Raw genomic sequence first — 57,671 nt, forward strand, 5'->3', positions numbered from 1 at the left:
GGTGGCCGCGCCGGGCGTGCCCCCGGCGCCCGCCGCCCCGTCCATGGCGCCCGGCGCGGTCGCCAAGCGGCTGCTCGTGCCCGCGGCGGTGCTCGGCTCGGTCGCCGCCGCGTTCGCCTACGTGGGCTCCGTCGACCCCAACGAACCCGGCCACTACCCGGTCTGCCCGCTGCTCCGCTTCACCGGCATCCTCTGCCCCGGCTGCGGCGGTCTGCGCAGCGCCCACGCCTTCATCCACGGCGAGTTCACGACCGCGCTCGGCGCCAACGCGCTCGCCGTCATCGGCTTCGTGCTCTTCGCCGCCGGCTGGATCGTGTGGGCGGTCGCGGCGGCCCGCGGCCGGGTGCGCCGGGTCGATCTCGGCTCGGTCCACATGTGGGTGATCGGCGCTCTGCTGCTTGTCTTCACCGTCGTACGCAATCTGCCCTTCGGGGCCTGGCTGCGGCCGTGAGGGCTCGCCGGGCGGAACCGAGGGCGCCGGGGAAAGTCCAGGTAGTGGGACCGGCGTCAACCGGATGCAGGGGCTTCGCCCTCGGCCGGATACCATCGCAGTGCCCACCGGAACGCGCTCATGGCGTCCGTCGTCCGGTGCGGCAGCACCAGGCCGGATCCACCGGATCCGGACCAGTAAGCCCGTTTCGCCGTCACGGAAGGGGGCCGCTCGCGTGAGTGTGCTCGACGAGATCATCGAAGGCGTGCGCGAGGACCTCGCCGAACGGCAGGCGCGCGTCAGCCTCGACGAGCTCAAGGAGCGTGCGGCGAAGGCGCCCCAGGCCAAGGACGGTGTGGCCGCCCTGCGCGGTGACGGCGTCAAGGTGATCTGCGAGGTCAAGCGCTCCAGCCCTTCCAAGGGCGCGCTCGCCGCGATCGCCGACCCCGCCGGGCTCGCCGCCGACTACGAGGCGGGTGGCGCGTCCGTCATCTCCGTCCTCACCGAGCAGCGCCGCTTCGGCGGCTCGCTCGCCGACCTGGAGGCCGTCCGCGCCAAGGTCGACATCCCCATCCTGCGCAAGGACTTCATCGTCACCGCGTACCAGCTGTGGGAGGCCAGGGCCTACGGCGCCGACCTCGTCCTGCTGATCGTCTCCGCCCTCGAACAGGAGGCCCTCGTCTCCCTCGTGGAGCGCGCCGAGTCCATCGGGCTCACGCCGCTCGTCGAGGTGCACGACGAGGAGGAGGCCGAGCGGGCGGTGGCCGCCGGCGCGAAGATCATCGGGGTCAACGCACGCGACCTGAAGACCCTGAAGGTCGACCGCTCGACCTTCACCCGGGTCGCCCCGGAGATCCCGCCGCACATCGTGAAGATCGCCGAGTCCGGGGTGCGCGGCCCGCACGACCTGATCGCGTACGCCAACGACGGCGCCGACGCGGTGCTCGTCGGCGAGTCCCTGGTGACCGGCAAGGACCCCAAGGCCGCCGTGGTGGACCTCGTGGCCGCCGGCGCCCACCCCGCTCTCCGGCACGGACGGGGCTGACCCCTCGTGCCTCTCTCCGCCCGCCTCGCACCCGGCTGCCGCCCACGCGGCTGCCGGGCGCCGGCGCGGCGTGTGCACGGGCGCCGAGTCCGCTATGTGATCGGCTCCGAGCCGGGCCAGGTGAACGGGATGCGATGGCGACGCGCGGCGGGTGTCATCGCGCGCGGCTGAGCTGGGATTCTTCCTTTCCCCAGCCCCGCCCCTTCCCGTAACCGGGGCTCCGCCCCGGACCCGTGTGTCCTCAAACTCCCCCAGCTACCGCTGGGAGGTGCCCCCAGGACGGGCTGATTTATCGGCCCCGCCGTCCGCGGAGGACTTCGGGAAGGGGCGGGGTGGGGAAGACGGCTGCCGCGCGACCCGCACCATGCCACGTACCGTGACCACCATCAGACTGGCATCCGGGGCGCGCGCCCCAACTAGGAGCATGTCGGACATGTCCAGCGAATTCTTTATCCCTGACCCGGAGGGTCAAGTCCCCAGCCCTCAGGGCTACTTCGGTGCGTTCGGCGGCAAGTTCATCCCGGAGGCCCTCGTCGCCGCCGTGGACGAGGTCGCCGTCGAGTACGAGAAGGCCAAGAACGACCCCGAGTTCGCGCGGGAGCTCGAAGACCTTCTCGTGAACTACACCGGCCGGCCGAGCGCCCTCACCGAGGTGCCCCGGTTCGCCGAACAGGCCGGTGGCGCCCGGGTGTTCCTCAAGCGCGAGGACCTCAACCACACCGGCTCGCACAAGATCAACAACGTGCTCGGGCAGGCCCTGCTCACCAAGCGCATGGGCAAGACCCGGGTCATCGCGGAGACCGGCGCCGGCCAGCACGGCGTCGCCACCGCCACCGCGTGCGCGCTCTTCGGGCTCGACTGCACCATCTACATGGGCGAGATCGACACCCAGCGCCAGGCCCTCAACGTCGCCCGGATGCGGATGCTCGGCGCCGAGGTCATCGCCGTGAAGTCCGGCAGCCGCACGCTGAAGGACGCCATCAACGAGGCCTTCCGCGACTGGGTCGCCAATGTCGACCGCACGCACTACCTGTTCGGGACCGTGGCGGGACCGCACCCGTTCCCCGCCATGGTGCGCGACTTCCACCGCGTCATCGGCGTCGAGGCCAGGAGGCAGATCCTGGAGCGCGCCGGACGCCTCCCGGACGCCGCGGTCGCCTGTGTCGGCGGCGGCTCCAACGCCATCGGCCTCTTCCACGCCTTCATCCCGGACGCGGACGTACGCCTCATCGGCTGCGAGCCCGCCGGGCACGGCATCGAGACCGGGGAGCACGCGGCCACGCTGACCGCGGGCGAGCCCGGCATCCTGCACGGTTCGCGGTCGTACGTCCTGCAGGACGAGGAAGGCCAGATCACCGAGCCGTACTCGATCTCGGCCGGGCTCGACTACCCGGGCATCGGACCCGAGCACGCGTACCTCAAGGACAGCGGCCGCGGCGAGTACCGCGCCGTCACCGACGACGCCGCGATGCAGGCCCTGCGGCTGCTCTCGCAGACGGAGGGCATCATCCCGGCGATTGAGAGCGCCCACGCTCTTGCGGGTGCCCTCGAAGTCGGCCGTGAGCTCGGCAAGGACGGCCTCATCGTGGTCAACCTGTCCGGGCGCGGCGACAAGGACATGGACACGGCCGCGCGCTACTTCGGCCTGTACGACAACGGTGACGGCGCCGAGGGGGAGTCCAAGTGAGCGGGAACGTCGAGTTGTTGAGCGCCACGCTCGCCGCGGCCAAGGCCGAGGACCGGGCTGCCCTCATCGCGTATCTGCCGGCCGGCTTCCCGAGCGTCGACGGCGGCATCGAGGCCGTCAAGGCGGTACTCGACTCGGGCGCGGACGTCGTGGAGGTCGGGCTTCCGCACAGTGACCCGGTGCTCGACGGACCGGTCATCCAGACCGCAGACGACATCGCCCTGCGCGGCGGCGTGAAGATCGCCGACGTGCTGCGCACGGTGCGCGAGGCGCACGCCGCCACCGGCAAGCCGATCCTCGTGATGACGTACTGGAACCCCATCGACCGCTACGGCGTCGAGCGCTTCACCGCCGAGCTGGCCGAGGCGGGCGGCGCGGGCTGCATCCTGCCCGACCTGCCGGTCGAGGAGTCGGGGCTGTGGCGCGAGCACGCCGACAAGCACGGCCTCGGCACGGTCTTCGTGGTCGCCCCGAGCAGCAAGGACGCCCGTCTCGCCACCATCACGGCGGCCGGCTCGGGCTTCGTCTACGCCGCCTCGCTCATGGGCGTGACCGGTACCCGCGAGTCGGTCGGCGCCCAGGCCGAGAACCTGGTGGCCCGCACCCGCGCCACCACCGACCTGCCGGTCTGTGTCGGCCTCGGCGTCTCCAACGCCGCGCAGGCGGCGGAGGTCGCACGCTTCGCGGACGGCGTGATCGTCGGCTCGGCCTTTGTGAAGGCCATGCTCGACGCCCCCGACGAGAGCGCGGGCCTCGCGGCAGTGCGGACCCTCACCGGCGACCTCGCCCGGGGCGTCCGCAGGGGCGGATGATCCGCGGGTAGTCCGTACGGGTGGACCTGGGACCGGGGAGGCACGCTGGTGCCTCCCCGGTTCGTTTGCGGGATGTGAGCGAGAAGAACCGTGAGGGAAAGCGCGCCGCACGCGAGCGGCTGGCCATCGAGCGTGAGAAGCAGAAGGCCCGGGAGCGGCGGCGTCGCGCCCTGATCGTGGCCTCCGCCGTGGTAGGGGTCCTGGGCCTGGCCGCCATCGCCGGCGTGATCGCCGCCAACTCCGGCGGCAAGAAGGAGAGCTCGGGCCCCGTCGTCGTACCCAAGGGGGCGAGTGGCCAGGACAGCCTCTCCATCCCCGAAGGCAAGGACAGCGCCAAGTCCACCCTCGCCATCTGGGAGGACTTCCGCTGCCCGGCCTGCGCCCAGTTCGAGGAGATGTACCGCAAGACGATCCACGAGCTCGCGGACAAGGGCCAGCTCAAGGTCGAGTACCACCTCGCCACGATCATCGACAAGAACATGGGCGGCAAGGGCTCCCTGCGCGCCGCCAACGCCGCGGCCTGCGCCCAGGACGCCGGAATGTTCACGCCGTACCACGACGTGCTCTACAAGAACCAGCCCGAGGAAACCGACGACGCCTTCGGCAAGAACAGCAAGCTGATCGAGCTCGCCGGCCAGGTCGACGGACTCGACACCGACGGCTTCAAGAAATGCGTCGACGACGGCAAGCACAACAGCTGGGTGGAGAAGTCCAACGCGGCCTTCGAGAAGGGCGGCTTCAAGGGCACCCCGACCGTGCGGCTCAACGGCAAGGACATCTTCGGCGACCAGAACAACCCGCTGACGCCGGAGAAGCTGAAGAAGATGGTCGAGGACGCCGACAAGTAGCCGGTGCCCGGTGCCCGGTGCCCGCAGCCCCGGGCCGGTCCTCGTTATCCAGCCGTTAGGCCGGGCGGATTGCCGTGCATACCGCCCGGCACGGTAGCGTCGACCCCGCCATGGAACTCCTTGCCTTCATTCCCAGCCCGGCCAAGGGTGAGATCGACCCCTTCGGCGTGCCCCTGCGCGGCTACGCGTTCTGCATCATCATCGGCGTCTTCGTGGCCGTCTGGCTCGGCGGGCGGCGTTGGATCGCCCGCGGCGGCCGCGCCGGCACCGTGGCCGATATCGCCGTATGGGCCGTGCCCTTCGGCCTCGTCGGCGGACGGCTCTACCACGTCATCACGGACTACGAGCTGTACTTCAGCGAGGGCCGTAACTGGGTCGACGCCTTCAAGATCTGGGAAGGCGGCCTCGGTATCTGGGGCGCCATCGCGCTCGGTGCGCTCGGCGCCTGGATCGGCTGCCGCCGCCGCGGCATCCCGCTTCCTGCGTACGCCGACGCCGTCGCGCCCGGTATCGCCCTCGCCCAGGCCATCGGCCGCTGGGGCAACTGGTTCAACCAGGAGCTGTACGGACGGGCGACGGATCTGCCGTGGGCCCTGGAGATCACACGCTCCGACGGCGGCCGGGTCCCCGGCACGTACCACCCGACCTTCCTCTACGAGTCCCTGTGGTGCATCGGCGTCGCGGTCCTGGTGATCTGGGCCGACCGGCGCTTCAAGATGGGGCACGGGCGGGCGTTCGCCCTGTACGTCGCGGCGTACTGCGCCGGGCGCGGCTGGATCGAGTACATGCGGGTGGACGACGTCCAGCTGAACGACGTGCTCGGGCTGCGCTTCAACGTGTGGACGTCGATCGTCGTCTTCCTGCTCGCGGTGGCGTACATCGTGGTTTCGGCCCGGAAGCGGCCGGGGCGGGAGGAGATCGTCGAGCCGGTGGACTCTTCGGAGGGTGACTCGGGCTCTGAGGAGTCCGGTGAGGCCGGTGAGTCCTCTGACTCCAAGGCCGAGTCGAAGGCGGAGGCGAAGGCGGAGGCGGACAGCGAGTCGGAATCGGCTTCGGAGTCGGAGTCGGCGAAGAAGAGTTGAGGTGGGGGCGGGGTGGATTTCCCCAGTCCCGCCCCTTCCCGTAACTGGGGCTCCGCCCCAGACCTCGTGTCCTCAAGCGCCGGACGGGCTGGAAATCCAGCCCGTCCGGCGCTTGAGTGCTTCACGTCCTTGTGCCGCGCCGGGACAACGCCAGCGTGCGGCGGGCTCCCGCCACCACCGCCGCGTCCACGAAGCGGCCGTCCGGGAGGGCCTGGGCGCCCTGGTTCGACTCCGCGGCCTTGACGATCTCCTCCGCCGCCGCGATCTCCTCGACCGTCGGCAGATACGCGCGCTCGATGACCGGAAGCTGCCGTGGATGGATCGCGGCGCGGCCCAGGAAGCCGAGGGTGCGGCCGTGGGCGCAGGTCGTGGCCAGGCCGTCGAGGTCGAGGACATCGGCGTGCACCGACTGCGTGGGCGGTGCGAGGCCGGCCGCGCGGGCCGCGCAGACGACACGGGCGCGGGCCCAGTCCAGGCCCGTGTCGGCCGCGCCCAGGTCGGCCCGTAGATCCGCCTCGCCCAGGGCGATACCCCGCAGGGCCGGATGGGCGGTGGCGATGGCGTACGCGTGCTCGATGCCGAGCGCGGATTCGAGGAGGGCGAACAGGGGCGTGGAGTCGGTCAGTTCCGCGAGGCGGACGATGGCCGCCGGGTCGGTGACCTTGGGGAGGCGCAGGCCCGCGAGGCCGGGCAGCCCGGTGACGGCGCGGAGGTCGGGCTCGGCGTGCGGGCCGTCCAGGGCGTTGACGCGGACGTGCACGGGCACCGGGTGGCGCCGGCCGAGGAGTTCCGCAGTGGCGGCGCGGGCGTAGTCCTTGCGGTCGTCGGCCACCGCGTCCTCCAGGTCCACGATCACCGCGTCCGCGCCGGACGTGAGCGCCTTCGCGACCGTGCCGGGGCGGTCCCCCGGGGCGTACAACCAGGTCAGGGCGGGTGCCGCTGTCATGCCGCGCCCGCCTTGCGCAGGGCCGCGATGTCCTGTTCCGCCAGGCCGAGTTCGGTGAGGACGGCATCCGTGTCCGCGCCGTGCGGGCGGCCCGCCCAGCGGATCGCGCCGGGGGTGGCGGAGAGCCGGAAGAGGATGTTCTGCATCCGGAGCGGGCCGAGTTCGGGGTCGGGGACCTCGGTGATCGTGTCGAGGGCCGCGTACTGCGGATCGGCCATCACTTCCCGTACGTCGTGGATGGGCGCCACGGCCGCCTCGGCCTTCTCGAAGGCGGCGGTCACCTCGTCGCGGGTGTGCCGGCCGATCCAGTCGCCGACCGCCTCGTCGAGTTCATCGGCGTGCGCGGCGCGCTCCGCGCCGGTCGCGAACCAGGGCTCGGCGATCAGTTCGGGGCGGCCGACCAGGTGCATGACGCGTTCCGCGATGGACTGCGCGGAGGTGGAGACGGCGACCCACTTGCCGTCGGCCGTGCGGTAGGTGTTGCGGGGCGCGTTGTTGGTGGAGCGGTTTCCGGTGCGCGGCTGTACGTAGCCGAGCTGGTCGTACCAGAGGGGCTGCGGGCCGAGGACCGTGAGGATCGGTTCGATGATGGCCATGTCGACGACCTGGCCCTGGCCGGTGGTGGCGCGGGCGGTGACGGCCGTCATGATCGCGTACGCCGTCGCCAGGCCCGCGATCGAGTCGGCGAGGCCGAACGGGGGGAGCGTCGGCGGGCCTTCCGGTTCGCCCGTGATGGCCGCGAATCCGCTCATCGCCTCGGCCAGGGTGCCGAAGCCGGGGCGGTGGGCGTAGGGGCCGAACTGGCCGAAGCCGGTGACACGGGCCAGGATCAACCGCTGGTTGGCGGCGTGGAGTTCGTCCCAGCCGAGGTTCCACTTCTCCAGGGTGCCGGGCCGGAAGTTCTCGATCACCACGTCCGCGGTGGCCGCGAGGCGCAGGAGGGTGGCGCGGCCGCCCTCTGTGGAGAGATCGAGGGTGAGGGTGCGTTTGTTGCGGCCGAGCAGTTTCCACCACAGGCCGACCCCGTCCTTGGACGGGCCGTGGCCGCGGGACGGGTCCGGTCTGCGGGGGTGCTCGACCTTGATCACTTCGGCGCCGAAGTCACCGAGCATGGTCGCGGCGAGCGGCCCCGCGAAGAGGGTGGCGAGGTCCAGTACGCGGAGGCCTCCGAGGGCGGCGGGGGTCGCGGGTGAACTGTGCAGGGGGTCCATCGGGTCCTGGGGTCCTTTGATCGGGCGGGCAATCGGCGGACGGGGTCAGTCGGCGGCGGTGGGGGCGGCGGCGCAGGCCGCGTCGATCGCGGAGCGGTAGGGCATGGAGGCCGAGGCGCCGGGGCGCTGCACCGACAGAGAGGCGGCCGTCGAGGCCCAGGCCATGGCCTCTTCGACGGGGCGGCCCTCGGCGAGCGCCACCGTCAGCGCGCCCACGAAGGTGTCGCCCGCGGCTGTCGAGTCCACCGCGGTGACCCGGGGCGCGGGCACCGTGAGGCGCCGCCCGGTGCGGTCGGCGTAGCGGCTGCCCGCCGAGCCGAGGGTGATGACGACCTCCGGGACCCGGTCGAGCAGCGCATCGGCGGCCGCGCCCGGGTCGGTGTGGCCGGTGAGGGCGGCCGCCTCGTGCTCATTGGGCACCAACAGATCGATGGCGGCTAGGAGTTCGGCCGGCAGGGGCTGGGCGGGTGCGGGGGTGAGGACCGTGCGGACGCCGTGGAGGCGGGCGTGCCGTGCGCCCGCGAGCACACCGTCGAGGGGGATCTCCAGCTGCAGCAGCAGGGCGTCCGCGGTCTCGATGGCCGCCGCGTCGCCGGGCGCGAGCGAGGTGACGGTGCCGTTCGCGCCGGGGACGACGACGATCGCGTTGCCGCCCTCGTCGTCCACGACGATGTGCGCGGTCCCGCTCGGCACCTCCGCGGTCCGCAACTGCCCGGTGTCCACGCCGGACTCGGCGAGCGCGGCGCGCAGCTGTACGCCGAAGTCGTCGGCGCCCACCGAGCCGATCATCGCCACCGCGGCGCCCGCGCGGGCCGCCGCCACGGCCTGGTTGGCGCCCTTGCCGCCGGGGACCGTGCGGAACTCACGTCCCGTGACTGTCTCTCCGCGGTCGGGGGCCTTCTCGACGTACGCGACGAGGTCCATGTTCGTGCTGCCGAGCACGGCGATCCGGGTCATGGGCGGGAGGTCTCCTCGGAGGTCGTGGTCGTGGTCGTAGTCGTAGTCGTAGTCGTAGGAGGGTGGGTCAGGTCGGCGGTCATCCGGGCCAGGGTGTCGAAGCCGATGCCGTCGAAGTCGCCGACGGAGGTGGCGAGGCGGTTCTTGAGCGGCGCCGTCCAGCGTTCGCCGAGCGCGTCCGGGTGCCCGGCGAGCAGGCCCGCGATCGAACCGGCGGTCGCGCCGTTGGAGTCGGTGTCCCAGCCGCCGGACACCGCGCGGGTGACGGAGCCGGTGAAGTCGCCGTCGGCGTGGGTGAGGGCGGCGGCGAGCAGCGCGGCGTTCGGCACGGTGTGGACCCAGTGGTAGGCGCCGTACTCCTCGTGCAGGGTGTCCACGACGGTGTCGAAGTCCCGCTCCTCGTGGGCGAGTTCGATGCCGTGCCGGACGGCCTGCGCGAGCCGGGACTTCGGCGGTACGACGGCGAGTCCGGCGCGCAGGGCCGTGTGCACGTCGGCCGAGGCGTCGCCGGCCCGCGCGATGGCGGCGGCCGCGAACATCGCGCCGTACACGCCGTTCGCGGTGTGCGTCAGGGTCGCCTCCCGGTGTGCCTGCGCGGCGGCGGCCGCCGGGTCGCCGGGGTGGGTCAGACCGTGGACGTCGGCGCGGATGAGGGCGCCGATCCACTCACGGAACGGGTTGTGGCGGCGGGCGGTGTCCGGGGGCTCGGTCCCGTCGAGCAGGTTGCGGTAGGCGACGCGCTCGGCGGTGAAGGTGCGGCCCGCGGGCAGTTCGTCGAGCCACAGGGCGGCCACGTCGCGGGTGCCGAAGTCCGCTCCGTACCGCTGGAGCAGCAGCAGGTTCAGGAGCGGGTAGTTGAGGTCGTCGTCCTCCGGCATGCCGTCGATGTTCTCGGCGAGCGAGGTGGGGGCGCTGCGCCGGTTCCAGGGGTAGGCCGCGGCCAGCTCCGCGGGCAGGCCACGGGCGGTGAAGTAGCCGGTGAGGGGCCAGTTGCCGGTGGCGCGGGCGAGTGCGCGGATACCGTCGAGGGGCAGCTTCTCGACGGGCTTGCCGAGCAGACAGCCGACGGCCCGGCCGAGCCAGGCGGCCTGCAGCCGCGCCAGGTCCGCGCGGGCCCCGGACGGGTCGGGCGCGGACGGACGAGGGGTGGACGGGCCGGGGCCGGAGGGATCAGGGGTGGACGGGCCGGGCGCGGAGGGATCAGGGGTGGACGGGCCGGGTCCGGAGGGATCAGGCGTGGACGGGTCGGGCGCGGAGGGATCAGGCGTGGACGGGTCGGGCGCGGAGGGATCAGGCGTGGACGGGTCGGGCGCGGAGGGGGTCGGCCAGTGCGGGCAGAGCGCGCGCACGGCGCCGAGGTCCGTGGGTTCGTACGGGGCGCGGGGCGACGCCAACTCGTCCAGTTCGTCGAGGAGTTCGACGGCCAGGGCGCGCAGGGCCGGGTCCACGGGGTCCGGTGACGCACCGGCCCGGTGCGGGGCGGGCCGGCCGCCCGCCGTGTACCAGCGCTGTGCGACGGCCGAGGCGTCCCGGCCGTCCTCGGCCGCCTGGCGCAGTTCGTGGCCGATGAGGTCCTCGGGCTGTACCCAGGTCAGCCGGAGGCGCCCGGTCATGCGGTGCCGCCGGTGAGCTGTGTGAACGCCGCCGGGTGCGGGGCCGGGTGGTCGCCTTGTGCGTGTCGGCCGGTCATGCCGTGCCGCCGGTGAGCTGTGTGAACGCCGTCGCGTGTGTGGCGTGGCGCTCCTGGTCGCGGGCGAACACCTCGCGGGTCACCTCGGCGAGTGTCGTCGCGGGGGCGTGCAGGTCGAGGCGGCTGGCCTCGGCGACCCGCTTGGCCCAGTCGGCCGGTGCGGCGGAGCCCAGTGCGCCCGCGATGGCGCCGCTCATGGTGGCGATGGAGTCGCAGTCACGGCCGTAGTTGACCGCGCCGAGCACCGTACGGCGGTAGTCGCCCGCGCCCACCAGGAGCATGCCGAGGGCGATCGGGAGCTCCTCGATGGCGTGCAGGCGCGAGGGGCGGCGGGCACCGAGTGAGGGGGCGCGGTAGTCGGGTCCGACGGTGTCGTACGGCGCCACCGCCTCGCGCAGCGGACGCAGCGCGGTCTCGAAGTCCCGGTGGCGCGCGGCCACTTCGCAGACCGCGTCGATGGCGGCGCGGGTGCCGTCCTTGGCCAGGGACAGACAGGTCTCCACGACGGACTCGGGGCTCGCCCCCGGTGCGCAGGCCGCCGCGACCGCCGCCGCGAACACCCCGGCCGCCTCCCTGCCGTACGACGACTGGTGCGTGCCCGCGACGTCCAGGGCCTCGGCGTAAGCCCCCCGTGGATCGGCCGCGTTGACCAGGCCAACTGGCGCCATGTACATCGCCGCACCGCAGTTGACGATGTTCCCCGAGCCCGCCTCGCGGGGGTCGACATGGCCGTAGTGCAGCCGGGCCACGATCCACTTCTCGGCGAGGAAGATCCGCTGCAGGGGCAGTGCCTCGGCCTCGAGTTCGGGGATCCAGCGGGGGGTGCCCATCAGATCGGGTACGAGGTGGTCGGCGACGGCATACGCGTCGAGATGGTCGCGGACCTTCGCGTAGACGCGGATCAGCGCATGCGTCATCAAGGTGTCGTCGGTGACGTGCCCGTCGCCCTTGTGGTACGGCGCGATGGGCCGGGCGGTGCGCCAGTCCGTGCCGTGCCACGGGCCGACGACGCCGTTGATCCGGCCGCCGTGGCGCTCGGTGATCTGCTCCGGGGTCCAGCCCTCGACCGGCCCGCCGAGCGCGTCGCCGACGGCGGCGCCGACGAGGCTCGCGGTGATGCGCTCGTCGAGGCCGGGCCCTTCCGTCTGGGGAGTTGTACCTGTCATGGGTGAATTGTCCACCCGGGGCGGTCAGTTCCGGGGGCTGGCGAGCAGGTCGGCGAGTTCCACCAGATCGGTGCCCGCGAGCCGGGGCAGGGCGCAGCCCGACAAGGTGCGGCACGCCTCGCGCCAGCTCTCCGGCACCGCGTCCGCACCGCCGAGCGCACCGGTCAGGGCGCCCGCGAGGGCGGGGGCCGAGTCGGCGACCCGGGACAGACAGGCGGCCGCGGGCACGGCGCGGGCGAGGACGCCGCGGGCTGCGGTGGCGACGGCGAGGGCCACGGGGACGGTCTCGGCGGCGGCGATGCCGTAGCTGTAGACGTGGTCGACGATCTGGTGCTCGAGGAGCGGAACGAGGGCGAACGCACCGTCGGTGTCCTGAGCGGTGTGGCGGCCGAGCTTCACGGCGATCCGCGCGTTGCGGCCGATCTCCGTGGACTCCGGGAGCTGGTCGAGCGCGGCGTCGACGGCCGCGTCCACATCGGCGTGGACGAGGGCCGTCGCGATCGCCGCCGCCATCGCGCGGGCGCCGTGCACCCCGTCGCCGTCCTGGGTGTAGCGGGCGTCGAACTCGGCGAGATCGGCGGCTGCCTGCGGGTCGCCGGGGTGAACGACCGCGAGCACGGCGGCGCGTACGCAGGCGGCGTCGTCGAAGTAGTGCGGGTTGTCGTGGCCCGTGGCGGGCGGGCGCAGTCCGGTGGCGAGATTGCCGAGGCCCGCGCGTACGGAGATCCGGGCGCGCAACGGGATCCTGGCGGACTCCACCTCGGGAGCGCGGGCCGCCGCCGCGGCGATCTGGGCGGCGAGGATCTGCCAGTGGTGGTCGAGGGCGGCGCGGACGTCACGCCCGGCTCCGGCGAGCAGGGCGGTGGCGGTGTACGCGGCCCACTCGGCGTCGTCGGAAGGCCCGAGGCGCAGTGGCTCGGGGGGCTGGTTCAGGGCGATCGGTACCGGCAGGGTGGTGGTGGCGTTCTGCTCGGCGAAGGTGTCCAGTTCGCGGGTGAGTCTTCTGGTCCACTCCGGCATGCGGGCGGCTCTGTGCCTGGCCGCGGGCCACCCCGCGGCGTCGCCCGCGGCGAGGCCGAGCAGCAGGCCGTGGATCGCGTCGCCCCGCAACGGGGGCGCCCCGGGCTCCTGTTGACGGAGACGCCCGGCGGAACACCCGCGCCCGGCGGAACACCCGCGCACAGCGGTGCCTGCGGTGCCTGCGGTGCCTGCGGTGCCTGCGGTGCCTGCGGTGCCTGCGATATCAGGGGGACCAGTGGTCGTGCCGCTGGATACGGATTCCTCGGTCACTCGCGTGCCTCTTCCTCTTCCGGCTCTTCCGGTGTCAGCAAGTCCGCGATGTCCAGGACGTGGTAGCCCCGCATGGACGGCAGGCAGCTGCCGCGTACCGGGCCGATCGCGGTGGCCCAGGCGTCGGGGATCGCGGTGACCGTGCGTACCGCCCCGGAAAGGGCGCCCGCGAGCGCCGCCGTCGTATCCGCGTCGCGGCCCATGTTGACCGCGGTCAGGACCGAGCCGCGGAAGTCGCCGAGGGCCGCGGCGAAGGCGCCGAAGGCGAGGCCCACCGCCTCGGGGGCCAGATCCGTCCACGGGTAGCCGCCGATCACGACCGCGGAGCGGACCGCGCGTTCCCCCTCGGGCGCCGCCACCACGGCGCGGCGCAGGGAGCGGGCCGTCCAGGAGTCCATCGGGATCACCGAGAGCGCGGCGCCGATCACGGCCGCGGGGCCCTCGCCGGCCATCGCCGCCGCGACGCCCGCCGCCACCGCCTGGGCACCGTAGATGCCCTCGCCCTCGTGGCTGACGGAGCCGTCGATGGCGACCAGACGGGCCGCCTCCGCGGGCCGGCCCGCGGCGAACACCCCGAAGGGCGCCGCGCGCATCGCCAGGCCGTCGCTCCAGGCGTGCCGGTGCTGGGCCGTCACGGGTGCGGCCAGTCCGCGGCGGAGGTTCTCCAGGGTGCCGCGTTCGCTGAAGCCCGCGCCTCGGAAGGGGCCCTCGTCCAGGTCGGCGATCCACTGGTGCCAGGCCTTCTCCGCGTGCGCGACGGTCAGCGCCGAGCCGTGCCGGGCGAGCAGCAGGCCCGAGAAGATCGCGTACTCGGTGTCGTCCGTGCCCGCCGGGTCATCGACGACGAAGCCCTCGATACGGCCCCAGCGGCGGCGGATCTCGGAGGGCTTCATATTCTCCGCCGGGGCACCGAGCGCGTCACCGACCGCGAGGCCGAGCAGCGCTCCGCGGGCACGGGCGCGCAACTCCGCCGTACCGCCGGGTGCGGGGACCGGTGAATCGCATGCAATCGACACCATGCTCCGATGCGTTCCACGCGAGCCGGTTCCGGGCGCGCGCCGCCGTCGACGTCACCCCTTCGACGTCTCCGCGAGAGGGCCGAAAGCCCTGGTAAGTACGGCCTTCCTTGCTGGCGAGAGCGATTTTTCGGGCGTACTTTCGACTCCGTGAAGGGGTCCGCGGAGGGCCCCGGAGGGGGAGCGGGGACATCCGAAACCCGGCTCACGGAGAAGGGAGTGAACGCGCCGATGGCGATCATGGACAACGAGGCCGCACTGCACGAGGCCCATCGCGACAACCACACGCACCGCGACGTCAACGGCGGCTGGCTTCGCCCCGCGGTCTTCGGAGCGATGGACGGGCTCGTCTCCAACCTGGCCCTGATCACCGGTGTCGCCGGCGGGGCCGTCTCCCAGCAGACCATCGTCATCACCGGGCTCGCCGGACTCGCGGCCGGCGCCTTCTCGATGGCGGCCGGTGAGTACACCTCGGTGGCCTCGCAGCGTGAACTCGTGCAGGCCGAGCTGGATGTCGAGCGCCGAGAGCTGCGCAAGCACCCCAAGGACGAGGAGAACGAGCTCGCCGCGCTGTACGCGTCGCGCGGAGTCGAACCCGAGCTCGCGCGGGAGGTCGCGCGGCAGCTGTCGAAGGACCCCGAGCAGGCCCTGGAGATACACGCCCGCGAGGAGCTGGGGATCGACCCCGGCGACCTGCCCTCGCCGACGGTCGCCGCGGTCTCGTCGTTCGCGTCCTTCGCCCTGGGCGCCGTGCTTCCCGTACTGCCGTATCTGCTCGGTGCGAGCACCCTGTGGCCCGCCCTGCTGCTCGCGCTGCTCGGGCTCTTCGCGTGCGGGGCCGTGGTGGCGCGGGTGACCGCGCGGTCCTGGTGGTTCAGCGGGCTCAGGCAGCTGGCCCTCGGTGGCGCGGCGGCCGGTGTGACGTACGCCCTGGGCACCGTGTTCGGAACGGCTCTAGGATGAGGGTACGTGGGTCTATGCATCGGACTGCATAAACAGTCGTTACTCAGCGGTTTCGATTCCTTGACCGCAGGGCATGAGCCGTAAGCGCTGTGGGCAATGAGGCCCCTTCGCTCCGGACCGACGGTCATTGATCTGTCCGCATTGGTCCCTCTTCATCGCGACCGACATCGCCACCTGCGATGTCCGCATGGTGGAACGCGCTATCCGGTTTCCGAGAAGCCCTCCATCATGTAACCTGCACGAAATTTTGACGCCATGAGGGCCAACGTCGTCCCTCGGCACCTTGCACCTTTGCCACGACGACGACGGGAGAGCCGATGCGTTCCGACGCCTGGTCGCCCATGGACGGTCGCCCTGCTCAGCAGGGAATGTACGACCCCCGTAACGAGCACGACGCCTGTGGCGTCGGGTTCGTGGCCACCCTCACCGGTGTTGCCAGCCATGAGCTGGTCGAGCAGGCGTTGACCGTACTGCGCAATCTCGAACACCGCGGCGCCACCGGCTCCGAGCCCGACTCGGGCGACGGCGCCGGCATCCTGCTCCAGGTTCCCGACGCCTTCCTGCGCGAGGTCACCGACTTCGAGCTGCCCGAGGCGGGCGCGTACGCGGTCGGTATCGCCTTCCTGCCGGAGGACACCGCGGACGAGACGTGTACGCGGATCGAGGCCATCGCCGCCGAAGAGGGCCTGAACGTCCTCGGCTGGCGCGATATGCCGGTCGCGCCCGAGCTGCTCGGCGCCACCGCGCGCTCGACGATGCCGGTCTTCCGTCAGCTCTTCGTCGGTGGGGGCACCTCCCAGACGGAGTCTGGGGGAGGCAGCTCCACGGACATCGCCCTCGACCGCAAGGCCTTCGTCCTGCGCAAGCGGGCCGAGCGCGAGGCCGCGACGTACTTCCCGTCGCTGTCCGCCCGCACCGTCGTCTACAAGGGCATGCTGACCACCGGCCAGCTGGAGCCCTTCTTCCCCGATCTGTCGGACCGCCGCTTCGCGTCCGCGATCGCCCTGGTGCACTCGCGCTTCTCCACGAACACCTTCCCGTCGTGGCCGCTCGCGCACCCGTACCGCTTCGTCGCGCACAACGGTGAGATCAACACCGTCAAGGGCAACCGGAACTGGATGCGGGCCCGTGAGTCGCAGCTGGTCTCCGACCTCTTCGGCGAGAAGCAGCTCGACCGGATCTTCCCGGTCTGCACGCCGGACGCCTCCGACTCCGCCTCCTTCGACGAGGTCCTCGAGCTCCTTCACCTCGGCGGGCGTTCGCTGCCGCACTCCGTCCTGATGATGATCCCCGAGGCCTGGGAGAACCACGCCTCGATGGACCCGGCCCGGCGCGCGTTCTACCAGTACCACTCCACGATGATGGAGCCCTGGGACGGCCCGGCCTGTGTGACCTTCACCGACGGCACCCAGGTCGGCGCGGTTCTCGACCGCAACGGCCTGCGTCCCGGCCGCTACTGGGTCACCGACGACGGGCTCGTCGTGCTCGGCTCCGAGGTCGGCGTGCTCGACATCGACCCCGCGAAGGTGGTCCGCAAGGGCCGGCTGCAGCCCGGGCGGATGTTCCTCGTCGACACCAAGGAGCACCGCATCGTCGAGGACGACGAGATCAAGGCGGGCCTGGCCGCCGAGCAGCCCTACGCCGAGTGGCTCGAGGCCGGCGAGATCGAGCTCGAGGACCTCCCCGAGCGCGAGCACATCGTGCACACCCACGCCTCGGTCACCCGCCGTCAGCAGACCTTCGGCTACACCGAGGAAGAGCTGCGCATCCTGCTCACGCCGATGGCCAAGGCCGGTGCGGAGCCGATCGGTTCGATGGGCACGGACACCCCGATCGCGGCTCTGTCCGCCCGCCCGCGGCTGATCTTCGACTACTTCACGCAGCTGTTCGCGCAGGTCACCAACCCGCCGCTGGACGCCATCCGCGAGGAGCTCGTCACCTCGCTGCACAGCTCGCTCGGCCCGCAGGGCAATCTGCTCGAGCCGACGGCCGCCTCGTGCCGTTCGGTCACCCTGCCCTTCCCGGTGATCGACAACGACGAGCTGGCCAAGCTCATCCACATCAACGCCGACGGCGACATGCCCGGCATGAAGGCCGTGACCCTGTCCGGCCTGTACCGGGTCTCCGGCGGCGGCGACGCGCTCGCCGCCCGGATCGAGGAGATGTGCGCCGAGGCCGACGCCGCCATCGAGGCCGGCGCCCGTCTGATCGTGCTCTCCGACCGGCACTCCGACGCCGAGCACGCGCCGATCCCGTCGCTGCTGCTCACCGCCGCCGTGCACCACCACCTCATCCGCACCAAGCAGCGCACCCAGGTGGGTCTGCTGGTCGAGGCCGGCGATGTGCGCGAGGTCCACCACGTGGCCCTCCTCATCGGCTACGGCGCCGCGGCCGTCAACCCGTACCTCGCGATGGAGTCCGTCGAGGACCTCGTCCGGGCCGGAACGTTCCTGCCGGGCATCGAGCCCGAGCAGGCCATCCGGAACCTGATCTACGCCCTCGGCAAGGGCGTCCTCAAGGTCATGTCGAAGATGGGCATCTCGACCGTCGCCTCCTACCGCGGCGCGCAGGTCTTCGAGGCCGTCGGCCTGGACGAGGCCTTCGTCGAGAAGTACTTCAACGGCACCACCACCAAGATCGGCGGCGTCGGTATCGACGTCATCGCCGAAGAGGTCGCCGCCCGCCACGCCAAGGCCTACCCGGCCTCCGGTGTGCCCTCCGCGCACCGTGCCCTGGACATCGGCGGCGAGTACCAGTGGCGCCGCGAGGGCGAGCCGCACCTCTTCGACCCGGACACCGTCTTCCGTCTGCAGCACTCCACGCGGCAGCGCCGCTACGACGTGTTCAAGCAGTACACGGACCGCGTCAACGAGCAGTCCGAGCGCCTGATGACGCTGCGCGGCCTCTTCGGCTTCAAGTCGGGCCGCGACCCGATCTCCGTCGACGAGGTCGAGCCGGTCTCCGAGATCGTCAAGCGCTTCTCCACCGGCGCCATGTCGTACGGATCCATCTCCCGCGAGGCGCACGAGACCCTCGCCATCGCCATGAACCAGCTGGGCGGCAAGTCCAACACCGGTGAGGGCGGCGAGGACCCGGAGCGCCTGTACGACCCGGCGCGCCGCTCCAGCATCAAGCAGGTCGCCTCCGGCCGCTTCGGTGTGACCTCCGAGTACCTGGTCAACGCCGACGACATCCAGATCAAGATGGCCCAGGGCGCCAAGCCCGGCGAGGGCGGCCAGCTGCCGGGGCACAAGGTCTACCCGTGGGTGGCGAAGACCCGGCACTCGACGCCGGGCGTGGGGCTCATCTCCCCGCCGCCGCACCACGACATCTACTCCATCGAGGATCTGGCCCAGCTGATCCACGACCTGAAGAACGCCAACCCGCAGGCCCGCATCCACGTGAAGCTGGTCTCCGAGGTCGGCGTCGGCACGGTCGCCGCGGGTGTCTCCAAGGCGCACGCGGACGTGGTCCTGATCTCCGGCCACGACGGCGGCACGGGCGCGTCCCCGCTCACCTCGCTCAAGCACGCCGGCGGTCCCTGGGAGCTCGGCCTCGCCGAGACCCAGCAGACGCTGCTGCTCAACGGTCTGCGCGACCGCATCGTCGTGCAGACCGACGGCCAGCTGAAGACCGGCCGCGATGTCGTCATCGCCGCGCTCCTCGGCGCCGAGGAGTTCGGCTTCGCGACCGCGCCGCTCGTCGTCTCCGGCTGCGTCATGATGCGCGTCTGCCACCTGGACACCTGCCCGGTCGGCATCGCCACCCAGAACCCGACGCTGCGCGAGCGGTTCTCCGGCAAGGCCGAATACGTCGTGAACTTCTTCGAGTTCATCGCCGAAGAGGTCCGTGAGCTCCTCGCCGAGCTCGGCTTCCGCTCCATCGAGGAGGCCGTCGGCCACGCCGAACTCCTCGACACCGAGCGGGCCGTGGACCACTGGAAGGCCCAGGGTCTCGACCTGCAGCCGCTCTTCCACGTGCCGGACCTGCCCGCGGGTGCCGTGCGCCACCAGCTCATCGAGCAGGACCACGGCCTGGAGAAGGCGCTCGACAACGAGCTGATCAAGCTCGCCGCCGACGCCCTCGCCGCGAACTCCGCCCAGGAGGCGCAGGCGGTCCGCGCACAGGTCGCGATCCGCAACATCAACCGCACGGTCGGCACCATGCTCGGCCACGAGGTGACCAAGAAGTTCGGCGGCGCCGGCCTGCCCGACGACACCATCGACATCACGTTCACCGGCTCCGCGGGCCAGTCCTTCGGCGCCTTCGTGCCGCGCGGTGTGACGCTGCGCCTGGAGGGCGACGCCAACGACTACGTCGGCAAGGGCCTCTCCGGCGGCCGTCTGGTCGTCCGCCCGGACCGGGGCGCCGACCACCTCGCCGAGTACTCGACGATCGCGGGCAACACCATCGCGTACGGCGCGACCGGCGGGCAGATCTTCCTGCGCGGCCGGGTCGGCGAGCGGTTCTGTGTCCGCAACTCCGGTGCCACCGTGGTCTCCGAGGGCGTGGGCGACCACGGCTGCGAGTACATGACCGGCGGCCAGGCGGTGGTCCTCGGCGAGACGGGGCGTAACTTCGCGGCCGGTATGTCGGGCGGTGTCGCGTACGTCATCGACCTCGACCAGGACAACGTCAACGCCGGTAACGCGGGCGCCGTGGAGGCCCTCGACGACAGCGACAAGCAGTGGCTGCACGAGGTCGTGCGCCGCCACCAGGAGGAGACGGGCTCGACCGTCGCCGACAAGCTGCTCGCCGAGTGGGATGTCGCCGTGACCCGCTTCAGCAAGATCATCCCCAGTACGTACAAGGCAGTGCTCGCCGCCAAGGACGCCGCCGAGCTGGCCGGACTCCCCGAGTCCGAGACCCACGAGAAGATGATGGAGGCGGCGATCAATGGCTGACCCGAAGGGCTTCCTCAACCACGGCCGCGAGGTCGCCGAGACCCGCCCCGTCGGCGAGCGCGTGCAGGACTGGAACGAGGTCTACGTTCCCGGCTCGCTGCTTCCGATCATCTCCAAGCAGGCCTCGCGCTGCATGGACTGCGGCATCCCGTTCTGCCACAACGGCTGCCCGCTGGGGAACCTGATCCCCGAGTGGAACGACTACGCCTACCGCGAGGACTGGTCGGCGGCGTCCGAGCGGCTGCACGCCACCAACAACTTCCCGGAGTTCACGGGCCGGCTGTGCCCCGCTCCCTGTGAGTCGGCGTGTGTCCTCGGCATCAACCAGCCCGCCGTGACCATCAAGAACGTCGAAGTCTCGATCATCGACAAGGCGTGGGACAACAACGACGTCGCGCCGCAGGCCCCCGAGCGCCTGTCCGGCAAGACCGTCGCCGTCATCGGCTCGGGCCCGGCGGGTCTCGCCGCCGCCCAGCAGCTGACCCGGGCCGGGCACACCGTCGCCGTCTATGAGCGCGCGGACCGGATCGGCGGGCTCCTGCGCTACGGCATCCCCGAGTTCAAGATGGAGAAGGTGCACATCAACCGGCGTATCGAGCAGATGCGCGCGGAGGGCACCAAGTTCCGTACCGAGGTCGAGATCGGCCGCGACATCGACGCCGCGAAGCTGCGCAAGCGGTACGACGCCGTGGTGATCGCCGCCGGCGCGACGGTCTCGCGTGATCTGCCGGTGCCGGGCCGTGAGCTGAACGGCATCCACTTCGCGATGGAGTACCTGCCGCTCGCCAACAAGGTGCAGGAGGGCGACTACGTACAGCCGCCCATCACGGCCAAGGACAAGCACGTCGTCGTCATCGGCGGCGGCGACACCGGCGCCGACTGCGTGGGCACCGCCCACCGCCAGGGCGCGGCCTCCGTCACGCAGCTGGAGATCATGCCGAAGCCCGGCGAGGACCGTGCTCCGCACCAGCCCTGGCCGACCTTCCCGATGCTCTACAAGGTCACCTCGGCGCACGAGGAGGGCGGTGAGCGGGTCTACTCCGTCAACACCACCCACTTCGAGGGCGACGAGGACGGGAACGTGCAGTTCCTGCACCTGGTCGAGGTCGAGTTCATCGACGGCAAGCTGACCCAGAAGCCCGGCACCGAGCGCAGGATCCCCGCGCAGCTGGTCACCCTGGCCATGGGCTTCACCGGCACCGACCAGGAGAACGGCCTCGTCTCGCAGTTCGGTCTCGAGCTCGACGCCCGCGGCAACATCGCGCGTGACGAGGACTACCAGACCAACGTGCCGGGCGTGTACGTCGCCGGTGACGCGGGCCGCGGCCAGTCGCTCATCGTGTGGGCCATCGCCGAGGGCCGCTCGGCGGCCCGCGGTGTGGACCGGTTCCTGACGGGCGCGTCGGACCTGCCGGCTCCGATCCGGCCCACGGACCGTGCTCTGACGGTCTAGTCCGTACCACCCCAACTGACGCTCCGTACAACGGCGTACGGACCTGACGCGGCGCCTGCCAACTGTCCCCGACCGGACGTGGCGGGCGCTGCGGCGTTTCCCGCCCCTTCAAGGCCGTGACAGGTTGCGTCCTGCGCAATGGCCGATCCGTATGTTGCGCACCCCGCAATGGTGGTCACGGTTCGGCCGCGTATCCGGATGGGTCTAGACCGCTGTGATCCGCAGTGGTCAGAATCGCCAGCAGCGGAGGTCGCCTGCCAAGGCCTTCGCAGTGGACCGCCATCCAGGAGGCGCCGGTATGAAGCGACGTGTCATCGCCGCGGGAATCGCCATGACGCTCGGACTCACCGCGACGGCATGCGGCGGGGACTCGGGCGACGATTCCGCGACCGACGGCAAGGGCAAGACCCTCACCGTCTGGATCATGGAGGGGACCAACCCCGACGCCCGGCCGTTCTTCAAGGAGGCCGCCAAGGCCTTCAAGAAGAAGACCGGCGCCGACATCAAGGTCGAGTACCAGCAATGGGCCACCGCCCAGAAGAAGTTCACCACCGCCATCGAGGGCGGCGAGGAACAGGTGCCGGACGTCGCCGAGGTGGGCACCACCTGGGTACCGCAGTTCGCCGAGACCGGCGGGCTCGTCGATGTCACCGACAAGGTGAAGGAGTCAGGCCTCGGCGACGACCTCGTCGAGGGACTCAAGGACGCAGGAACGCTCGACGGCAAGCAGTACGGCATGCCCTGGTACGCCGGTGTGCGCTCGATCGTCTACCGCAAGGACCTCTTCGAGAAGCACAAGCTGAAGCCCCCGGCCAACTGGGACGAGCTGCGCAGCACCGTCAAGACGCTCAAGGAGAAGGAGCCGGACAAGATCGCCTTCCCGGTCGCGGGCGGCGCCGAGATGTTCGCGACCGCCTTCGTCTGGGGCGCCGGCGGTGAACTCGCCACCCAGCAGGGCGGGAAGTGGAAGTCCGCGATCAACTCGACCAAGGCGGTCGAGGGCATCCAGTACTACACCGACCTCGCCAAGAAGGAGAAGGTCTCCCCGGCCAAGGTGAACACCTGGACCGAGAAGGAGGTCGGCGACGCCTGGGGCAAGGGCCAGATCGCCATGTCGGTCGGCGGCAACTGGACGCCGAAGGCCATCGTCGAGGCCAACCCGGACCTGAAGGACAAGCTCGGCGCCGTCGCGATCCCCGGCAAGGACGGCGGCATGAGCCGGTCCTTCCTCGGCGGCTCGTATCTCTCCACCTTCAAGACCGACAAGCAGGATCTGGCCTGGGAGTTCGTCAAGCTCCTGACCACCGGTGAGTTCGCCGCCAAGTGGGCCGAGCAGACCAACTACTTCCCCGGCCAGAACTCCGAGCTGGAGAAGGTCGCCGCCAAGAAGGACCCGCTGGTCGAGCCGTTCGCCAAGCAGATGCTCGAGGCCGGCGCGACCGTGCCGAAGACCAAGTCGTACGGCGAGATCCAGGCCTCGCAGGTGGTCCCCGGCATGATCCAGTCCATTCTCAGCGGCAAGGCGAGCGTCCAGGAGGCGGCCGACAAGGCGGCCAAGGACATGGACGCCATCTTCGCCAAGGACGAGTAGGCACGTGAAAGAGACGCTCACCGGCGGCCCGGACACCCAGGACACCCCGGTGTCCGGCGGCCCGGCGGGCCCCGCCGCCGCGGCCCGCCGCAGAAGGCTCACCGAACTCGGCCGTCCCTGGCTGCTCCTCGCGCCCGCCCTCGTCGTCCTCGCCGGACTGCTGCTCTGGCCGCTCGTCCAGGTGGGCAAGCTGTCGCTGCAGGACTACGAGGTCAAGTTCGGCGGCGGCGTCGGCACGTTCACCGGGCTCGACCACTACACCGACCTGCTCACCAGCGAACTGCTGTGGAAGACGGTCCTGCCCAACACCGTGTTCTTCGCCTTCGCCTGTGTGGGGCTCACCATCGCGCTCGGCACCCTGGTGGCACTGCTGCTCAACCGGCTCGGCGCGACCTGGCGGCTGATCTGCTCCGTGGCGATCCTCGCGGCCTGGGCAATGCCGGCGGTCACCGGCACCTACGTATGGATCTGGCTGTTCCAGCCGCAGGACGGGCTGTTCAGCCAACTCGCCGCGGGGGCGGGCCTGATCGACCCGGAGACCACCAACTGGTTCACCGAGCGGCTGCCGTTCTACGCCATCGCCACGGTGAACGTGGTGCACCACGGCTTCCCGTTCGTCGCCATCACCGTGCTCGCGGGGCTGCTCACCATCCCCAAGGAGCTGTACGAGGCGGGCATGATCGACGGCGCCAACGCCTGGCAGCGGTTCTGGAAGATCACCGTGCCCACCATCAAGCCGGTGTTCCTGGTCGTGACGATCCTCTCCACCATCTGGGACTTCAAGGTCTTCACCCAGGTCTTCGTGATGCCGGGCGGCAACGGCTCCAATCCCGATGTCTACAACCTCGGGGTCTTCTCCTATATCGAGGCGTTCGCCAAGAACGACTACGGCACCGGGGCGGCGGCCGCCGTGCTGCTCACCCTGCTGCTTCTGGTGATCACGATCGTCTATATCCGGACGCTGTTCCGGCAGGGGGAGGAGGAGCTGTGACCTTCCCCAAGCTCTCGGCTTCGCTCGACCAGGGGAGACCCCTGTGCCGTATCGGCCTCGGCAGCGCCGTCGTCGCGCTCCTGGTCTTCACGCTGTTCCCCGTCTACTGGATGGTCTCCACCGCCCTCGACCCGAAGGCGCTCACCCGCGGCTCCGACGTGCTGCCCAGCGGGATCACCCTCGACCACTTCCAACTGGTCTTCGAGAAGGGCAACTTCGGTACGTATCTGCTGAACTCGGCGGTCGTGGGCATCGGGACGATCGTGGCCGCCGCGGTGCTCTCGCTGTTCGCGGCGATCGCGGTGGCCCGCTTCAAGTTCCGCTTCCGCACCTCCGTGCTGATCATGATCCTGATCGTGCAGATGGTGCCGCTCGAGGCCCTGGTCATCCCGCTGTTCATCCAGATGCGCGACTACGACCTGCTCAACTCGCTGCTCGGGCTGACCATCGTCTACATCGCCCTGTCCCTGCCGTTCGCGATCTGGACGCTGCGCGGCTTCGTCGCCACGGTGCCGAAGGAGGTCGAGGAGGCGGCCTATCTCGACGGGGCGTCCTGGCCGCGGATGTTCTGGTCGGTGCTGCTTCCGCTGGTGGCGCCGGGGCTCGTGGCCACCTCGATCTTCGCGTTCATCACCGCGTGGAACGAGTTCGTGTTCGCGTACACCTTCATGAAGGGCAGCGACAAGTACACGGCGGCCGTGGGCATTTACCAGTTCTTCGGCGAGAACTCCACGGCCTGGGGCCCTGTGATGGCCAGCTCCACGCTGGTCACGGTGCCCGTGATGATCTTCTTCGTGATCGTCCACCGCAGGCTCGGCTCCGGGCTCGCGGCCGGCGCGGTGAAGGGCTGAACGCCGGGCGGCAGCGGACGTACCGCCGGTAAGAGGGCTCGCCTCCGTTATTGACTATTAGTCAATTACGGGGGCATGCTCATGCCCGGAAGACCCGCAGCCGTCGTTCGCAGCAGCCGGGAGGACCCGTGAGCACCGATGCGCAAAGCCAGTTGAGTACGGAGGTGGGGGCGCGGCTCCCGGAGAGCTTCGGGCGGCTCGATCCCGGACAGCTCACGCTGCTCGCGGACGCGCTGCGCCGCGAGCGGGAAAGCCGCGCGGCCGGCCTCAACGAGGCCGCCGAAGAGGCGCTGAAACTGGTGCCCGCCCTGGCCCGTGGACCCGTCCGCCGTATCCTCTTCCGCTAAGGAGCCGACCGCCATGGACAAGCTCCGCAACCGCGCCGAGACCCTGAAGATCGCCCAACTCCTCGCCGTCGAGCCGGAGTCGCTCGCGTTCCTGCGCGAGCTGCCCGCCGAGGACGTCCGCGCGTTTCGCGAGGAAGCCGTCGCCGCGCTCTTCGACCGCGCCCCCGAGATGCTCGACCGGATCGCCGCCGCCACCAAGCTGGTGCCCGCCGGTGTGGCCGCCGCCATCTCGCAGAAGGCGCTCGGCCCCCGGCTCGCGGCCGCCGTCGCGGGCCGCCTCGAACCGGGGCGCGCCGCCGACATCATCGAGAAGCTGCCGGTCGCCTTCACCGCCGAGTCCTGCGGGTATCTCGACCCGCGGAAGATCGCCGGCATCGTCGACCGCCTCGACGAGAATCTGCTCGTCCGGATCGCCGTCGCGCTCGCCGAGCGTGGCGACCATCTGACCATGGGCCGCTTCGTCGGCTATCTGCGGGACTCCGCGCTCACCCGGATCCTGCCGCAGGTGGACGACGCGACCGTCCTCAAGGCCGGGTTCGCCATCGACCGCGCCGACCGGCTCGGCCAGATCATCGCCCTGATGGGGGAGGAACGCCTGGCCAAGGTGATCGCGAAGGCCGCGGACGGACTGTGGCCCGAGGCGCTCGCCATCGCCGGCATGGTCACCGGCCAACAGCGCGGCCATATCGCCTCGTTGGCCGCCGCGCAGCCGCCCGAGCGCCTCGACTCGCTGGTCGCCGTGGCCTCCGAGCAGGATCTGTGGGAGTCACTGCTGCCGCTGGTCGCGGTCCTGAACGAGGAGGAGCGGGGCGCCGTGGCCGTGCTGCCCTCGCTGCGCGGCGCGGAGGTGCTCACCGGCGTGGTGCGCGCCGTCGTCGCCACCGCCTTGTGGGCCGAGTTCCTGCCGCTGGTGCGGCTGCTGCCGGAGGAGTCCCGCAAGACGGTCGCCGACGTGGCGGGCGCACTGTCGGACACCGAGCTGGACGCGCTGGCCCGCGAGGTCGACAAGCAGGACTTGTGGGAACTGGTGCTGCCGCTCGTCGAGTTGATGGACGACGCCGCCAAGACCCGGATCTTCGAGCTGCCCGCGTTTCAGGAGGCCGGGGGGTAAGGGCCCGCCCGCTGTCTTCCAGGTGTCCGGCGCCCCGGAGGGCTTGAGCCTTCCGGGGCGCCGGGCGATGCAGCCGTGTCCGGGGCGGTCAGCGGCCCGAGGGCGGGCAGGACGTCTCGCCGCCGTCGACGGTGAACTCCGAGCCCGTGATGTACGAGGACGCGTCGGAGACCAGATAGCCGACGAGGCTCGCGACCTCCTCCGGGCGGCCCATCCGGCCGACCGGCAGATGGGACCAGTCCAGGCCCTCCGCGGCCGCGGCGACCATCGGGGTGTGGATCGGCCCCGGGCACACGGAGTTGACCCGGACCCGGTAGGGGGCGAGGTCCCGCGCGGACGTACGGGTCAGGCTGCTGAGGCCGGACTTGGAGGCGCCGTAGGCCGCGTGCCCCGGCAGTCCCCTCTGGGCGGCTATCGAGGAGATGTTCACGATCGAGCCGCTGCCCGCGTCCTTCAGGGCCGGCAGCACGGCCTGGATGCCGAGGAACGGCCCGAGCAGATTGATGCGCAGCAGACTCTCGAAGTTCTCGTACGTCTCGTCCTCCACGGTCGCCGTGTTCCACACGCCCGCGTTGTTCACCAGCGCGTCGAGCCGCCCGAACCGGTCGAGCCCGGCGCGCACGGCAGCCGCCCAGCTCGCCGCGTCGGTCACGTCATGACGTACGAACAGGCCTTGCTCCCCAAGGGACTTGGCCACCTGCCGGCCCTCTTCCTCCAGCAGGTCCGTGAGCACGACCCGGGCCCCGGCCTCCGCGCACAGCTGGGCTTCCGCCGCGCCCTGGCCACGGGCCGCGCCCGTGATGAGCACCGTCTTGCCGTCCAGCGAGATCATGCGTCTTCCCTTCGACTGCCGTATATGACTAATCGGCATACTTACCTTCGGGTGGCGTAATCTCAACCGCCCGGAGGGTCTTCGCGGAGAAACGGGACAGGAGCAGCGCCATGCCGGCAGCCATCAGTCTGCGCAAGGTCGAGGAGACCGCTCCCGCGCTCGTCAGCCTCTACAAGAGCGCGGGCGTCTGCCTCGACAAGCACGGTCTGGGCGGCCAGCGTGCCGCGGTCTATCTGGTCCTGGACTACTCGGGCTCCATGCGCGACTACTACAAGGACGGCAGCGTGCAGGCCCTGGCCGACCGGGTGCTTGGGCTCTCCGCGCATCTGGACGACGACGGGTCCGTGCCCGCCGTGCTCTTCTCCACCGATATCGACGCCGTCGACTCCATCGCCCTGGACAACCACGCCGGCCGGATCGGGCAGATCGTGTCCCGGCTCGGGCACATGGGCAAGACCAGCTATCACCTCGCCATGGACGCGGTCATCGACCACTACCTCGACAGCGGCGCGCAGGACCCCGCCCTGGTGGTGTTCCAGACCGACGGCGGCCCGATCAGCAGGCCCGCCGCCGAGCGCTATCTGTGCAAGGCGGCGAAGCTGCCGCTGTTCTGGCAGTTCATCGGGTTCGGCGACCCGGCGAGCAAGCAGTTCGACTTCCTGCGCAAGCTGGACGAACTGCCCGTACCCGCACGGCGCGTGGTGGACAACGCCGGGTTCTTCCACGCCGGCAGCGACCCGAGGTCCGTACCGGACGACGTGCTGTACGACCAGCTCCTGGGAGAGTTCCCCGGGTGGCTCGCGGCGGCCAGGGCGCAGGGCATCGTCAGGACGGCGTAGCGGCCCCGAGCACCCGCGCCCGGCACTGCGCGGGCGTGCCCCAAGCGGTGCGCAGGGCCTGGGCCTTGCGGATCCACAGGGACAGATCGAGCTCCTCGGTGTAGCCGATGGCGCCGTGCAGCTGCAGGGCGGTGCGCGAGGCCTGGTAGGCCGCTTCGCCCGCGGCGGCCTTCGCGGCGGCGATATCGGGCCCGCTCATGGAGAGGGCGGCGCCGTAGAGCAGCGGCTCGGCGAACTCCAGGGCCACCAAGGTGTCGGCGAGGCGGTGCTGCACGGCCTGGAAGGAGCCGATGGGGGTGCCGAACTGGGTGCGCTGCTTGACGTATTCCACGGTCTGCGCGAGAAGTGCGCGGCCCACGCCGAGCGCCTGAGCGGCGGTGGCGAAGGCGGCCCATTCCCCGGCGACCCGTGCCGCGACGGCGGCTCCTTCTCCGCGGGCGAGGAGTTCACCGCCGCCTTCCGGGCGGGCGAGCCGGCGTGCGGGGTCGGCGGAGGGATGCGTCGCGCCGCAGGCCGGGGCCAGCCGGATTTCTCTCTCCCCGCCCACCACGCACAGCTGGGCCGCATCCGCGTCCACGGCGTACGAGGCGTCCACGGCGAGCGTCGCCATCGCGCCCCCCGAGGCGAGCGACGGCAGGAACCGCTTCCCCGGGGCCGGATCGCCCTGCGCCGCCAGCGAGTCAAGGAGGGCCGCCACGGCCACCGTCTCCACCACGGGACCCGGCACCGCATGCCGACCCAACTCCACGAACGCCACGGCAAGTTCGACCGGCAGCGGGCCCACGCCCTCGTGTTCCTCCGGGACCGCCAGGGCGAAGACGCCCGCCTCGGCAAGCCGTGACCACAGCGCGCGGCCGGGGCCGAAGTCGCCCGCGCCCCAGGCCCGTACGGACGAAGGGGTGTCCGCGGCCGTCAGCATCGCGTCGAGCGTGCGCCCGAACTCCCGCTGCTCCGTGTCGAGGAGGAACCTCATGCCCGGCGTCCCTTCGGCAGGCCGAGCAGCCGCTCGGCGATGATGTCGCGCTGGATCTCGTTGGTGCCCGCGTAGATGGGCCCCGCGAGCGAGAAGACATACCCTTCCGCCCACTCCCCGGCCGCCAACTCGCCGTCCACGCCCAGGAGATCGAGCGCCGTCTCGTGGACGCGGATGTCGTACTCCGACCAGAACACCTTGTTCAGGCTGGACTCCGCGCCGATCGTCTCCCCGGCCGCGAACCGGGAGGCGTTGGCCGCCGTGAACAGCCGGTACGCCCGCGCGCCGATCACCGCGTCCGCCACCCGGTCGCGCAGTGCCGTGTCGCCCGGGTCGCCGTGCGTGCGCCACAGCTCCACCAGGCGGTCCGCCGTCGCCAGGAAGCGGCCGGGGGAGCGCAGGGTGAGACCACGTTCGTTGCCGGTGGTCGACATGGCGATCCGCCAGCCCTGGCCCGGCTCGCCGATCACATCCGCGTCGGGCACGAAGACCCGGTCGAGAAAGAGCTCCGCGAAGGCCGGCCGGCCGTCGAGGCGCCCGATGGGCCGGACCGTCACCCCGGGCGCGCGCAGATCGAACATCAGATACGTCAGGCCCCGGTGCGGCTTCCCGGCCGCGGCGCCCTCCGGGTCGCTGCGGAAGATCCCGAACGCCCGGTCGGCGAACGCCGCCCGCGACGACCAGGTCTTCTGGCCGGTGAGCAGCCAGCCCCCTTCGGTGCGCTCGGCGCGGGACTTCAGGGACGCGAGGTCCGAGCCCGACTCCGGCTCCGACCAGGCCTGCGCCCAGATCACCTCGCCGCTCGCCATGGCGGGCAGGACCCGGGCCTTCTGCTCGTCCGTGCCGTGATCGAGGAGGGTGGGCGCGAGCAGGTTGATGCCGTTCTGCGAGACGCGTCCCGGCGCGCCCGCCGCGTAGTACTCCTCCTCGAAGATCAGCCACTTGAAGATGTCCACGCCCCGGCCGCCGTACTCCCGCGGCCAGGAGACCACCGACCAGCGGTCCGCGTGCAGCCGGGCCTCCCAGGCGCGGTGCTGTGCGAAGCCCTCCTCGGTCTCCAGTGAAGTCAGCGGCCCGGGCGGCACGTTGGCCGCGAGCCAGGTGCGTGCCTCCTGCCGGAAGGCCTCTTCCTCAGGTGACTGGTCCAGGTCCACGGGGCGCCCCACTCCCTTCCCTAACAAGTGTTTGGTAGGTTAGCCTCCTGCCGTGACGGACAACAAGCCGCAGTACGTAACCGGGCACGGACTCCTCACCGGGCGCACCGCAGTGATCACCGCGGCCGCCGGCGCCGGGATCGGCGGGGCCACCGCGCGCCGCTTCCTGGAAGAGGGCGCGTCCGTCGTCATCAGCGATGCCCACGAGCGGCGCCTGGCCGAATCCGGGGCCGGGCTCGCCAAGGAGTTCGGCGCCGACCGCATCACCTCACTGCCCTGCGACGTCACCGACGAAGAGCAGGTACAGGCCCTCTTCTCGTACGCCGCCGACACCCACGGGCGCCTCGACCTCGTCGTCAACAACGCCGGCCTCGGCGGCACTTCGGACCTCGTGGACATGAGCGACGAGCAGTGGTCACGGGTGCTCGACGTCACCCTGAACGGCACCTTCCGCTGTGTCCGCGCCGCCCTGCGCGCCTTCAAGGACTCCGGGCACGGCGGCGTCATCGTCAACAACGCCTCGGTCGTCGGCTGGCGGGCCCAGCGCGGCCAGGCCCACTACGCCGCCGCGAAGGCCGGCGTGATGGCCCTCACCCGGTGTGCCGCGGTCGAGGCGGCCGAGTACGGCGTACGCGTGAACGCCGTGGCGCCGAGCCTCGCCATGCACCCGCACCTGGTGAAGGTCACCACCCCCGAACTGCTCGAAGAGCTCACCGCCCGCGAGGCGTTCGGGCGGTACGCGGAGCCCTGGGAGGTGGCCAACGCCATCGTGTTCCTCGCCGCCGACTACTCCTCGTACATGACGGGCGAAGTCGTCTCCGTCAGCAGCCAGCACTCCTAGGACGACGGGCGACGGACGACAATGGGCATGTGCCGAACAGCAAGAAGAAGTCACCGGTGACCCCCGCGTCACCCGCCCGCCGCAGCGAACTCCTCGCCACCGCAGCCGAGGTCTTCGCCGCGCACGGCTACAACGCCACCACCGTCCGCAAGATCGCCGACGAGGCGGGGATGCTCGCGGGCAGCCTCTACTACCACTTCGACTCCAAGGAGGGGATCCTCGACGAGATCCTCTCCACCTTCCTCGACGAGCTGTGGCAGGGCTACGACGCCGTGCTCGCCGCCGACCTCGGCCCGCGCGAGACCATCGAGGCCCTGGTCACCGAGTCCTTCCGGGAGATCGACCGGCATCGCGCCGCCGTCGCGATCTACCAGAAGGAGTCCGCACACCTCGCCAAGCAGCCCCGCTTCGGATATCTCGCCGAGTCCCAGCAGAAGTTCGAGAAGGCCTGGCTCGGCACCCTCGAACGCGGCGTCGACGCCCAGGTCTTCCGCTCCGACCTGGACATCCGGCTCACCTACCGCTTTGTGCGCGACACCGTGTGGGTGGCCGCCTCCTGGTACCGACCGGGTGGCCGGCACAGCCCCGAAGAGATCGCCCGCCAGTACCTGTCGATGGTCCTGGACGGCATCGCCGTACGCAGCCCGTGACCGGGTGAACGGCCACAACCGCCGTATACAACCGACCTGTTGAGGAGTTGTCATGCCCGAGGCCTACATAGTCGACGCGGTCCGTACGCCGGTGGGGCGCCGCAAGGGCGCACTTGCCGAGGTCCACCCCGCCGACCTCGGGGCGCATGTCCTGAAGGCCCTCGTCGAGCGCTCGGGCATCGACGCCGCCGCCGTCGAGGACGTCGTCTTCGGCTGCCTCGACACGGTCGGACCGCAGGCCGGCGATATCGCCCGCACCGCATGGCTGGCCGCGGGCCTGCCCGAGGAGGTGCCCGGCACCACCGTCGACCGGCAGTGCGGCTCCTCCCAGCAGGCCGTGCACTTCGCCGCCCAGGGCGTCCTGTCCGGCACCCAGGACCTGGTGGTCGCCGGCGGTGTGCAGAACATGTCGATGATCCCCATCGCCTTCGCGTCCCGGCAGGCCGGCGAGCCCCTCGGCCTGACCGACGGCCCCTTCCACGGCTCCGAGGGCTGGCGCGCCCGGTACGGCACCCAGCCGGTGAACCAGTTCCACGGCGCCCAGCTGATCGCCGAGAAATGGGGGATCACGCGGCGCGACATGGAGGAGTTCGCGCTCCGCTCCCACCAGCGGGCCGTCCGCGCCATCGACGAGGGCCGCTTCGAGCGCGAGACCGTGTCCTACGGCGACATCACCACGGACGAGGGCCCGCGCCGCGACACCACCCTGGAGAAGATGGCCGGACTGAAGCCGGTCCTCGACGGCGGCACCATCACCGCGGCCGTCTCCTCCCAGGTCTCCGACGGCGCCGCGGCCCTGCTCCTCGCCTCCGAGCGGGCCGTACGCGAACACGGCCTGACCCCGCGGGCCCGGGTGCACCATCTCTCCGTACGCGGCGAGGACCCCATCCGGATGCTGTCCGCGCCGATCCCGGCGACCGCCTACGCCCTGAAGAAGGCCGGCATGGCGATCGGCGACATCGACCTGGTCGAGATCAACGAGGCGTTCGCGCCGATCGTCCTCGCCTGGCTGAAGGAGACGGGCGCCGACCCGGAGCGCGTCAACGTGAACGGCGGCGCCATCGCGCTCGGTCACCCGCTTGGCGCCACCGGCGCCAAGCTGATGACGACACTGCTGCACGAGCTGGAGCGGACCGGCGGACGATATGGGCTCCAGACCATGTGCGAGGGCGGCGGCCAGGCCAACGTGACCATCGTCGAGCGCCTCTGAGGCCCCATTTTCCGGGCCCGGACAAGTGGGACGAGCCCCGACGGCGCGGGCGTGCTATGGTTCAGGAGTTGCAGTTTTGGTACCCATGAACTTTATGTGCGCCTGACGGGAATGTTCCTCAGGCGCATTATTGTTTTTCCGGCGGCTTTCTCCGGATGGGGCCCTTACACCTATCAGGAGATTCAAGAATGGCAGCTGGCACCGTCAAGTGGTTCAACTCGGAAAAGGGCTTCGGCTTCATCGAGCAGGAGGGCGGCGGTCCCGACGTCTTCGCCCACTACTCGAACATCGCCACCCAGGGCTTCCGGGAGCTCCTCGAGGGCCAGAAGGTGACCTTCGACGTCGTGCAGGGCCAGAAGGGCCCGCAGGCGGAGAACATCGTCCCGGCCTAATCGCCTCGGACGACGTGAACCCGTAGGCCGGGGCCCGCACCGTCACGGTGCGGGCCCCGGTTTCTGCTGTCTTCTGCTGTCCTCAGGAGGACCATTCCGTATGACCAGCTCCGCACGTCCTGCCCGCGCCGGTAACGGTGACAAGAACTCCGGCCGTACAGGGCGAGGCGGCCAGTCCCAGAGCCGCGGCGGCCAGAGCCAGGCCCGTGGTGGCCGCGGCGGCCAGAGCCGTGGTGGCCAGGCCCAGGGCCGTGGTGGCCAGGGCCGTGGCGGCAAGGCGCCCGCCCGTCGCGCCGCTCCCCAGCAGGGGGGCGAGTTCGCCATGCCGGAGACCGTGTCCCCGGCGCTGCCCGCCGTCGAGGCGTTCGCCGATCTCGATATGCCCGCCGCCCTCCTGAAGACGCTCGCCGCCCAGGGCGTGACCGAGCCCTTCCCGATCCAGGCCGCGACGCTGCCCAACTCCCTTGCGGGCCGCGACATCCTGGGCCGTGGACGCACCGGCTCCGGCAAGACCCTCGCCTTCGGCCTCGCTCTGCTCGCCCGCACCGCGGGCCGCCGCGCGGCGCCGAAGTCCCCGCTCGCGCTGGTGCTCGTGCCCACGCGTGAGCTGGCCCAGCAGGTCACCGACGCCCTGACGCCGTACGCCACCTCCGTACAGATACGTCTTGCCACCGTCGTGGGCGGAATGTCGATCACCAAGCAGGCCGGCACCCTGCGCCGTGGCGCCGAGGTCGTGGTGGCCACGCCCGGACGGCTCAAGGACCTCATCGAGCGCGGCGACTGCGAGCTCGGACAGGTGGCGATCACGGTCCTCGACGAGGCCGACCAGATGGCCGACATGGGCTTCATGCCGCAGGTCACGGCCCTCCTGGAGCAGGTCGACGCGACGGGGCAGCGGATGCTGTTCTCGGCGACCCTCGACCGGAACATCGACCGGCTCGTACGCCGGTATCTGACCGACCCCGTGGTGCACTCCGTCGACCCGTCCGCCGGCGCGGTCGTCACGATGGACCACCATGTGCTGCACGTCGCCGACGAGACGGACAAGAAGGCCGTGGCCATGCGGATCGCCGCCCGTGACGGGCGGGTGATCCTCTTCGTGGACACCAAGCGGGCCGCGGACCGCTTCGCCAAGCGGCTGCTCGGTCAGGGCGTGCGGGCGGCGGCGCTGCACGGCGGACGTTCGCAGCCGCAGCGCAACCGCACCCTGGAGCAGTTCAAGAACGGCACGGTCACCGCGCTCGTCGCCACCAACGTCGCGGCCCGCGGTATCCACGTCGACGACCTGGACCTGGTCGTGAACGTGGACCCGCCCGTCGACCACAAGGACTATCTGCACCGCGGCGGGCGTACGGCGCGGGCCGGGGAGTCCGGGAGCGTGGTCACGCTGGTGCTGCCCGAGCAGAAGCGCGAGATGAGCCGGCTGATGTCCGTCGCGGGTATCTCCGCCTCGACCGCGCGGGTCAAGTCCACGGACGAGGAGCTGGCGCGGATCACGGGGGCCCGGGAGCCTTCGGGTGTGCCGGTGGTCCTTGAGGTTCCGGCTCCGCAGCAGCCTGCCCGCTCGGGTGGGTCGCGTTCGGGTGGGTCGCGGTCCGGGGGTTCGCGTTCCGGTGGTTCGCGTTCCGGTGGTTCGCGTTCCGGTGGTTCGCGCTCCGGTGCGGGGCGGTCGAAGTCCGGCTCCGGGGCCGGGTCGGGGTCCGGTGCCGGGTCCGCCGCGGGCGCCGGGCAGCGGCGGTCCTCCTCGCGTGGGCGCAGGCCGGGGCCGGGGTCGCAGGGGCGGCGCGCGGCGGCTTGATCTTTCCCCTGCCCGCCCCTTCCCGAAGGTCCTGAGCGGACGGCTGTCCTCAATCGCCGGGCGGGCTGATTCATCAGCCCGCCCGGCGATTGACGTAAGGGGCGGGGCCAGGGAAAGAAGCGCGTCTCAGCCGACCAGGCGGGATCGCAGGCCCAGCAGAGTCGCCGCGTCCAGGCCGAGGCCGCTTCTCAGGTAGCCGCCGAGGCCTCCGAAGTCCTGGGAGGCCTGGTCCAGGGCAGCCGTCAGGTAGTTCTGCCGCACTTCCTGGACCGGGATCAGGAGATCGGGGTTCTGCATGAGGCCCAGTGCCTTGACCTGCTCACGGAGCTTGCGGTCCGCCTCGGCGCGGTAGGTGTTGGACAGCAGGTAGTCCTGCTCCGCGACCGTCCCGGGGACCCCCACCGCGCGCAGCACCAGGTAACTCGTCCAGCCTGTGCGGTCCTTGCCGGATGTGCAGTGGTAGAGGAGCGGGCCCCTGTTCGCGCCCGCGAGGTCGCGCAGCGTCGCGGCGAACTGGCCGCGGTTCGCGGGGTCGGTGACGAAGGTGCGGTAGATCCGCCGCATCAGCTCCTCGGCGCGGCCGCCGCCGAGCCACTCCTCCTGCTTGACCGGGTCCTTGGAGCCGATGATCTGCAGGAGCTGGGCGTACAGGCCCAGGTCGCTCACCGGGCGGGCCAGCGGGGTGAGGCCGGCGGGCAGCCGGTCGGGGCCGTTCCGCTCGACTTCGAAGGGCACCCGGAAGTCGACCACCCGGGTCAGGGCCAGCGTGGCGAGCACACTCACGTCGGCGTCGGTGAGCTTGCCCAGTTCGTCGGCGCGGAACGCCCGGCCGTAACGGACGCTCTCGCCGTCGTAGGTGCGACAGCCGCCCAGGTCGCGGACGTTGACCGCGCCGTGGAGCGGGACGTGCCGGACGGCGCCCCGCGTCGAGGGGCGGGCCACGGCCACCGGGGTGGTGAGCGCGGCGCCGGCCACGGACAGTGCGGCGGTGCTCAGCAGTGCGCGTCTGGAGAGGGGCATGGCTGAACTCCCGTGCGGGATAGGGAAGTCACCCTGGTGTCGGCAGGGTGCCGAGCTTGTTCAGGGAGTGCGCTGTACCGCCTTCGCCCAGGGCGCGCAGGGTGTCGTCTGCCTGCGTCATGACGCGCTCCACCAGCTCGGCGCACGACGGCAGGTCCTCGATCACCCCCGCGACCTGACCGGAGGCCATCACGCCGAGGTCGGTGCGGCCCTCGACCATCGATGCCTTGAGCAGCATCGGCGTATTGGCGGCCAGGAGGACCTGGCTCCAGGTCAGCTCCTTGCCGTGTTTCATCGCCAGGCCGTCCCGGATCATCTGGGACCAGGAGAGGCCGGAGAGCTTCTTGAAGGCGGCGGCATGCCGCACGGCGCGCGCGAGGGTTCTCGTACGGCCGGAGTTCTCAAGGGAGTTGACCAGGTCCGTGCGGAGCATGCGGTGCGGCAGGCCGTCCACGGCGGTCGTGACCGTCACGTCCTTCACGGACGCCGCGAGATAGCGGGCCTTCACCGCGTCCGGGACGGTCGAGTCCGAGGTGAGCAGGAAACGGGTGCCCATCGCGACCCCCGCCGCCCCGTACGCGAGCGCCGCGACCAGGCCGCGCCCGTCGTGGAAGCCGCCCGCCGCGATCACGGGGATGCCGACCGCGTCGACGACTTGGGGGAGCAGCACGGTCGTCGCCACGTCACCGGTGTGGCCGCCGCCCTCGCCGCCCTGCACGATCACCGCGTCCGCGCCCCAGGCCGCCACCTTCTCGGCGTGCCGCCGGGCGCCGATGGAGGGGATGACGACGACCCCGGCGTCCTTGAGCTCCGCGATCAGCTCGCGTGAGGGGGCGAGGGCGAAGGAGGCGACCCGGACGCCCTCGTCGATGATGATCCGTACGCGGTCGCGGGCGTCCGCCGCGTCCGCGCGCAGGTTGACCCCGAAGGGCTGGTCCGTACGGGACTTGACCTCGCGCACCGCCGCCTTCAGCTGGTCGGCGGTCATGGTCGCGGAGGCCAGGACGCCGAGGGCGCCGGCGTTCGCGGTGGCCGACACCAGGCGGGGGCCCGCGACCCAGCCCATGCCGGTCTGCACCAGCGGGTGGCGTACCCCGGTCAGTTCCGTCAGGGCGGTCCTCATCGTGCGGGCACCTCGCGTTCGCGCAGGCCCTTCGGGTCGATCACCTCGCGGATCAACTCCAGTTCGTGGGCCGTGGGTTCACGGGTGTACGGAGCGTCGTCGGGGATGGTGAGGGCGAAGCCGGTGGCCTCCGTGACCTGCTCGACCGTCACCCCGGGGTGCAGGGACGCGAGGCGCATCGTGTGGCCGGGCGTCGCGAAGTCGAAGACGCCGAGGTCGGAGACGACCCGGGGGAGGCGGTGGTAGCGGGTGACCGAGGGCCCGGCCGCGGCGGCGCTGTCGTAGCCGACGCCGCACACCATGTCGACCTTGTCGACGAAGACACGGGTGGAGTGCTTGGGAACCCAGTAACTGGTGGGGTGGTTGATGGAGTTGACCGGGGCGCCGCGGACGCCGAGGAGCTGGCGTGCGGGCCGCTGCCAGTCGCCGATGCAGGAGATGTTCTGGTTGCCGAAGCGGTCGATCTGGCTGGCGCCCATCATGACGTGCCGTTTGCCGCCGGTGGCGAGGGCCAGATGCTGGCGGTACGGCAGCCAGCCCTCGGGCGCCCCGTCGAGGTCGACGATCATGGCCTCGCCGTCGGTGAGCAGCAGATCGGGTGCGAAGGTGCGCTTGGCCAGGCGCGCGCCGAAGCCGGGGATCAGGCCCATCGGGCTGGCGAGCACCTCCCCGTTGTCCCGCCAGGCCTCGGCGCAGGCGATGACGCAGTACTCGGCGCGGGTCGCGGTCGTCGTCGCGGTCTTCGTCGACGTGGGAGGTGTCACTTCTGCTCCTCGTGCCAGGCCTCGACGGCCGACTGGTAGGCGGCCTCGTCGCCGGCGAGGAACCGCTCGGTGAACTCGGCGTACGGCGTGCTCGCGTAGTGCTTCTGGAAGGCTTCGTCGCGGCCGTAGTCGGGGGCGCAGGAGGTGAAGTGCGCGCCGTTCGGGGTCTCGACGACCCCGGTGACGCTGTGCCGTTTGACGAGCAGCGTCTGCGGCGCGGCCTCCTTGGTCAGCTCGCCGGTCTCCACGATCCGCTCGCAGGAGAGATACGCGGTCTCGGCGGCCTCGCAGAACAGGTCGTCGAAATAGGGGTCGGGGCCCAGGTACTGGCCGTTGCCGAGCCGGTCGGCGCGGTTGAGGTGCACGAAGGCCGCGTCGAGGCGCAGGGCCGGCATGGCGAGCAGCTCCTCGCCGTCCTCGTAGGGCGAAGTGACCGTCCGCAGCTGAGGGTTGACCCGCATGACGTCCGAGCCGAGGCCGGCGCGCACCGGCAGGAAAGGCAGCCGGTTGGCGGCCGCGTGCAGCCCCCACATGAACATCGCCTCGTCGATCTCCATCAGCTCGAAGTCGCCGCGCTGCCTGGCCGCCCGGAAGTGCGGCTCCAGCGGGATCGAGTCGAGGGTCGTGAAGGGCGTGACCAGTTTGCGGATCTTCCCCGCGGCGGCGAGCAGGCCGACGTCGGGGCCGCCGTACGAGACGACGGTGAGGTCGGTGATCTCGGAGCGGAGCAGTGCGCGCACCAGGGCCATGGGTTTACGGCGGGCGCCCCAGCCGCCGACGCCGAGGGTCATCCCGCTCTCCAGGCGGCCGATGACGGCCTCCACGGACATGGTCTTGTCGGTCACGACTGCTTCTCCTCGCCGAAGGTGTTCCGGACCCGGTCGGCGACTCCGCTGAGGTTCGCCTCGAAGGTGAAGCCCTGCTCGAAGCGGTAGCTGCGGCGTACGTCGACGGGGTCGATGCCGTTGATGGCGGCCTTGGCCAGGCGCAGCAGGTAGCCGTCCTTGGCGGCGATCTCGCGCGCCAGCTCCAGGGCCGCGTCGTGCAGTTCACCGCCCGGTACGACCCGCCACACCGAGCCGTGTGCGTGCAGCTCGGCCGCCGTGGCCGTGCGGGAGGTGTAGTACAGGGCGCGCATCAGGTGCTGGGGCACGAGACGGGACAGATGGGTGGCGGCGCCGAGTGCGCCGCGGTCGAGCTCGGGCAGACCGAAGGTGGCGTCCTCACTGGCCACGATCGCGTCCGCGTTGCCGACGAGGCCGATACCGCCGCCCAGACAGAAGCCCCGCACGGCCGCGACGACCGGGACCTCGCACTCGTACACCGCCGAGAACGCCGCGTAGCAGCCGCGGTTGGCGCCGACCAGGGCGTCGTGCCCGGGGTCGCGCTGCATCTCCTTGATGTCGACGCCCGCGTTGAAGCCGCGGCCCGCGGCGGTCAGGACGACACAGCGGGTGCCGGGGTCACGGCCCGCTGCGGTGACGACGTCGGCCAGGTCGTACCAGCCTTGTACGGGCAGGGCGTTGACGGGCGGGAAGTCGACCGTGACGAGCGCGATGCCCTTGTCCGGGCTCGAGGTGGAGACACCCATGGGAGGATCAGCTACCTTTCCACCAAACATTTGTTAGGTAGGGAAGGTAGCAGCGAATGGGGACCGACGGGAGGGGAGCGGCAGGCATGAACGAGGACGCGGCGGTCGCGGCGGACGCAGCAGTCGCGGCGGGCACGGCGGGCGCAGGCGCGGAGCCGGCGGGGCGCGTCGTGGTGGTCACCGGGGGCACCCGCGGTGTCGGTGCCGGGATCGCACGGGCCTTTCTGCGGGCGGGCGCGCAGGTCGTCGTCTGTGCGCGCAGACCACCGGACGAGCCGGTCGAAGCGGCGGGCAGAAAGGCCGAGTTCCAGCCGGCGGACCTGCGGGACGCCACCGCCGTCGAGGAGCTCTTCGCCCAACTCGGCGCCCGGTACGGCCGCTTGGACGTGCTGGTCAACAACGCGGGCGGCACGCCCTACCGGCTGCTCGACGAGGACGGAGCCGAACGGCACGCACGCGTGCTGCAGTTGAACCTGGTGGCGCCGCTGACGGTGTCCCTCGCGGCGTATCCGCTCCTCAAGGAGAGCCACGGCTCGGTCGTCATGATCGGCAGTGTGAGCGGCGGGCGGCCCTCGCCCGGCACCGCCGCCTACGGTGCGGCGAAGGCGGGACTGGAGAATCTGGCCGCCTCCATGGCCGTCGAGTGGGCGCCCCAAGTGCGGGTCAACACCCTCGTGCTGGGCATGGTCCGCACCGAGCTGTCCCATCTGCACTACGGCGACGAGGACGGTATCGCGGCGGTCGGCCGCACGGTGCCGCTCGGCCGGCTCGCCGAACCGTCGGACGTGGGCGAGGCGGCCGTGTTCCTGGCGTCGGAGCGGGCCGCGTACATCACCGGGGCGAGCCTGCACCTGCACGGCGGCGGGGAGCGCCCCGCGTTTCTGGATGCGGCAACTGTCAACAAGGAGCGTTGAGATGACCGGAATCTGCAAGGGCCGTGTGGTAATCGTCACCGGCGCGGGCCGAGGCCTCGGCCGGGCGCACGCCCTGGCCTTCGCCGCCGAGGGCGCCAGGGTCGTCGTCAACGACCTCGGGGTCGGGCTGGACGGAGCCTCCGGCGGGGAGAGCCCCGCGGAGCAGGTGGCCGCCGAGATCCGCGCGTCGGGCGGCGAGGCCGTCGCGCACGGCGGGGACATCGCGACGTCCGAGGGCGCCGCGTCCCTCGTCCACGCCGCTCTGGAGACATACGGGCGGCTCGACACGCTCGTCAACAACGCCGGGTTCCTGCGCGACCGGATGCTCGTCAACCTCGACGAGGACGACTGGGACGCCGTCATGCGAGTCCACCTCAAGGGGCACTTCCTGCCGCTCAAGCACGCCGCCGCGCACTGGCGGGCCGAGGCCAAGGCCGGGCGCGCGGTGGCGGCGCGGGTGGTCAACACCAGTTCCGGGGCGGGCCTGTTGGGCTCGGTGGGACAGGGCAACTACAGCGCCGCCAAGGCCGGCATCCTCGGTCTGACCGCCGTCGCCGCCGCCGAGATGGGCCGCTACGGCGTCCAGGTCAACGCCATCGCCCCGGCCGCCCGCACCCGGATGACCGAGCGGACCTTCGCCGAGACGATGGCGGCGCCCGGCGCCGGTGCGTTCGACGCCATGGCACCCGAGAACGTCTCCCCGCTGGTGGTCTGGCTCGGCTCGGCCGCGAGCGAGGGGGTCACGGGGCGGGTCTTCGAGACGGAGGCGGGCCGCATCACGGTCATGGAGGGCTGGCGCCCGGGACCCACCGCGGACAAGGGCGCCCGCTGGGAGCCGGCGGAGGCAGGCGAGACGGTACGCAAGCTGCTGGCGGCGGCGGAGGAGCCGGGGGCGGTGTACGGGACGTAGCCGAGGGGTGGCTGATTCATCAGCTCTTCCGGCGGTTGAGGAGTGGCTGTCTGCTGGGCTTGCGGGACTTACAGGACTTGCAGGGCTTGCGGACGGGGTATGACTCGGCCCCTCCGGCGGTTGCGGAGAAGCCGTCCGCAGGGCTTACGGGAAGGGGCGGGGAGGGGAAAGTATGGGCCTGTGGACGCACCGTTCGTGGGGCGCGCGGAGGCACTGGGCGTATTGAGGGACGCCCTGGAGCGGGCCCGCGCGGGCACCCCGCAGCGGGTGCTCGTCGAAGGACCCGCAGGGATCGGCAAGTCCGTGTTCGTACGCCGGTGCCTCGCCGGAACGGGAACCGGGACCGGAGTCGGAACCGGGACCGGGACCGGGACCGGAACCGGAACCGGCCCGGGAGCCGTGCGGGTGCTGGCCGCCGAAGCCGAGGAGAGCGAGGCGCACCTCGCCTTCGGCGTCGTCGAGCAGCTCTGCGGCAGGGCCCCGGGCCGCTCCTGGCCCGACCCGCCCGCCGCCGGCACCGCGCTCCTCGAAGCGGTCGACGAGGCACAGCACTCCACCGACGGCCCGGTGGCACTGGTGGTCGACGACGCGCAGTGGGCCGACCGTCCCTCCCTGCAGGCGCTGGCCTTCGCGGTCCGCAGGTTCCGCGCCGACCGGGTCCTCGCCGTCGTCGTCGTACGCGACCCGGCCGATCCGCGGCTTCCCGACACGGTCCGCAGGCTGTTCGCCGCGGACCCGGCCGTACGTATCCCGCTCGCCGGGCTCGGCCCCGCCGAGCTGCGGGAGCTGGCCGGACTCTCGGGTGTCGGCGGGCTGACCGCGCGGGCCGCGGCCCGGCTGCACGAGCACACCCGCGGCAACCCGCTGCACGCGGAGGCCCTGTTCGCGCAGGAGGGCGGCGGGCTCGTCGAGGCCCTGGAGCGCACCGACGTCGCGCCGCCCGCGCCGAAGTCCTTCACCGCCCTGGTCCTGGCCAGGCTCGCCGCCTGCACCGAGGAGACCGAGGCCCTGGTGTCCGCGGCGAGCGTACTCGGCGGCCACTGCGCCCTGGCCGACGCGGCCGCCCTTGCGGATCTGGGCCACCCCCACGAGCAGCTCGGTGCCCTCGAACAGGCCGTCCACGCAAGGCTGTTGACGGAGAGCCCCGCCGACCCCGTCATCCGCTTCCCGCACCCGCTCGTGCACGCCGCCGTCTACCACCGGCTCGGCCCGCTCCGCCGCGCCGACCTGCACCGCGGCGCCGCCCGGCTCGCCCGCGACGAGGCACAGGCGCTGCGCCACCGCGCCCTGGCCGCGGCCGGTCCCGACCCGGATCTCGCCCGTGAACTGGCCGCCCTGGGAAGGAGGTTCGCCGCCGATGGCGCCTGGGCCGACGCCGCGGAACAGCTCACCGTGGCCGCCCGGCTCAGCGTGGAACGCGCCGCCTACGAGCAGTGCACCCTGGAGGCCGTCGAGTGCCGGGTACTCGCCGGTGACGTACCGGATCTCGCCGAAGTCGCCCGGGAGATCGAGGGGTTCACGCCCGGCGGCTGGCGGAGCTATCTCCTCGGCCGGCTCAGCCTGTTCGACCTGGACCGGGCAGAGGTGCTGCTCCGCGATGCCTGGCGGCGCTGCGACCCCGAGGCCGAACCGGTGCTCGGCGCCAGGATCGCAGGGCAGTTCGCGGCCCTGTACGGCAGCATGGCGTGCGGCGCCGAGATGGCCGAGTGGGCCCATCTCGCGCTGCGGCTCGCCCCCGACGACACGGCCACCGACATGATCCGCTATCTGGCGCTCACCGGCCGGGCGATGAGCGGCGCCGCCCCGGACGCGCTGCGTGGCCTCGGCCCGCTGCCCGACCCCGCCGTGGCCTCGCCCGCCCAGCTGGAGGAACTGCTCGGCCGCGGCACCCTGCGGGAGTTCGCGGACGATCTGTCCGGTGCCGTGCGGGACTTGAGCGGTGTCTTCGCGTACGGTCACGCCCGCGCCGCGTCCTTCCGTGTGGTCGCCGCGACGGCCCTCGCCTCGGCCGAGTACCGGGCGGGACGCTGGGACGACGCGACCGTGCACAGCGATCTGGCCATGTCCCTGGCCGCCGACACCGACCAGCCGCATGTCGCCCTGTACTGCCGTCTCCTGTCGTGCCTGGTGCACGCGGCGCGCGGGGCACAGACCAAGGCCCGTGCGCACGCACGCGTGGTGCGGGATTACGCCGCCTTCGGCCATCTCAACCCCACCGTGTGGGCCGCCGTCGCCGAGGCCCATGTGGCCCGCGCGGAAGGAGCTCACGAAGACGTGGTCCGCGCGCTCACGCCGCTCCTCGACGTCGAGCGGCGCGGTGACTTCGAAGAACCGGGCAACCTGCCGTGGCGCGACCTCCTCGCGGACGCCTGGAGCGCGCTCGGCGAAGACCGGCGCGCGGCGGAGGCCCTGGCCCCCTACGAGGTGCGGGCCGCGCAGCGCGGGCACCACGGGGCGCTGCTGCTCGCCGCCCGCAGCCGTGGCGTCCTGGAGGCCGCACGGGGCGAACGGACCGCCGCGGAACGCGCCTTCCGCGCCGCGCACCGGTACGCCGCGCACACCGAGGCGCCTTACGACCTGGCCCTCCTTCACCTCGCCCACGGCCGGTTCCTGCGCCGCACGGGAAGGCGCACCCACGCGGGCGAGCAGCTGCGCCGGGCCAGGGAGCTGCTCGTACGCCTGGACGCACGGCCCGATCTGGGGCGCTGCGAGCGGGAGTTGGCGGCCTGCGGCCTGGAGCCGGGGGAGCGCAGGGCACGCGGCGCGGCCCTGCTCACACCGCAGGAGCTGGCCGTGGCCCGGCAGGTGACGGCCGGGTGCACCAACCGGCAGGTGGCCAGGGAGCTGGTGATCAGCGTCAAGACCGTCGAGTACCACCTGGGGCGGATCTACGCGAAGCTCGGCGTGGACTCCCGTACCCGCCTCGCGGCGACGCTGGCGGCAGAGGACTAGGCCGGGGCCCGGCACCCGCGCCCCGGGCACCCGGCCCTCGGGATTCCCCGGGGATTTCCCCGGGGCGCTCCCCGGGGTGCGGCGGGGGGTGCGCTCCCTACTGTCTAGTTCACCTCGCGAACCGTCTGCGGGGACGCACCGCCTCTGGAGGACCAGGGGAATCAGGGGAATCAAACGGGGGAACAGCCCATGGCACCGAAGAAGGACGCGCTCGACGCCGTCGTCACCGAGATACCGCACGCCAAGGTCAAGGCCGTGACCGACCGCGTGGTCCGCGAATTCCAGCTGGCCGCCGACAAGGTGGTGGCCCATCGCGCGGAGCCCCATCGGAGTCCTCATCGGCATCGCGGTGGGCGTGGCCGTCAACTACATCTTCGACTTCCTCAAGGGCTGGTGGGGCGACGAGGTGTTCCGGCCGGTCACGGTCCGCACTTCCATCCCCTCCTTGACGGCGCGCTGGCACGGCGGCAGCCCGATCAGTTCGCAGCGCACCCTTGAGTACGCCGGATTCGGCGGCAAGTACCAGGTCGACTACGACTGGAGGATGTTCAACTGACAGCGACAGGGCGACCGTCCAGGGGGTGACGGGCCAACGGGGGCCGGAGGGCCGCCGTCCGCAGCGGGAGGCGGACGGCGGTCCTTCGGATGTACTCAGCCGCCGTACCGGGCGGCGAGGCGCCGCAGCGAAGCGTCACCCGTGGCCGCCGCGCCCTCCAGAGCCGTCGCGAACGCGTATCCGTCCCGGTCCGCCGTGCACACCAGACGGATCAGGGCCCGGCGGGCCCGCTCGTCCTCGCGGATCGCCAGGCCACGGGCCGCCTCCGCCGCCACGTTCTCGTCGCTGTCCGCCAGGCGCGCGGCCAGCGCTTCGCGTACGGGCGCCACATCGGTGTCGGCGTAGGCCAGGGCGGTCGTCGCCCACTCACGGACCTCCGCGTCACTGTCGCCGCACAGGCCGGTCAGCGCGTCGAGGGCCGCCGTGTCCGCGGCGCTCACCAGGCCGTGCAGCGCGAACCCCACCCGGCGCCGCACGGCCGCGTCCGGATGCCGTGCGAACGCCGCGATGGTGTCGACCGTCGACGGGTCCCGGTGGTGGGCGAGGGCGAGCAGCAGTGACCCGGCCAACTCCGCCTGACCCGGGCCCGGTTCGGCCTGCGCGGCCGCTGCGCACAGCGGCCGGATGAGCGCCAGGCTGCGCTGCCCGAAGCCGAGCCTGGCCAGGACGTCGACCGCGAAGATCCGGCGCCAGATGGCGGGGGAGCGGGTCAGGGCGGCCGCCGCCTGGTAGGTGGCCTCGTCGCCGCGGCGCGCCAGCTCGGACACCGACTCCGTCCAGTTCTCGTTCTCCGGGTCCTCGAACGGCAGCGCACGGTCCAGGAGTTCACCGAAGGGCGCGCGCACCCCGAGTTCCTGTTCGAGCAGCGTGGCGATGGCGCCGTGCCCCGTCTGCTGCTCCTTGCCGCTGAGCAGACCGTCCTCGCGGTACAGCTCGGCGACGAGCGTGATGCCCTCGCCCGCGCGCACCCGGCGTACCGCTGTCTCGCAGCCCGGGGCCGCCAGGTCCCGGCCGAGGTCGGCGGCGAGGTCACGGCCGAGCATCCGCCGCGCCTCGTCGAGCGCGGGCCGCAGCTGGGTCGCGCCGTGCCGCAGCAGGACCCGCACCGTGTCGAGGGAGCCGCGCTGTGCGGCGGCGACCAGCGGCGGGCGGTGCCCTTCGCGGACCAGGCCGGCGTCCGCGCCGGCTTCGAGCAGCGCCTCGGCGACCCGGGCGTGCCCCAGCTGCACGGCCCAGGTCAGCGCCCTGAAGCCGAACTCCTCGGTGCGGTCGGGCTGCGCGCCCGCGGCGAGCAGGGCCCGTACCACCTCGACATGGCCGCCGCAGGCCGCTCCGCACAGCGGCAGGTCCGTGCCGGAACTGAGGCGGTCGGGGTCGGCCCCCGCGGCGAGCAGCATGCGGACGATGCCGGACTCGTCCTGGACCGCGGCGAGGTACAGCGGGGTCTGGCCGTCGGGATCGGCGCCTTCGGGGTCCGCTCCGGCGCGCAGCAGCCGGGCGACGGCGTCATCGCCTTCGAACACGGCCGAGATGAGCGTGGCGGGCGCGCGGGAGTCGTTCGTCATGGTGTGACCCTCACCCGGCGAAGGGGGCGGATGCAAAGTGTTTTGTACGGAACTGAGTGCGATGTCACGAGGGGTGGGGTCTGCCGTAGCCACCCGGCACGCGCGCGTAGTGCATGACTGGGCTCGGCACGCGCGCGTAGTGCACGGCGTCCCGCACGCGCGCGTAGTGCATGTCGTCCATGTCTACGTATCGCACTCCAACACCGTCCCGCACAGCCCGCAACGGGCCCTGACCCGGCCGCGCACCGGCACTCTGATGCGTTGTTCGCAGGTGGGGCACGGGAAGGTGACGCGCAGCGGGGAGCCGTGCTCGAAGCGGTACGGGACGCCGGCCGGTGCGGCCGGCGAGGGGCGGCCGAGTGCCTGGCGGCGGTCCTTGGCGTAGCGGCGGCGGCCCGTCCAGCCCGCGGCCGTCAGCGGGGGCTGCCGGCTGTCGCGGCGGGCCTGCGCCAGGCCCTGGGTGTAGGCCGTGTACGCCTGCGGGCTGGTGAACCAGATCGCCGGGTCCTCCCCGAACACGAGCGCCCGCTTGGCCAGGACGTAGCCGAACTCCTCGGGGGTGAGATAGCCGAGCTTCTGCGAGGAGGCGTCGTCCTCGCGGTAGGCGTCGAGCAGCAGCCAGCCCGCGCCCAGGTAGGTGGTGGCGGTGTCGGTGAGGATTTCGTTGGCGCGGGTGCCGGGGAAACTCAGGCCGAGGCGGTGCAGATAGACATGCATGACCTCGTGGGCCAGGGCCGCGCCGATGTCCCTGCGGTGCCGGCGGAAGCGGTCGTTCAGCTCGATGAAGTACTCGGGACCCGCCGCGAGTTCGATATTCGCCGCGTGCTCCATATCGCGGAAACCGACGATCATCCGGGCGTCCGGCAGGCGCAGATGCTGCACCATCGCCCGCGCCACCCGCTGCACGCCGCCGTACAGGTCGTCCTGGTCGCAGAAGGCCACATCGGCGGGGGCCACGCTGGTGTCGAAGGTGCGGATGGTGTCGTAAGAGAGCCGTTTGTAAAGGGCGTTGATCGCCGAGCGCACCGTGTCCAGATGCGGGAAGCCGTGCTCGACCGGACTGTCCTTCGCCACGCCCGCACCCCCTGAGCCCGGCCGTACCGGCCGGATGTGGGTCAACAGAATTCCACTGTACGAGGGTTGGAGGTGACCGGTGCCGTGGGCACTGCTGTGGGCAGTGGCGTGGGCACTGACGGGAAACGTGCCCTTGCCTACCGACCGTTCGGCTCCCCATAATCCGACACACGCGCTTGGCATGCCCATGTCGTATCCCTTTCTCCGGGGTCCGCTGCGGGACCGTCGCGCGCGTGCAACCCCCCACGAAAGGAAGACCGTTGAAGAACCCCTTTGGTTCATTCAAAAAAGCAGCCGCTTTCGGCGCCATCACTCTCGCCGCCGTGAGCCTGCAGCCCGTCTCCGCCGCTTCCGCCTACTCCGACTCGGGCAGCCCGTCCACCCGCGTCGTCGGCGGCACCAAGGCCGAGCAGGGCGAATTCCCGTTCATGGTCCGGCTTTCCATGGGCTGCGGCGGCTCCCTGTACGCCAAGGACATCGTCCTGACCGCCGCCCACTGTGTGGACGGCTCGGGTGACAACACCTCCATCACCGCCACCGCGGGCGTCGTGGACCTGGAGAGCCCCGACGCGGTCAAGGTGAAGTCCACCAAGGTGCTGCAGGCCCCCGGCTACGACGGCAACGGCAAGGACTGGGCGCTGATCAAGCTGGAGAAGCCGATCGACCTGCCCACCCTCAAGACGGCCGACTCCGACGCCTTCAACAAGGACGAGTTCACCGTCGCCGGCTGGGGCGCCGACAAGGAGGGCGGCGAGCAGCAGCAGCATCTGCTCAAGGCCAACGTGCCGTTCGTCGACGACGCCACCTGCAAGAAGGCGTACTCGAACCTCATCGAGGGCGAGGAGCTCTGCGCCGGCATCCTCGACACCGGCGGCGTCGACACCTGCCAGGGCGACTCCGGCGGCCCCATGTTCCGCAAGGACGACTCCGACCAGTGGATCCAGGTCGGCATCGTCAGCTGGGGCGAGGGCTGCGCACGTCCGGGCAAGCCCGGTGTGTACACCGAGGTGTCCCACTTCGCGGCGGACATAGCCAAGGCGGCCTCGGAGCTCTGAGCCTGCGGACCTGAGCGTCTGAGGGGCTGAGTTCCGTCCATGCACATCGCGCCTCGTACTTCCGGCCCAACGCAAGCGGGCCGGAAGTACGAGGCCGCCGCATGTCCGCCCCCGTACCGTGGCCAGTGGCCTCGCAGGGCCGGATCAGAGCGGCTTCGGTCCTGCGGCCTCCTCCTTGGCCCGGCCCGGGGTCCGCGCCAGCGGTTGCGGGCCGCCCGGAGCCCCGGTCCCATGGGGAGGGACAACGGCGGGCGGGCGGCACAGGGCAGGCGGCACATGGCGATCACGGTGGTCATCGCGGACGACCAGGAGATGGTCCGCACCGGCTTCCGCATGATCCTGGAGAGCCAGTCCGACATCGAGGTGCTCGCCGATGTCGTCGACGGCGAGGCCGCACTCGACGCGGTCCGGCGCCTCGACCCCGACGTCCTGCTCCTCGACATCCGGATGCCGAGGCTCGACGGCCTCGAAGTCACCCGCCGCCTCGCCGCAGGCGGCACCCAGCGGCCCCGTATCGTCATCGTCACCACCTTCGACCTCGACGAATACGTCCACCAGGCCCTGCACGGCGGAGCCAGCGGCTTTCTGCTCAAGGACGCGAGCCCCGCCATGCTCGTGGAGGCCGTACGTGCCGCGGCCGTCGGGGACTCCCTGGTCTCACCGGCCATCACCGTGCGGCTGCTGCGCGACATGGCGCCCGCCGCGCGCCGGCCCGAGGTACGCCGTCCGGCGGAACCTCTCACCGAACGTGAACGTGAAGTCGTCCGCTGTCTGGCCCGCGGCCTCACCAACGCGGAGATCGCCTCGACGCTCTTCGTCTCCCTCTCCACGGTCAAGACCCATCTGGCCAATGTGCAGGCCAAGCTGGATGCCCGGAACCGGGTCGAGATCGCCGCCTGGGCGTGGGAGAGCGGGCTCGCCCCCGGCGAGGGGTGAGGCGACCGGTGCCTGAGGGTCTTTGTGCGGGTCACCCGGACGGGCTGAATCGTGCCGCCCCGCTCCTCAGCGGAGCCCGGCACCCCCTCAGCGGAGCCCGGCACCCATGAACCGGATCATCGCCTGGTTCGGACAGCATCGTGCGAGCCGGACCGCGGCCAAGCTGCTGTTCGCCGCCGCCCTGATCCTGCTCGTCGCCTTCGAGGGGGTCGCCCTCGCCCGCCGGCCCACCTCGCCGCACGCCCTCGTCGCGTTCTCCGGGGTCTTCGTCTGCCTGTGCGCCGTGCCCTGGAGCGGGGCGCCGCTGCTGGCACGTGCCTGGGCCGCGGCGGGGGTGTCCTGGGCGGTCAGCCTCTATCTGATCTTCAGTGAGCGGCCGCTGATCGTCTGGGGCATGGGCGAGGCCGTCGCGCTGCTCGTACTGCTCACCGGCGTCCTGCTGCGTGCTCCCGCGCGGTCCGCCGCGGTGCTCGGGCCGCTGCTCGGGCTCGCCTGCGTGGCGGCGCCGGTGCGGGACGCCGACCCTGGCCGCTTCACCATGCTGTTCTCCGTCCTCACCGCCGTGGTCACTGCCTTCTCGCTGCTGCTGCGCGCCCAGGCGGTGCAGCGGGTGCGCGATCTGCAGGCGGTACGCGCGGCCGAACGCATCGAACTCGCCAGGGAACTGCACGACTTGGTCGCCCACCACGTCACCGGCATCGTCGTACAGGCCCGCGCCGCCCGGTTCACCGCCGTCGAAGGGGAGCGGGCCGCCGCCACCTTCGAGCGGATCGAGCACGCCGGCGACGAGGCGCTCGGCGCGATGCGGCGCCTGGTGAAGGTGTTGCGCGAAGGCGCCGCGGAGACCGAGCCCGTCGCGGGCATTTCCCAGGTACGGGAGCTTGCCGAACGGTTCTCGCAGGCCGGACCGCCCGCGATCCTCTACGTCGAACCCGGCCTGGAGGACACCCTGCCCGGCGATCTCGCGGCCGTGGCCCACCGCGTCGTCCGCGAGGCCCTGACGAACACCCGTAAGCACGCCGCCGACGCCACCGCCGTCCGGATCGGTCTGCGCGCCCTGCCCGGCGCCCTCGAAGTCCGGGTCGCCGACGACGGCAGCAGGGCGGCCTCCCTCAGCGACACCTCCAGGGGCGGCGGATTCGGCCTCGCCGGGCTCACCGAGCGCGTCACGGCCCTCGGCGGCGAACTGACGGCGGGCCGGTCGGCGGAGGGCGGCTGGGAGGTGCGGGCGGTGCTGCCGTACGAGACGGGCCCTGACCGCTAAGTCCAAGACCTGCCCCTCCTTTGTCCATGGGCCGACCTGCTCCGCCTCGCGCATCGTGACGGCCACGGAAACCGTCCCGAGGAGGGGTGCAGTGCCAGCACAGCCCAATGGACCGACCGCACCGACCGCAGCGAGTGGACCGAGCCGCCGGAGTGTCGTCGCCGCCGGAGCGGCCGCCGGCGTCGGGGCGGCGCTCGGCCTGCCGGGTCTCGCCGCCGCGGCGCCCCGGGGCGAGACCGTTCTGCGCTCACCCGAGCTCGAAGTCCGCGTCGACACCGCCTTCCCGCGCATCGCCGCCTACACCGACCGCGCCACCGGGGCCGTCCTGCACGGCCAGCGCGAACCGGTCGCAACGCTCCTGGTCGACGGCACCGAACGCACCCCCCAGGTCACCTCCGCCTCCGCCGCCGACCGCATCGGCTACGTCCTCACCTTCGACGGCGGCACCGAGATCCACGCCGAGATCAAGGTCGAGGGCCGGCGCGTGGACTGGCGGATCACAAAGATCGCCGATACCGAGGCGCTGCGTGTCGGCACCCTGCAGTTCCCCTCGCTTGCCTTTCTCGCCGTACGCAGCGACCAGCCGGGGGCGGCGCTGCTCGCCGCGAAGATCCAGCTGGACAAGGCCAAGAGCGGCGACACCCTCGTCAAGGTCACTGCGGACACGGCGGCCGAGGCGGCCACCGGCTGTGCGTACGCCGTCGTCGCCCACGACAAGCTGGGCGGCGCCGTCGAGACCAACACCGTCTACGACAAGCCCGCCTCCGCCGCCGGGACGACCTGGGAGAACGGCCGCCTGTGGCGCAGCACGGTGAAGAGCGGCGACCACGTGGAGGCACGCCTCGCGCTCGGCCAGTTCACGCATCGCGCCGCCACGTCCCCGCTCGACGCCACCGAGCCGCTGCCCTACGCCACGGTGATCGTCACCGGGGACCGCAACGGTGACGGCAAGGTCGACTGGCAGGACGCCGCCATCGCCTTCCGCGACATCATGGTGATGCCCCTCGGCGCGGCCGAGCAGCATCTGCGGGTCGTCCCGCACATCCCGTTCAACTTCGCCTCGCAGGCCACCAACCCGTTCCTGCTGACCCTCGACCACGTCAAGCGGATCTCCCTGGCCACTGACGGGCTGCGTCAGTACACCCTCCTCAAGGGCTACCAGTCCGAGGGCCACGACTCCGCGCACCCCGACTACGCCGGCAACCACAACAAACGCGCCGGCGGTCTCGCCGAGCTCAACACCCTGCTCAGGGAAGGCAAGAAGTGGGGCAGTGACTTCGGCGTACACGTGAACGCCACCGAGTCCTACCCGGTCGCGAACGCCTTCTCGGAGACCCTCGTCGACAAGGCCGACGAGCAGTGGGACTGGCTCGACCAGAGCTACCGTATCGACGCCCGCCGCGATCTGGTCTCCGGTGACATCGCCCGGCGCTTCGCGGACCTGCGGGCCGAGACCGACCCGGCGCTCAACACCCTCTACATCGACGTGTTCCGCGAGTCCGGCTGGAACTCCGACCGCCTCCAGCGCGCCCTGCGCGACCAGGGCTGGCATGTGACCACCGAGTGGGGCCACGGCCTGGAGCGCTCGGCGCTGTGGTCGCACTGGGCCACGGAGACGGACTACGGCCCCGACACCTCGCGCGGCATCAACTCCCAGCTGATCCGCTTCATCCGCAACGACCACAAGGACGTCTTCGCCGACAAGTGGCCCACGCTGCTCGGCATTCCGCGCACCGGCAACTTCGAGGGCTGGGTCGGCAAGACCGACTGGAACGTCTTCTACGACCAGATCTGGACGGAGTCGCTGCCCGCCAAGTACCTGCAGGCGTACCCCATCAAGACCTGGACCGCCCACGAGATCACGCTCTTCGGCGACACGAAGACCTCCGTGTCGGACGCGGGCGGCAAGCGTGTCATCACCACCGACGGCAGGGTCGTCTACGACGACGGCCGCTATCTGCTGCCCTGGGAGCCCAAGAAGGCCCTGAACCCGCCCAAGCTGTACCACTACGCACCCAAGGCGGGCTCCAGCACCTGGCAGCTGCCGCGCGGCTGGTCCGGCCTGTCGAAGGTGGCGCTGTACCGGCTCACCGACCAGGGACGGGTGTACGCCGGTGAGGTGCCCGTCGCGAGCGGCGGCAAGGTCACCCTGAAGGCCGCGGCGAAACAGCCGTACGTCCTCTACCGCGAGCAGGTTCCGGCGCCCGCCGCACCCGGCTGGGGCCAGGCCACCCCCCTGCACGACCCCGGCTTCAACTCCGGTTCCCTGCAGGGCTGGAAGGTGTCGGGCCCGGCGTCGGTGAAGGCGAGCGCGCTCGGCGACTACGAGCTGGTGATCGGCGCGGGCGGCGCGGCCGCCGTCGGCCAGCGCCTCACCCGCCTCGCGCCCGGCGGCTACGCGGCCTCCGTGCAGGTCGAGGTCGGCGAGAAGGCCGGCGAGCGGCGCAAGGCGTCCCTGGAGGTGCGCACCGCGGACGGGGTGAGCGCCGCGAACTTCACGCACACCTCCACCGCGGGCAACTACGTCGCGGCCGACCGCAAGCACGGCACCCGCTTCCAGCGCATGTTCACGTACTTCACCGTGCCGGAGGGCGGCGGCCCGGTCGACCTGACGCTGCGCGCCGAGGCCGGGCGGGCCCGGGTCCGCTTCGACAACGTGCGCGTGGTCGCGGCCAGGCGTACGGCGAAGGAGGGCACCCTGGCCTTCGAGGACTTCGAGAACGTCCCGCAGGGCTGGGGCCCGTTCGTCAAGGGCGACGCGGGCGACGCCAACGACCCGCGCACCCACATCGCCCAGCGGCACGCCCCGTTCACCCAGCGCGGCTGGAACGGCAAGGCGATCGACGACGTCATCGACGGCTCGGAGTCCCTCAAGTCCCGTGGCGAGAACGACGGCCTTGTGTACCGCACGGTCCCGCACACGGTGCGGTTCGCGGCCGGGAAGCGCTACCGGGTGTCGTTCCGCTACGAGAACGAGAAGGCCGGACAGTACGCCTGGATCACGGCGGTGGACGCGCCGGGGGCCCGGGAGCTGTCACGCGAGCCGCTGCCGGTGGCCGTCGAACCCACCACGTACACCTACGAGTTCACGGCTCCCGCCGAAGGTGAGGCCTGGGTGGGGCTGCGGAAGGTGGGGGACGACGGGAAGGCGGAGTTCGTCCTCGACGGGTTCGAGGTGCGAGAGGTGTAAGGGCAGCACCGGAGGGGCTGATCGATCAGCCCCTCCGGCGTTCGAGGGGGGAGAGGGGGTGCTATGCCAGCCGCACCGACGCCCCCGCCCCGGCCCCCTCCACCTCGAGCACCCACACGTCGTTCATCCCCTCCCGCAGCACGGGCCCCGGCACATACAGCGACTCCTGTGGCCCGGCACTCCAGTACCGCCCGAGGCAGAACCCGTTGACCCACGCGAAGCCCCTTGTGAAACCCGGGAGTTCAAGCCCCGCGTCGCCCGCGCCCCGCACCTCGACCGAGCCGCCGTAGAGACCGGCCGCGCCACCTTCAGGGGCCCGCCCCGAGAGCAGCAGGCCCCGTACCCGCTCCGTGTCCTCGAACGCGTCGAGCCGCAGCCCCGCCGCCCGTACCCCGTGCAGATACTGCCGCTCGTGCAGTACGCCGCCGGTGATGCCCTTCGGCTCGGCGAGCAGCGGCCCGTAGTTGACCCGGCCCAGGGACTCCACCCACAGCTCGACCGCGGCAGGGCCTGCCACCGGCTCGGGCAGGGCGGGGGAGTCCTCGGTCAGCACGCCGGCCCGCTCGCCGTCGACGTACACCACCGCGCGGTCACGAAGCCCTCGTACCCGCAGCGCATGGGGCTGCCGCGGCCCCGGCACGTCGACGCGGTAGCGGACCAGGCCACGATCCACGTCGAGGTCCTCGAAGGTGGGCGGCGCCCCGCACTCGCGCTCGGCGTCACCCAGCGCCTCGGTCACCTCGTCGAGAGGCACCCAGGTATCGATCGCGGCGGTCGCCGGTGCTTCCAACGCCGGTGGCGTGGGCGGCAGTTCGGGCAGCGGCCGGTCCGCGTAGCGCGCGAGCACCTCACGGAACGCCCAGAACTTCGCCGTGGCCCGCCCGTACTCGTCGACCGGCGCGTCATAGTCGTACGACGTCACGTCCGGGAGCAGCGCGCCGTCGTGCAGATCGCCGCCGCCACGGTTCGCGCCCGCCCACCCGGCGAAGTTCGTGCCGCCGTGCGCCATGTACAGATTGACCGAGGCGCCGCACTCCAGGATCTCCCGCAGCGCCGCCGCCGCGTCGGCGGGATCGCGCACGACGTGCTCCGCGCCCCAGTGATCGAACCAGCCGCACCAGAACTCCATGCACATCAGCGGGCCCTTGGGCTGATGGCGGCGCAGCGTCGCGAAGCCCGACCGTGCCTGTGAGCCGAAGTTCGCCGTGGCGAGGACTCCCGGCACCGAGCCGCCGGTCAGCATGTGGTCCTCGGGCCCGTCGGAGGTGAACAGCGGTACCCGTACGCCCAGTTCGCGCAGCAGGTCCGTGAGGCGGCGCAGATACACCTGGTCCGAGCCGTAGGAGCCGTACTCGTTCTCCACCTGCACCATGATCACGGGGCCGCCGCGGTCGGTCTGCCGCTCCACGACCTGCGGCAGCAGCGCCCCGAACCAGCGCTCCACATGCGCGAGATACTCCGGGTCCCGGGTGCGCACCCGGCTGCCGAGCGCCCCCGTCAGCCAGTGCGGCAGACCGCCGTTCTCCCACTCGGCGCAGATGTACGGGCCGGGGCGCACGATCGCCCACAGGCCCGCCGCGTGCGCCGCGTCGAGGAACCGGCCGAGCGCCGCCACGTCCCGGGTCTCACCGGGGCGCGGCTCGTGCAGATTCCACGGCACGTATGTCTCCACACAGTTGAGGCCCATCGCCCGCAGCATCGCGAGCCGGTGCCCCCACTGCTCCTCGTGCACCCGGAAGTAGTGCAGAGCGCCGGAGAGCAGCCGCACCGGCTGCCCGTCCAGCTCGAACTCCTCGTCCCCGACACGAAACTCGCCCACCTGGTCTGCCTTTCCCCTTGTGCACAGTGCGCCTCACCTTCACCCCCTGGCGGGCAGCCGGTCCATGGACAAAGATCAGCCTTGTTTGGACACAAGGACACAACATTCGAACTCATAAACCGCGCGAAAGGGGCATGCAGGCATGTATCACACGTGGATGCGGTACTTCACGCCCAGCCCCGTCCACCATCGCCTCGGCCTGGTCTGCCTCGGCGTCGGGCTCCAGTACGGCACCCTGCCGACCGTCGGGCCCCGCGCGCTCGACCACCATGTGGCCATCGTCATCAACTCCGGCAGCGGCTGGTTCACCCTCCCCGACGGCCGTCGCACCACCGTCACGGCGCCCGCCCTCATCTGGATCATCCCGGGCGTCGTGCACCACTACGGCGCCGACCCCGACACCGGCTGGGACGAGTCCTTCGTCGACTTCACAGGACCCGCCACCAGCACCTACACCGAACTCGGCTACATCGAACCCGACCGCCCCGTCATCCCCCTCTCCGACGCCGCGGGCCCGCGCGCCTGCGTGGGCCGCATCGCCCGCGCCGCCCGCCGCGGCAACCCACTCCTCGAAGTCGAGACCGGCGCCGCCGTCCATGAACTCCTCGTCGCCCTGCGCCGCGCCCGCGCCGACATCGCCCCCGACGGCGACCCCGTCCTGCAGGCCCTGGCCCGCGACGCCTTCCAGCCCCTGTCCGTCGCCGAGCACGCCGCCCGGCACGGCATGACCCCCGCCGAACTGCGCACCGCCGTCCGCAGAGGCGCCGGCTGCAGCCCCAAGGACTACCTCCTCGGCATCCGCCTGGGCCGCGCCAAGGAACTCCTCGCCGCCACCGAACTGCCCGTCGCCGCCGTCGCCCGCCGCGTCGGCTACGACGACCCCGCCTACTTCTCCCGCCTGTTCACCCGCCGTGTCGGCGTCGCCCCCGTCCGCTTCCGCGAACAGCAGGGCCGCGCCGTGCCCGGCGGCTGGTCCCAGCAGATACCCGACCCGGACGATCCGCCCATGCTCCGCTCGGCCACGTAGGCTCATCCGCATGAGCATCACGAACAGCGACAACGGTCAGCCCGACGATGACGTCACCGACTCCGTACGCGCCGAGCTGGCCCGGCTGCGCGACAGCATCGACAACATCGACGCCGCCGTCGTCCATATGCTCGCCGAGCGCTTCAAGTGCACCCAGCAGGTCGGCCACCTCAAGGCCCAGCACCAGCTGCCCCCCGCCGACCCGGCCCGCGAGTCCCAGCAGATCGCCCGCCTGCGCACCCTCGCGGAAAGCGCCAAACTCGACCCGGCGTTCGCGGAGAAGCTGCTCAACTTCATCATCGCCGAGGTCATCCGCCACCACGAGACGATCGCCCGCTCGTAACGCCATCGCACCGGCGGCGGTGCTCGCAAAGCCGGGCCCCGGTGCGGGCAACGGATCTCGCTCTGTGCCGGCAGAACCCCATCAGGCAGCATGGGGTTCATGTCCGTACTTTCGCGCGACGAAGCGCAAACGCGAGCCAAGCTCATCGACGTACAGCGGTACGAAGTCCATCTGGACCTCACCACCGCCACCACCGACGCCGAAACCTTCACCTCCCGCACCGTGATCCACTTCACGGCCCTCGCGGACGGCGACACCTTCGTCGAGCTCAGGGCCGAGGCCGACCAGCTGCGCTCCGCCGCCCTCGACGGACACCCCCTCGACCCCGAGACCCTCACCGGCGGCCGCCTGCCCCTGAAGAACCTCACCGCGGGCCCGCACGAACTGCACGTCGACGCCGCGCTGAGCTACTCCCGTACCGGCGAGGGCATGCACCGCTTCACCGACCCCACCGACGGTGAGACCTACCTCTACACCCAGCTGTGCAT

General features: G+C 71.6%; 49 protein-coding genes and 1 pseudogene (1 of these 50 running past the window's edge). 32 read left to right on the forward strand and 18 right to left on the reverse strand.

The features are described from left to right. Positions 1-43: 43 nt before the first annotated feature. The 7 genes from ACFQVC_RS19635 (at position 44) to lgt (ending at position 5,904) form a co-directional block, all read left to right on the forward strand. Entirely contained in the window at positions 44-451 is a 408-nt protein-coding gene (locus tag ACFQVC_RS19635) for a DUF2752 domain-containing protein (protein ID WP_381832360.1), read from the forward strand. 214 nt (positions 452-665) lie between these two features. Then, positions 666-1,475, forward strand: a complete 810-nt coding sequence (gene trpC, locus ACFQVC_RS19640; protein ID WP_381831790.1) for an indole-3-glycerol phosphate synthase TrpC — start codon at positions 666-668, stop codon at positions 1,473-1,475. 6 nt (positions 1,476-1,481) lie between these two features. Then, positions 1,482-1,646 (forward strand): tryptophan biosynthesis modulator TrpM, encoded by a 165-nt coding sequence (gene trpM / locus ACFQVC_RS19645; RefSeq protein WP_381831791.1) that lies wholly within the window; start codon positions 1,482-1,484, stop codon positions 1,644-1,646. 262 nt (positions 1,647-1,908) lie between these two features. Beyond that, positions 1,909-3,162 carry a tryptophan synthase subunit beta gene (gene trpB, locus ACFQVC_RS19650; RefSeq protein ID WP_381831792.1) on the forward strand — a complete coding sequence of 418 codons (1,254 nt, stop codon included), beginning with the start codon at positions 1,909-1,911 and terminating at the stop codon, positions 3,160-3,162. Then, the gene (gene trpA, locus ACFQVC_RS19655) at positions 3,159-3,974 is read left to right on the forward strand and encodes a tryptophan synthase subunit alpha (protein ID WP_381831793.1); all 816 of its coding nucleotides are present in this window, start codon (positions 3,159-3,161) and stop codon (positions 3,972-3,974) included. Before trpB ends, trpA begins: the two co-directional genes overlap by 4 nt. A 74-nt stretch (positions 3,975-4,048) precedes the next feature. Continuing rightward, on the forward strand, positions 4,049-4,822 hold the full coding sequence (locus ACFQVC_RS19660) for a DsbA family protein (protein WP_381831794.1): 774 nt from the start codon (positions 4,049-4,051) through the stop codon (positions 4,820-4,822). A 110-nt stretch (positions 4,823-4,932) separates the two neighbouring features. Beyond that, positions 4,933-5,904 carry a prolipoprotein diacylglyceryl transferase gene (gene lgt / locus ACFQVC_RS19665; RefSeq protein WP_381831795.1) on the forward strand — a complete coding sequence of 324 codons (972 nt, stop codon included), beginning with the start codon at positions 4,933-4,935 and terminating at the stop codon, positions 5,902-5,904. Positions 5,905-6,025: 121 nt separating this feature from the next. Here the strand turns inward: lgt and ACFQVC_RS19670 are convergent, their stop codons facing one another. The 7 genes and pseudogenes from ACFQVC_RS19670 to ACFQVC_RS19700 all read right to left on the reverse strand — a co-directional run bounded on the left by ACFQVC_RS19670 (position 6,026) and on the right by ACFQVC_RS19700 (position 14,183). Next, positions 6,026-6,850 (reverse strand): HpcH/HpaI aldolase/citrate lyase family protein, encoded by an 825-nt coding sequence (locus ACFQVC_RS19670; protein ID WP_381831796.1) that lies wholly within the window; start codon positions 6,848-6,850, stop codon positions 6,026-6,028. Then, positions 6,847-8,061 carry a CaiB/BaiF CoA transferase family protein gene (locus ACFQVC_RS19675; RefSeq protein ID WP_381831797.1) on the reverse strand — a complete coding sequence of 405 codons (1,215 nt, stop codon included), beginning with the start codon at positions 8,059-8,061 and terminating at the stop codon, positions 6,847-6,849. The genes ACFQVC_RS19670 and ACFQVC_RS19675 overlap by 4 nt, the downstream gene beginning before the upstream one ends. A 45-nt stretch (positions 8,062-8,106) precedes the next feature. Beyond that, the gene (gene rbsK / locus ACFQVC_RS19680; RefSeq protein ID WP_381831798.1) at positions 8,107-9,018 is read right to left on the reverse strand and encodes a ribokinase; all 912 of its coding nucleotides are present in this window, start codon (positions 9,016-9,018) and stop codon (positions 8,107-8,109) included. Then, a complete protein-coding gene (locus ACFQVC_RS19685; protein WP_381831799.1) occupies positions 9,015-10,631 on the reverse strand; it encodes an ADP-ribosylglycohydrolase family protein in 1,617 nt (538 codons plus the stop codon). The genes rbsK and ACFQVC_RS19685 overlap by 4 nt, the downstream gene beginning before the upstream one ends. A 73-nt stretch (positions 10,632-10,704) precedes the next feature. Continuing rightward, a complete protein-coding gene (locus tag ACFQVC_RS19690) occupies positions 10,705-11,874 on the reverse strand; it encodes an ADP-ribosylglycohydrolase family protein (RefSeq protein WP_381831800.1) in 1,170 nt (389 codons plus the stop codon). After that, positions 11,810-12,984: pseudogene (locus tag ACFQVC_RS19695) on the reverse strand (ADP-ribosylglycohydrolase family protein); the annotation flags it as partial. The gene ACFQVC_RS19690 and the pseudogene ACFQVC_RS19695, both read right to left, overlap by 65 nt. A 176-nt stretch (positions 12,985-13,160) precedes the next feature. Beyond that, entirely contained in the window at positions 13,161-14,183 is a 1,023-nt protein-coding gene (locus ACFQVC_RS19700; protein WP_381831801.1) for an ADP-ribosylglycohydrolase family protein, read from the reverse strand. Between the two features lie 228 nt (positions 14,184-14,411). On the opposite strand from ACFQVC_RS19700, the gene ACFQVC_RS19705 reads away from it, so the two are divergent. The 8 genes from ACFQVC_RS19705 (at position 14,412) to ACFQVC_RS19740 (ending at position 26,391) form a co-directional block, all read left to right on the forward strand. After that, a complete protein-coding gene (locus ACFQVC_RS19705; protein ID WP_381832362.1) occupies positions 14,412-15,143 on the forward strand; it encodes a VIT1/CCC1 transporter family protein in 732 nt (243 codons plus the stop codon). 317 nt (positions 15,144-15,460) lie between these two features. Continuing rightward, positions 15,461-20,047, forward strand: coding sequence for a glutamate synthase large subunit (gltB, locus tag ACFQVC_RS19710; protein WP_381831802.1), 4,587 nt, complete (start codon positions 15,461-15,463; stop codon positions 20,045-20,047). After that, positions 20,040-21,500: a glutamate synthase subunit beta gene (locus tag ACFQVC_RS19715; RefSeq protein ID WP_381831803.1), complete on the forward strand. Its 1,461-nt coding sequence runs from the start codon at positions 20,040-20,042 to the stop codon at positions 21,498-21,500. Before gltB ends, ACFQVC_RS19715 begins: the two co-directional genes overlap by 8 nt. A 298-nt stretch (positions 21,501-21,798) precedes the next feature. Further along, positions 21,799-23,091 (forward strand): sugar ABC transporter substrate-binding protein, encoded by a 1,293-nt coding sequence (locus ACFQVC_RS19720; RefSeq protein WP_381831804.1) that lies wholly within the window; start codon positions 21,799-21,801, stop codon positions 23,089-23,091. 4 nt (positions 23,092-23,095) lie between these two features. After that, a complete protein-coding gene (locus ACFQVC_RS19725) occupies positions 23,096-24,082 on the forward strand; it encodes a carbohydrate ABC transporter permease (RefSeq protein ID WP_381831805.1) in 987 nt (328 codons plus the stop codon). Then, complete coding sequence (locus ACFQVC_RS19730; RefSeq protein WP_381831806.1) at positions 24,079-24,933, forward strand: carbohydrate ABC transporter permease; 855 nt, start codon at positions 24,079-24,081, stop codon at positions 24,931-24,933. Before ACFQVC_RS19725 ends, ACFQVC_RS19730 begins: the two co-directional genes overlap by 4 nt. A 128-nt stretch (positions 24,934-25,061) precedes the next feature. Continuing rightward, positions 25,062-25,280, forward strand: coding sequence for a hypothetical protein (locus tag ACFQVC_RS19735; protein WP_381831807.1), 219 nt, complete (start codon positions 25,062-25,064; stop codon positions 25,278-25,280). A 13-nt stretch (positions 25,281-25,293) separates the two neighbouring features. After that, a complete protein-coding gene (locus ACFQVC_RS19740; RefSeq protein WP_381831808.1) occupies positions 25,294-26,391 on the forward strand; it encodes a hypothetical protein in 1,098 nt (365 codons plus the stop codon). An 88-nt stretch (positions 26,392-26,479) separates the two neighbouring features. Here ACFQVC_RS19740 and ACFQVC_RS19745 read toward each other — a convergent pair whose 3' ends face one another. Next, positions 26,480-27,223, reverse strand: coding sequence for an SDR family NAD(P)-dependent oxidoreductase (locus ACFQVC_RS19745; RefSeq protein ID WP_381831809.1), 744 nt, complete (start codon positions 27,221-27,223; stop codon positions 26,480-26,482). A gap of 110 nt (positions 27,224-27,333) precedes the next feature. Between ACFQVC_RS19745 and ACFQVC_RS19750 the strand changes: the two genes are divergently transcribed. Beyond that, on the forward strand, positions 27,334-28,062 hold the full coding sequence (locus ACFQVC_RS19750; protein WP_381831810.1) for a vWA domain-containing protein: 729 nt from the start codon (positions 27,334-27,336) through the stop codon (positions 28,060-28,062). Here the strand turns inward: ACFQVC_RS19750 and ACFQVC_RS19755 are convergent. Both ACFQVC_RS19755 and ACFQVC_RS19760 read right to left on the reverse strand, forming a co-directional pair. Further along, positions 28,049-29,035 carry an acyl-CoA dehydrogenase family protein gene (locus ACFQVC_RS19755; RefSeq protein WP_381831811.1) on the reverse strand — a complete coding sequence of 329 codons (987 nt, stop codon included), beginning with the start codon at positions 29,033-29,035 and terminating at the stop codon, positions 28,049-28,051. The two genes, ACFQVC_RS19750 and ACFQVC_RS19755, sit on opposite strands and share 14 nt — an antisense overlap. Further along, positions 29,032-30,189, reverse strand: a complete 1,158-nt coding sequence (locus tag ACFQVC_RS19760; protein ID WP_381831812.1) for an acyl-CoA dehydrogenase family protein — start codon at positions 30,187-30,189, stop codon at positions 29,032-29,034. The genes ACFQVC_RS19755 and ACFQVC_RS19760 overlap by 4 nt, the downstream gene beginning before the upstream one ends. A gap of 52 nt (positions 30,190-30,241) precedes the next feature. Here ACFQVC_RS19760 and ACFQVC_RS19765 point away from each other — a divergent pair, with 52 nt between their 5' ends. The 5 genes from ACFQVC_RS19765 (at position 30,242) to ACFQVC_RS19785 (ending at position 35,080) form a co-directional block, all read left to right on the forward strand. Then, the gene (locus ACFQVC_RS19765; protein WP_381831813.1) at positions 30,242-31,030 is read left to right on the forward strand and encodes an SDR family oxidoreductase; all 789 of its coding nucleotides are present in this window, start codon (positions 30,242-30,244) and stop codon (positions 31,028-31,030) included. Positions 31,031-31,059: 29 nt separating this feature from the next. After that, positions 31,060-31,680, forward strand: coding sequence for a TetR/AcrR family transcriptional regulator (locus ACFQVC_RS19770; RefSeq protein WP_381831814.1), 621 nt, complete (start codon positions 31,060-31,062; stop codon positions 31,678-31,680). 52 nt (positions 31,681-31,732) lie between these two features. Continuing rightward, positions 31,733-32,890, forward strand: a complete 1,158-nt coding sequence (locus ACFQVC_RS19775) for an acetyl-CoA C-acetyltransferase (protein WP_381831815.1) — start codon at positions 31,733-31,735, stop codon at positions 32,888-32,890. 188 nt (positions 32,891-33,078) lie between these two features. Beyond that, positions 33,079-33,282: a cold-shock protein gene (locus tag ACFQVC_RS19780; RefSeq protein WP_381831816.1), complete on the forward strand. Its 204-nt coding sequence runs from the start codon at positions 33,079-33,081 to the stop codon at positions 33,280-33,282. 100 nt (positions 33,283-33,382) lie between these two features. Next, the gene (locus ACFQVC_RS19785) at positions 33,383-35,080 is read left to right on the forward strand and encodes a DEAD/DEAH box helicase (protein ID WP_381831817.1); all 1,698 of its coding nucleotides are present in this window, start codon (positions 33,383-33,385) and stop codon (positions 35,078-35,080) included. Between the two features lie 126 nt (positions 35,081-35,206). On the opposite strand, the gene ACFQVC_RS19790 is transcribed toward ACFQVC_RS19785, so the two are convergent. The 5 genes from ACFQVC_RS19790 to ACFQVC_RS19810 are packed head-to-tail and all read right to left on the reverse strand — an operon-like array spanning position 35,207 to position 39,578. Continuing rightward, positions 35,207-36,100: a tyrosine-protein phosphatase gene (locus tag ACFQVC_RS19790; RefSeq protein WP_381831818.1), complete on the reverse strand. Its 894-nt coding sequence runs from the start codon at positions 36,098-36,100 to the stop codon at positions 35,207-35,209. Positions 36,101-36,128: 28 nt separating this feature from the next. Continuing rightward, positions 36,129-37,223, reverse strand: a complete 1,095-nt coding sequence (locus ACFQVC_RS19795; RefSeq protein ID WP_381831819.1) for an NAD(P)H-dependent flavin oxidoreductase — start codon at positions 37,221-37,223, stop codon at positions 36,129-36,131. After that, the gene (locus tag ACFQVC_RS19800; protein ID WP_381831820.1) at positions 37,220-37,987 is read right to left on the reverse strand and encodes a CoA-transferase subunit beta; all 768 of its coding nucleotides are present in this window, start codon (positions 37,985-37,987) and stop codon (positions 37,220-37,222) included. The genes ACFQVC_RS19795 and ACFQVC_RS19800 overlap by 4 nt, the downstream gene beginning before the upstream one ends. Further along, the gene (locus ACFQVC_RS19805; RefSeq protein WP_381831821.1) at positions 37,984-38,832 is read right to left on the reverse strand and encodes a CoA transferase subunit A; all 849 of its coding nucleotides are present in this window, start codon (positions 38,830-38,832) and stop codon (positions 37,984-37,986) included. Before ACFQVC_RS19805 ends, ACFQVC_RS19800 begins: the two co-directional genes overlap by 4 nt. Then, on the reverse strand, positions 38,829-39,578 hold the full coding sequence (locus ACFQVC_RS19810) for an enoyl-CoA hydratase family protein (protein WP_381831822.1): 750 nt from the start codon (positions 39,576-39,578) through the stop codon (positions 38,829-38,831). Before ACFQVC_RS19810 ends, ACFQVC_RS19805 begins: the two co-directional genes overlap by 4 nt. 86 nt (positions 39,579-39,664) lie before the next feature. On the opposite strand from ACFQVC_RS19810, the gene ACFQVC_RS19815 reads away from it, so the two are divergent. The 4 genes from ACFQVC_RS19815 to ACFQVC_RS19830 all read left to right on the forward strand — a co-directional run bounded on the left by ACFQVC_RS19815 (position 39,665) and on the right by ACFQVC_RS19830 (position 44,910). After that, complete coding sequence (locus ACFQVC_RS19815) at positions 39,665-40,492, forward strand: SDR family oxidoreductase (protein WP_381831823.1); 828 nt, start codon at positions 39,665-39,667, stop codon at positions 40,490-40,492. A 1-nt stretch (position 40,493) separates the two neighbouring features. Next, a complete protein-coding gene (locus ACFQVC_RS19820; RefSeq protein ID WP_381831824.1) occupies positions 40,494-41,402 on the forward strand; it encodes an SDR family oxidoreductase in 909 nt (302 codons plus the stop codon). A gap of 180 nt (positions 41,403-41,582) precedes the next feature. Then, a complete protein-coding gene (locus ACFQVC_RS19825; protein ID WP_381831825.1) occupies positions 41,583-44,354 on the forward strand; it encodes an AAA family ATPase in 2,772 nt (923 codons plus the stop codon). Between the two features lie 355 nt (positions 44,355-44,709). Beyond that, positions 44,710-44,910 (forward strand): hypothetical protein, encoded by a 201-nt coding sequence (locus tag ACFQVC_RS19830; protein WP_381831826.1) that lies wholly within the window; start codon positions 44,710-44,712, stop codon positions 44,908-44,910. A gap of 95 nt (positions 44,911-45,005) precedes the next feature. Here the strand turns inward: ACFQVC_RS19830 and ACFQVC_RS19835 are convergent, their stop codons facing one another. Both ACFQVC_RS19835 and ACFQVC_RS19840 read right to left on the reverse strand, forming a co-directional pair. Then, positions 45,006-46,475, reverse strand: a complete 1,470-nt coding sequence (locus ACFQVC_RS19835) for an ankyrin repeat domain-containing protein (protein ID WP_381831827.1) — start codon at positions 46,473-46,475, stop codon at positions 45,006-45,008. Between the two features lie 183 nt (positions 46,476-46,658). Beyond that, on the reverse strand, positions 46,659-47,549 hold the full coding sequence (locus tag ACFQVC_RS19840) for a hypothetical protein (protein ID WP_381831828.1): 891 nt from the start codon (positions 47,547-47,549) through the stop codon (positions 46,659-46,661). 323 nt (positions 47,550-47,872) lie between these two features. Between ACFQVC_RS19840 and ACFQVC_RS19845 the strand changes: the two genes are divergently transcribed. The 4 genes from ACFQVC_RS19845 (at position 47,873) to ACFQVC_RS19860 (ending at position 53,994) form a co-directional block, all read left to right on the forward strand. Further along, the gene (locus ACFQVC_RS19845; RefSeq protein ID WP_381831829.1) at positions 47,873-48,604 is read left to right on the forward strand and encodes a serine protease; all 732 of its coding nucleotides are present in this window, start codon (positions 47,873-47,875) and stop codon (positions 48,602-48,604) included. A gap of 276 nt (positions 48,605-48,880) precedes the next feature. Further along, entirely contained in the window at positions 48,881-49,540 is a 660-nt protein-coding gene (locus ACFQVC_RS19850; RefSeq protein ID WP_381832365.1) for a response regulator, read from the forward strand. A 106-nt stretch (positions 49,541-49,646) separates the two neighbouring features. Continuing rightward, entirely contained in the window at positions 49,647-50,804 is a 1,158-nt protein-coding gene (locus tag ACFQVC_RS19855) for a sensor histidine kinase (RefSeq protein WP_381831830.1), read from the forward strand. Positions 50,805-50,895: 91 nt separating this feature from the next. Beyond that, on the forward strand, positions 50,896-53,994 hold the full coding sequence (locus ACFQVC_RS19860; RefSeq protein WP_381831831.1) for an endo-alpha-N-acetylgalactosaminidase family protein: 3,099 nt from the start codon (positions 50,896-50,898) through the stop codon (positions 53,992-53,994). A 61-nt stretch (positions 53,995-54,055) separates the two neighbouring features. Here the strand turns inward: ACFQVC_RS19860 and ACFQVC_RS19865 are convergent, their stop codons facing one another. Then, positions 54,056-55,813: a glycoside hydrolase family 35 protein gene (locus tag ACFQVC_RS19865; RefSeq protein ID WP_381831832.1), complete on the reverse strand. Its 1,758-nt coding sequence runs from the start codon at positions 55,811-55,813 to the stop codon at positions 54,056-54,058. A gap of 142 nt (positions 55,814-55,955) precedes the next feature. Here ACFQVC_RS19865 and ACFQVC_RS19870 point away from each other — a divergent pair, with 142 nt between their 5' ends. The 3 genes from ACFQVC_RS19870 to pepN form a co-directional block, all read left to right on the forward strand. Continuing rightward, complete coding sequence (locus ACFQVC_RS19870) at positions 55,956-56,840, forward strand: helix-turn-helix domain-containing protein (RefSeq protein ID WP_381831834.1); 885 nt, start codon at positions 55,956-55,958, stop codon at positions 56,838-56,840. 10 nt (positions 56,841-56,850) lie between these two features. Next, positions 56,851-57,183, forward strand: coding sequence for a chorismate mutase (locus ACFQVC_RS19875; protein WP_381831835.1), 333 nt, complete (start codon positions 56,851-56,853; stop codon positions 57,181-57,183). A 90-nt stretch (positions 57,184-57,273) separates the two neighbouring features. Beyond that, positions 57,274-57,671 carry the 5' end (the start) of an aminopeptidase N gene (gene pepN / locus ACFQVC_RS19880; RefSeq protein WP_381831836.1) on the forward strand. Its footprint extends 2,116 nt past the window's final position, so only the first 398 of its 2,514 coding nucleotides appear in the window; its start codon is at positions 57,274-57,276; its stop codon lies beyond the right edge, outside the window.

This window comes from Streptomyces monticola (genome assembly GCF_042665355.1).
GTDB lineage: Bacteria > Actinomycetota > Actinomycetes > Streptomycetales > Streptomycetaceae > Streptomyces > Streptomyces monticola.

Coding starts and splice junctions, on each gene's coding strand:
- ACFQVC_RS19635 (WP_381832360.1), top strand. CDS start 44: ATGGCGCCCGGCGCGGTCGCCAAGCGGCTGCTCGTGCCCGCGGCGGTG.
- trpB (WP_381831792.1), top strand. CDS start 1,909: ATGTCCAGCGAATTCTTTATCCCTGACCCGGAGGGTCAAGTCCCCAGC.
- lgt (WP_381831795.1), top strand. CDS start 4,933: ATGGAACTCCTTGCCTTCATTCCCAGCCCGGCCAAGGGTGAGATCGAC.
- ACFQVC_RS19670 (WP_381831796.1), bottom strand. CDS start 6,850: ATGACAGCGGCACCCGCCCTGACCTGGTTGTACGCCCCGGGGGACCGC.
- ACFQVC_RS19675 (WP_381831797.1), bottom strand. CDS start 8,061: ATGGACCCCCTGCACAGTTCACCCGCGACCCCCGCCGCCCTCGGAGGC.
- rbsK (WP_381831798.1), bottom strand. CDS start 9,018: ATGACCCGGATCGCCGTGCTCGGCAGCACGAACATGGACCTCGTCGCG.
- ACFQVC_RS19685 (WP_381831799.1), bottom strand. CDS start 10,631: ATGACCGGGCGCCTCCGGCTGACCTGGGTACAGCCCGAGGACCTCATC.
- ACFQVC_RS19690 (WP_381831800.1), bottom strand. CDS start 11,874: ATGACAGGTACAACTCCCCAGACGGAAGGGCCCGGCCTCGACGAGCGC.
- ACFQVC_RS19700 (WP_381831801.1), bottom strand. CDS start 14,183: ATGGTGTCGATTGCATGCGATTCACCGGTCCCCGCACCCGGCGGTACG.
- ACFQVC_RS19705 (WP_381832362.1), top strand. CDS start 14,412: ATGGCGATCATGGACAACGAGGCCGCACTGCACGAGGCCCATCGCGAC.
- gltB (WP_381831802.1), top strand. CDS start 15,461: ATGCGTTCCGACGCCTGGTCGCCCATGGACGGTCGCCCTGCTCAGCAG.
- ACFQVC_RS19715 (WP_381831803.1), top strand. CDS start 20,040: ATGGCTGACCCGAAGGGCTTCCTCAACCACGGCCGCGAGGTCGCCGAG.
- ACFQVC_RS19720 (WP_381831804.1), top strand. CDS start 21,799: ATGAAGCGACGTGTCATCGCCGCGGGAATCGCCATGACGCTCGGACTC.
- ACFQVC_RS19740 (WP_381831808.1), top strand. CDS start 25,294: ATGGACAAGCTCCGCAACCGCGCCGAGACCCTGAAGATCGCCCAACTC.
- ACFQVC_RS19745 (WP_381831809.1), bottom strand. CDS start 27,223: ATGATCTCGCTGGACGGCAAGACGGTGCTCATCACGGGCGCGGCCCGT.
- ACFQVC_RS19750 (WP_381831810.1), top strand. CDS start 27,334: ATGCCGGCAGCCATCAGTCTGCGCAAGGTCGAGGAGACCGCTCCCGCG.
- ACFQVC_RS19755 (WP_381831811.1), bottom strand. CDS start 29,035: ATGAGGTTCCTCCTCGACACGGAGCAGCGGGAGTTCGGGCGCACGCTC.
- ACFQVC_RS19775 (WP_381831815.1), top strand. CDS start 31,733: ATGCCCGAGGCCTACATAGTCGACGCGGTCCGTACGCCGGTGGGGCGC.
- ACFQVC_RS19780 (WP_381831816.1), top strand. CDS start 33,079: ATGGCAGCTGGCACCGTCAAGTGGTTCAACTCGGAAAAGGGCTTCGGC.
- ACFQVC_RS19785 (WP_381831817.1), top strand. CDS start 33,383: ATGACCAGCTCCGCACGTCCTGCCCGCGCCGGTAACGGTGACAAGAAC.
- ACFQVC_RS19790 (WP_381831818.1), bottom strand. CDS start 36,100: ATGCCCCTCTCCAGACGCGCACTGCTGAGCACCGCCGCACTGTCCGTG.
- ACFQVC_RS19795 (WP_381831819.1), bottom strand. CDS start 37,223: ATGAGGACCGCCCTGACGGAACTGACCGGGGTACGCCACCCGCTGGTG.
- ACFQVC_RS19810 (WP_381831822.1), bottom strand. CDS start 39,578: ATGGGTGTCTCCACCTCGAGCCCGGACAAGGGCATCGCGCTCGTCACG.
- ACFQVC_RS19815 (WP_381831823.1), top strand. CDS start 39,665: ATGAACGAGGACGCGGCGGTCGCGGCGGACGCAGCAGTCGCGGCGGGC.
- ACFQVC_RS19820 (WP_381831824.1), top strand. CDS start 40,494: ATGACCGGAATCTGCAAGGGCCGTGTGGTAATCGTCACCGGCGCGGGC.
- ACFQVC_RS19835 (WP_381831827.1), bottom strand. CDS start 46,475: ATGACGAACGACTCCCGCGCGCCCGCCACGCTCATCTCGGCCGTGTTC.
- ACFQVC_RS19850 (WP_381832365.1), top strand. CDS start 48,881: ATGGCGATCACGGTGGTCATCGCGGACGACCAGGAGATGGTCCGCACC.
- ACFQVC_RS19855 (WP_381831830.1), top strand. CDS start 49,647: ATGAACCGGATCATCGCCTGGTTCGGACAGCATCGTGCGAGCCGGACC.
- ACFQVC_RS19870 (WP_381831834.1), top strand. CDS start 55,956: ATGTATCACACGTGGATGCGGTACTTCACGCCCAGCCCCGTCCACCAT.
- ACFQVC_RS19875 (WP_381831835.1), top strand. CDS start 56,851: ATGAGCATCACGAACAGCGACAACGGTCAGCCCGACGATGACGTCACC.